Origin of the sequence: Nonomuraea antri (assembly GCF_013283785.1) — a bacterium.
In the GTDB taxonomy this organism is placed as follows: domain Bacteria; phylum Actinomycetota; class Actinomycetes; order Streptosporangiales; family Streptosporangiaceae; genus Nonomuraea; species Nonomuraea antri.
The window spans coordinates 1-53,734 of the sequence record NZ_JABCPZ010000037.1 but is presented as its reverse complement, the minus strand read 5'-3'; the positions used below and the strand labels follow the sequence as shown (position 1 = coordinate 53,734).

General features: G+C 71.4%; 63 protein-coding genes (1 of these 63 cut by a window edge). 29 read left to right on the top strand and 34 right to left on the bottom strand.

All coding sequences use genetic code 11. The features are described from left to right. On the bottom strand, positions 1-635 hold the 5' portion of the coding sequence (locus tag HII36_RS15230; RefSeq protein WP_173523826.1) for an SAM-dependent methyltransferase. The gene continues 160 nt to the left of window position 1, outside the view; the window shows 635 of its 795 coding nt (coding positions 1-635); it begins with the start codon at positions 633-635; its stop codon lies off the left edge, out of view. A gap of 34 nt (positions 636-669) precedes the next feature. On the opposite strand from HII36_RS15230, the gene HII36_RS15225 reads away from it, so the two are divergent. Beyond that, positions 670-1,977 (top strand): MFS transporter, encoded by a 1,308-nt coding sequence (locus tag HII36_RS15225; RefSeq protein WP_173523825.1) that lies wholly within the window; start codon positions 670-672, stop codon positions 1,975-1,977. 43 nt (positions 1,978-2,020) lie between these two features. Here HII36_RS15225 and HII36_RS15220 read toward each other — a convergent pair whose 3' ends face one another. Both HII36_RS15220 and mshA read right to left on the bottom strand, forming a co-directional pair. Further along, entirely contained in the window at positions 2,021-2,506 is a 486-nt protein-coding gene (locus HII36_RS15220) for a type III secretion system chaperone family protein (RefSeq protein WP_173523824.1), read from the bottom strand. Between the two features lie 10 nt (positions 2,507-2,516). Then, complete coding sequence (gene mshA, locus HII36_RS15215) at positions 2,517-3,794, bottom strand: D-inositol-3-phosphate glycosyltransferase (RefSeq protein ID WP_328807719.1); 1,278 nt, start codon at positions 3,792-3,794, stop codon at positions 2,517-2,519. Between the two features lie 93 nt (positions 3,795-3,887). Here mshA and HII36_RS15210 point away from each other — a divergent pair, with 93 nt between their 5' ends. From HII36_RS15210 to HII36_RS15200, 3 genes are read left to right on the top strand one after another with little or no spacing between them, the layout of a single operon-like run. Further along, positions 3,888-4,631, top strand: a complete 744-nt coding sequence (locus tag HII36_RS15210) for an SDR family NAD(P)-dependent oxidoreductase (protein WP_173523823.1) — start codon at positions 3,888-3,890, stop codon at positions 4,629-4,631. Then, positions 4,624-5,409: a class I SAM-dependent methyltransferase gene (locus HII36_RS15205; RefSeq protein WP_173523822.1), complete on the top strand. Its 786-nt coding sequence runs from the start codon at positions 4,624-4,626 to the stop codon at positions 5,407-5,409. The genes HII36_RS15210 and HII36_RS15205 overlap by 8 nt, the downstream gene beginning before the upstream one ends. A gap of 24 nt (positions 5,410-5,433) precedes the next feature. After that, positions 5,434-6,756, top strand: a complete 1,323-nt coding sequence (locus HII36_RS15200; protein WP_173523821.1) for a hypothetical protein — start codon at positions 5,434-5,436, stop codon at positions 6,754-6,756. Here HII36_RS15200 and HII36_RS15195 read toward each other — a convergent pair. Beyond that, on the bottom strand, positions 6,753-7,256 hold the full coding sequence (locus tag HII36_RS15195; protein WP_173523820.1) for an O-acetyl-ADP-ribose deacetylase: 504 nt from the start codon (positions 7,254-7,256) through the stop codon (positions 6,753-6,755). The two genes, HII36_RS15200 and HII36_RS15195, sit on opposite strands and share 4 nt — an antisense overlap. Positions 7,257-7,310: 54 nt before the next feature. Between HII36_RS15195 and HII36_RS15190 the strand changes: the two genes are divergently transcribed. The 5 genes from HII36_RS15190 to HII36_RS15170 all read left to right on the top strand — a co-directional run bounded on the left by HII36_RS15190 (position 7,311) and on the right by HII36_RS15170 (position 9,992). After that, positions 7,311-7,664, top strand: a complete 354-nt coding sequence (locus tag HII36_RS15190) for a BlaI/MecI/CopY family transcriptional regulator (RefSeq protein WP_173523819.1) — start codon at positions 7,311-7,313, stop codon at positions 7,662-7,664. Beyond that, complete coding sequence (locus HII36_RS15185) at positions 7,664-8,569, top strand: M56 family metallopeptidase (protein ID WP_173523818.1); 906 nt, start codon at positions 7,664-7,666, stop codon at positions 8,567-8,569. Before HII36_RS15190 ends, HII36_RS15185 begins: the two co-directional genes overlap by 1 nt. 60 nt (positions 8,570-8,629) lie before the next feature. Beyond that, positions 8,630-9,124 (top strand): helix-turn-helix domain-containing protein, encoded by a 495-nt coding sequence (locus HII36_RS15180; protein ID WP_173523817.1) that lies wholly within the window; start codon positions 8,630-8,632, stop codon positions 9,122-9,124. Between the two features lie 3 nt (positions 9,125-9,127). Next, positions 9,128-9,544: a hypothetical protein gene (locus tag HII36_RS15175; RefSeq protein ID WP_173523816.1), complete on the top strand. Its 417-nt coding sequence runs from the start codon at positions 9,128-9,130 to the stop codon at positions 9,542-9,544. Between the two features lie 130 nt (positions 9,545-9,674). Next, positions 9,675-9,992: a DUF2516 family protein gene (locus HII36_RS15170; RefSeq protein ID WP_236003517.1), complete on the top strand. Its 318-nt coding sequence runs from the start codon at positions 9,675-9,677 to the stop codon at positions 9,990-9,992. Here HII36_RS15170 and HII36_RS15165 read toward each other — a convergent pair. Further along, complete coding sequence (locus HII36_RS15165) at positions 9,977-10,582, bottom strand: SGNH/GDSL hydrolase family protein (protein WP_173523814.1); 606 nt, start codon at positions 10,580-10,582, stop codon at positions 9,977-9,979. The two genes, HII36_RS15170 and HII36_RS15165, sit on opposite strands and share 16 nt — an antisense overlap. A 115-nt stretch (positions 10,583-10,697) precedes the next feature. Here HII36_RS15165 and HII36_RS15160 point away from each other — a divergent pair, with 115 nt between their 5' ends. After that, complete coding sequence (locus tag HII36_RS15160) at positions 10,698-11,432, top strand: alanyl-tRNA editing protein (RefSeq protein ID WP_173523813.1); 735 nt, start codon at positions 10,698-10,700, stop codon at positions 11,430-11,432. Here the strand turns inward: HII36_RS15160 and HII36_RS15155 are convergent. Then, positions 11,429-12,067 (bottom strand): class I SAM-dependent DNA methyltransferase, encoded by a 639-nt coding sequence (locus tag HII36_RS15155; protein ID WP_173523812.1) that lies wholly within the window; start codon positions 12,065-12,067, stop codon positions 11,429-11,431. The two genes, HII36_RS15160 and HII36_RS15155, sit on opposite strands and share 4 nt — an antisense overlap. A 34-nt stretch (positions 12,068-12,101) precedes the next feature. On the opposite strand from HII36_RS15155, the gene HII36_RS15150 reads away from it, so the two are divergent. After that, positions 12,102-12,668: a putative glycolipid-binding domain-containing protein gene (locus HII36_RS15150; RefSeq protein WP_173523811.1), complete on the top strand. Its 567-nt coding sequence runs from the start codon at positions 12,102-12,104 to the stop codon at positions 12,666-12,668. Here the strand turns inward: HII36_RS15150 and HII36_RS58645 are convergent. Continuing rightward, a complete protein-coding gene (locus HII36_RS58645; protein ID WP_173523810.1) occupies positions 12,665-13,603 on the bottom strand; it encodes a TetR/AcrR family transcriptional regulator C-terminal domain-containing protein in 939 nt (312 codons plus the stop codon). The two genes, HII36_RS15150 and HII36_RS58645, sit on opposite strands and share 4 nt — an antisense overlap. Positions 13,604-13,720: 117 nt before the next feature. Between HII36_RS58645 and HII36_RS15140 the strand changes: the two genes are divergently transcribed. Then, entirely contained in the window at positions 13,721-14,812 is a 1,092-nt protein-coding gene (locus tag HII36_RS15140; protein ID WP_173523809.1) for an FAD-dependent monooxygenase, read from the top strand. Positions 14,813-14,844: 32 nt separating this feature from the next. Continuing rightward, positions 14,845-16,452, top strand: a complete 1,608-nt coding sequence (locus tag HII36_RS15135; RefSeq protein ID WP_173523808.1) for a DUF2207 domain-containing protein — start codon at positions 14,845-14,847, stop codon at positions 16,450-16,452. Positions 16,453-16,456: 4 nt separating this feature from the next. Here HII36_RS15135 and HII36_RS15130 read toward each other — a convergent pair whose 3' ends face one another. From HII36_RS15130 to HII36_RS15120, 3 genes are read right to left on the bottom strand one after another with little or no spacing between them, the layout of a single operon-like run. Beyond that, a complete protein-coding gene (locus tag HII36_RS15130; RefSeq protein ID WP_173523807.1) occupies positions 16,457-16,924 on the bottom strand; it encodes a cupin domain-containing protein in 468 nt (155 codons plus the stop codon). Between the two features lie 38 nt (positions 16,925-16,962). Continuing rightward, positions 16,963-17,583: a response regulator gene (locus HII36_RS15125; protein ID WP_173523806.1), complete on the bottom strand. Its 621-nt coding sequence runs from the start codon at positions 17,581-17,583 to the stop codon at positions 16,963-16,965. Next, positions 17,580-18,614, bottom strand: a complete 1,035-nt coding sequence (locus tag HII36_RS15120) for a sensor histidine kinase (protein ID WP_173523805.1) — start codon at positions 18,612-18,614, stop codon at positions 17,580-17,582. Before HII36_RS15120 ends, HII36_RS15125 begins: the two co-directional genes overlap by 4 nt. A gap of 182 nt (positions 18,615-18,796) precedes the next feature. Here HII36_RS15120 and HII36_RS15115 point away from each other — a divergent pair, with 182 nt between their 5' ends. Beyond that, complete coding sequence (locus tag HII36_RS15115; RefSeq protein ID WP_173523804.1) at positions 18,797-19,315, top strand: GlcG/HbpS family heme-binding protein; 519 nt, start codon at positions 18,797-18,799, stop codon at positions 19,313-19,315. 21 nt (positions 19,316-19,336) lie between these two features. Then, a complete protein-coding gene (locus HII36_RS15110) occupies positions 19,337-19,924 on the top strand; it encodes an ankyrin repeat domain-containing protein (protein WP_328807718.1) in 588 nt (195 codons plus the stop codon). A gap of 21 nt (positions 19,925-19,945) precedes the next feature. On the opposite strand, the gene HII36_RS15105 is transcribed toward HII36_RS15110, so the two are convergent. Next, a complete protein-coding gene (locus HII36_RS15105; RefSeq protein ID WP_173523802.1) occupies positions 19,946-20,854 on the bottom strand; it encodes an asparaginase in 909 nt (302 codons plus the stop codon). 60 nt (positions 20,855-20,914) lie between these two features. Between HII36_RS15105 and dtd the strand changes: the two genes are divergently transcribed. Beyond that, positions 20,915-21,340 (top strand): D-aminoacyl-tRNA deacylase, encoded by a 426-nt coding sequence (gene dtd, locus HII36_RS15100; RefSeq protein ID WP_173523801.1) that lies wholly within the window; start codon positions 20,915-20,917, stop codon positions 21,338-21,340. 38 nt (positions 21,341-21,378) lie between these two features. Here the strand turns inward: dtd and ygfZ are convergent, their stop codons facing one another. From ygfZ to HII36_RS15080, 4 genes are all read right to left on the bottom strand, one after another. After that, positions 21,379-22,317: a CAF17-like 4Fe-4S cluster assembly/insertion protein YgfZ gene (gene ygfZ, locus HII36_RS15095; protein WP_173523800.1), complete on the bottom strand. Its 939-nt coding sequence runs from the start codon at positions 22,315-22,317 to the stop codon at positions 21,379-21,381. 80 nt (positions 22,318-22,397) lie between these two features. Continuing rightward, complete coding sequence (locus tag HII36_RS15090) at positions 22,398-22,811, bottom strand: Fur family transcriptional regulator (RefSeq protein WP_173523799.1); 414 nt, start codon at positions 22,809-22,811, stop codon at positions 22,398-22,400. 290 nt (positions 22,812-23,101) lie between these two features. Then, positions 23,102-23,398: a DUF2470 domain-containing protein gene (locus tag HII36_RS15085; protein WP_173523798.1), complete on the bottom strand. Its 297-nt coding sequence runs from the start codon at positions 23,396-23,398 to the stop codon at positions 23,102-23,104. Positions 23,399-23,404: 6 nt separating this feature from the next. Beyond that, positions 23,405-23,893, bottom strand: coding sequence for an FABP family protein (locus tag HII36_RS15080; protein WP_173523797.1), 489 nt, complete (start codon positions 23,891-23,893; stop codon positions 23,405-23,407). 63 nt (positions 23,894-23,956) lie between these two features. Between HII36_RS15080 and HII36_RS15075 the strand changes: the two genes are divergently transcribed. After that, complete coding sequence (locus tag HII36_RS15075; protein WP_173523796.1) at positions 23,957-24,319, top strand: DsrE family protein; 363 nt, start codon at positions 23,957-23,959, stop codon at positions 24,317-24,319. A gap of 10 nt (positions 24,320-24,329) precedes the next feature. On the opposite strand, the gene HII36_RS15070 is transcribed toward HII36_RS15075, so the two are convergent. The 4 genes from HII36_RS15070 to HII36_RS15055 form a co-directional block, all read right to left on the bottom strand. Further along, a complete protein-coding gene (locus HII36_RS15070) occupies positions 24,330-25,043 on the bottom strand; it encodes a type 1 glutamine amidotransferase (RefSeq protein WP_173523795.1) in 714 nt (237 codons plus the stop codon). After that, complete coding sequence (locus HII36_RS15065; protein WP_173523794.1) at positions 25,033-26,262, bottom strand: MurT ligase domain-containing protein; 1,230 nt, start codon at positions 26,260-26,262, stop codon at positions 25,033-25,035. Before HII36_RS15065 ends, HII36_RS15070 begins: the two co-directional genes overlap by 11 nt. Before the next feature lie 137 nt (positions 26,263-26,399). After that, on the bottom strand, positions 26,400-29,375 hold the full coding sequence (locus HII36_RS15060) for an ATP-binding protein (protein WP_173523793.1): 2,976 nt from the start codon (positions 29,373-29,375) through the stop codon (positions 26,400-26,402). A gap of 71 nt (positions 29,376-29,446) precedes the next feature. Further along, on the bottom strand, positions 29,447-31,387 hold the full coding sequence (locus HII36_RS15055; RefSeq protein WP_173523792.1) for a hypothetical protein: 1,941 nt from the start codon (positions 31,385-31,387) through the stop codon (positions 29,447-29,449). 168 nt (positions 31,388-31,555) lie between these two features. Between HII36_RS15055 and HII36_RS15050 the strand changes: the two genes are divergently transcribed. The 3 genes from HII36_RS15050 to HII36_RS15040 all read left to right on the top strand — a co-directional run bounded on the left by HII36_RS15050 (position 31,556) and on the right by HII36_RS15040 (position 34,225). Then, entirely contained in the window at positions 31,556-32,239 is a 684-nt protein-coding gene (locus HII36_RS15050; protein WP_173523791.1) for a hypothetical protein, read from the top strand. Then, on the top strand, positions 32,236-32,880 hold the full coding sequence (locus tag HII36_RS15045) for a hypothetical protein (RefSeq protein ID WP_173523790.1): 645 nt from the start codon (positions 32,236-32,238) through the stop codon (positions 32,878-32,880). The genes HII36_RS15050 and HII36_RS15045 overlap by 4 nt, the downstream gene beginning before the upstream one ends. Positions 32,881-33,334: 454 nt before the next feature. After that, positions 33,335-34,225: a hypothetical protein gene (locus HII36_RS15040; protein WP_173523789.1), complete on the top strand. Its 891-nt coding sequence runs from the start codon at positions 33,335-33,337 to the stop codon at positions 34,223-34,225. On the opposite strand, the gene HII36_RS15035 is transcribed toward HII36_RS15040, so the two are convergent. Both HII36_RS15035 and HII36_RS15030 read right to left on the bottom strand, forming a co-directional pair. After that, positions 34,212-35,453, bottom strand: coding sequence for a hypothetical protein (locus HII36_RS15035; protein ID WP_173523788.1), 1,242 nt, complete (start codon positions 35,451-35,453; stop codon positions 34,212-34,214). The two genes, HII36_RS15040 and HII36_RS15035, sit on opposite strands and share 14 nt — an antisense overlap. A gap of 146 nt (positions 35,454-35,599) precedes the next feature. Then, positions 35,600-36,016, bottom strand: coding sequence for a hypothetical protein (locus HII36_RS15030; RefSeq protein WP_173523787.1), 417 nt, complete (start codon positions 36,014-36,016; stop codon positions 35,600-35,602). Positions 36,017-36,100: 84 nt separating this feature from the next. Here HII36_RS15030 and HII36_RS15025 point away from each other — a divergent pair, with 84 nt between their 5' ends. Continuing rightward, positions 36,101-36,676: a helix-turn-helix domain-containing protein gene (locus HII36_RS15025; RefSeq protein ID WP_328807717.1), complete on the top strand. Its 576-nt coding sequence runs from the start codon at positions 36,101-36,103 to the stop codon at positions 36,674-36,676. Positions 36,677-36,679: 3 nt separating this feature from the next. Here the strand turns inward: HII36_RS15025 and HII36_RS15020 are convergent, their stop codons facing one another. The 10 genes from HII36_RS15020 to HII36_RS14975 all read right to left on the bottom strand — a co-directional run bounded on the left by HII36_RS15020 (position 36,680) and on the right by HII36_RS14975 (position 42,687). Beyond that, a complete protein-coding gene (locus tag HII36_RS15020) occupies positions 36,680-37,420 on the bottom strand; it encodes a methylated-DNA--[protein]-cysteine S-methyltransferase (protein WP_173523785.1) in 741 nt (246 codons plus the stop codon). Beyond that, positions 37,417-37,977: an RNA polymerase sigma factor gene (locus tag HII36_RS15015; RefSeq protein WP_328807716.1), complete on the bottom strand. Its 561-nt coding sequence runs from the start codon at positions 37,975-37,977 to the stop codon at positions 37,417-37,419. The genes HII36_RS15020 and HII36_RS15015 overlap by 4 nt, the downstream gene beginning before the upstream one ends. A 100-nt stretch (positions 37,978-38,077) precedes the next feature. Next, positions 38,078-38,383, bottom strand: coding sequence for a DUF1416 domain-containing protein (locus HII36_RS15010; protein WP_173523784.1), 306 nt, complete (start codon positions 38,381-38,383; stop codon positions 38,078-38,080). Beyond that, complete coding sequence (locus HII36_RS15005) at positions 38,383-39,222, bottom strand: sulfurtransferase (protein WP_173523783.1); 840 nt, start codon at positions 39,220-39,222, stop codon at positions 38,383-38,385. Before HII36_RS15005 ends, HII36_RS15010 begins: the two co-directional genes overlap by 1 nt. Continuing rightward, a complete protein-coding gene (locus HII36_RS15000) occupies positions 39,219-39,632 on the bottom strand; it encodes a DUF4395 domain-containing protein (RefSeq protein WP_173523782.1) in 414 nt (137 codons plus the stop codon). The genes HII36_RS15005 and HII36_RS15000 overlap by 4 nt, the downstream gene beginning before the upstream one ends. 176 nt (positions 39,633-39,808) lie before the next feature. Next, on the bottom strand, positions 39,809-40,258 hold the full coding sequence (locus HII36_RS14995; protein WP_173523781.1) for a TlpA family protein disulfide reductase: 450 nt from the start codon (positions 40,256-40,258) through the stop codon (positions 39,809-39,811). 59 nt (positions 40,259-40,317) lie between these two features. Further along, positions 40,318-41,139: a zf-HC2 domain-containing protein gene (locus HII36_RS14990; RefSeq protein WP_173523780.1), complete on the bottom strand. Its 822-nt coding sequence runs from the start codon at positions 41,137-41,139 to the stop codon at positions 40,318-40,320. Next, positions 41,136-41,648 (bottom strand): sigma-70 family RNA polymerase sigma factor, encoded by a 513-nt coding sequence (locus HII36_RS14985; protein WP_173523779.1) that lies wholly within the window; start codon positions 41,646-41,648, stop codon positions 41,136-41,138. Before HII36_RS14985 ends, HII36_RS14990 begins: the two co-directional genes overlap by 4 nt. Before the next feature lie 37 nt (positions 41,649-41,685). Further along, positions 41,686-42,351 carry an LmeA family phospholipid-binding protein gene (locus tag HII36_RS14980; RefSeq protein WP_173523778.1) on the bottom strand — a complete coding sequence of 222 codons (666 nt, stop codon included), beginning with the start codon at positions 42,349-42,351 and terminating at the stop codon, positions 41,686-41,688. Positions 42,352-42,435: 84 nt separating this feature from the next. After that, complete coding sequence (locus tag HII36_RS14975) at positions 42,436-42,687, bottom strand: MoaD/ThiS family protein (RefSeq protein WP_173523777.1); 252 nt, start codon at positions 42,685-42,687, stop codon at positions 42,436-42,438. A gap of 176 nt (positions 42,688-42,863) precedes the next feature. Between HII36_RS14975 and HII36_RS14970 the strand changes: the two genes are divergently transcribed. The 3 genes from HII36_RS14970 to HII36_RS14960 all read left to right on the top strand — a co-directional run bounded on the left by HII36_RS14970 (position 42,864) and on the right by HII36_RS14960 (position 47,573). Next, entirely contained in the window at positions 42,864-43,556 is a 693-nt protein-coding gene (locus HII36_RS14970) for a response regulator transcription factor (RefSeq protein WP_173523776.1), read from the top strand. A 120-nt stretch (positions 43,557-43,676) separates the two neighbouring features. After that, the gene (locus HII36_RS57865) at positions 43,677-47,120 is read left to right on the top strand and encodes a tetratricopeptide repeat protein (RefSeq protein WP_173523775.1); all 3,444 of its coding nucleotides are present in this window, start codon (positions 43,677-43,679) and stop codon (positions 47,118-47,120) included. A gap of 84 nt (positions 47,121-47,204) precedes the next feature. Beyond that, positions 47,205-47,573 (top strand): hypothetical protein, encoded by a 369-nt coding sequence (locus HII36_RS14960; RefSeq protein ID WP_173523774.1) that lies wholly within the window; start codon positions 47,205-47,207, stop codon positions 47,571-47,573. Between the two features lie 22 nt (positions 47,574-47,595). Here the strand turns inward: HII36_RS14960 and HII36_RS14955 are convergent, their stop codons facing one another. Next, positions 47,596-48,027: an NUDIX domain-containing protein gene (locus HII36_RS14955; protein WP_173523773.1), complete on the bottom strand. Its 432-nt coding sequence runs from the start codon at positions 48,025-48,027 to the stop codon at positions 47,596-47,598. A 95-nt stretch (positions 48,028-48,122) separates the two neighbouring features. On the opposite strand from HII36_RS14955, the gene HII36_RS14950 reads away from it, so the two are divergent. Further along, on the top strand, positions 48,123-48,902 hold the full coding sequence (locus HII36_RS14950; protein WP_173523772.1) for an aminoglycoside N(3)-acetyltransferase: 780 nt from the start codon (positions 48,123-48,125) through the stop codon (positions 48,900-48,902). A 38-nt stretch (positions 48,903-48,940) separates the two neighbouring features. On the opposite strand, the gene HII36_RS14945 is transcribed toward HII36_RS14950, so the two are convergent. Then, a complete protein-coding gene (locus tag HII36_RS14945; protein WP_173523771.1) occupies positions 48,941-50,146 on the bottom strand; it encodes an FUSC family protein in 1,206 nt (401 codons plus the stop codon). 86 nt (positions 50,147-50,232) lie between these two features. Here HII36_RS14945 and HII36_RS14940 point away from each other — a divergent pair, with 86 nt between their 5' ends. The 4 genes from HII36_RS14940 to HII36_RS14925 are packed head-to-tail and all read left to right on the top strand — an operon-like array spanning position 50,233 to position 52,842. After that, complete coding sequence (locus HII36_RS14940) at positions 50,233-50,619, top strand: sensory rhodopsin transducer (protein ID WP_173523770.1); 387 nt, start codon at positions 50,233-50,235, stop codon at positions 50,617-50,619. Next, positions 50,616-51,806 (top strand): D-arabinono-1,4-lactone oxidase, encoded by a 1,191-nt coding sequence (locus tag HII36_RS14935; protein WP_173523769.1) that lies wholly within the window; start codon positions 50,616-50,618, stop codon positions 51,804-51,806. The genes HII36_RS14940 and HII36_RS14935 overlap by 4 nt, the downstream gene beginning before the upstream one ends. Beyond that, positions 51,803-52,198, top strand: coding sequence for a sensory rhodopsin transducer (locus HII36_RS14930; RefSeq protein WP_173523768.1), 396 nt, complete (start codon positions 51,803-51,805; stop codon positions 52,196-52,198). The genes HII36_RS14935 and HII36_RS14930 overlap by 4 nt, the downstream gene beginning before the upstream one ends. A 38-nt stretch (positions 52,199-52,236) precedes the next feature. Then, the gene (locus tag HII36_RS14925; RefSeq protein WP_328807715.1) at positions 52,237-52,842 is read left to right on the top strand and encodes a dienelactone hydrolase family protein; all 606 of its coding nucleotides are present in this window, start codon (positions 52,237-52,239) and stop codon (positions 52,840-52,842) included. Between the two features lie 12 nt (positions 52,843-52,854). Here HII36_RS14925 and HII36_RS14920 read toward each other — a convergent pair whose 3' ends face one another. Next, on the bottom strand, positions 52,855-53,652 hold the full coding sequence (locus tag HII36_RS14920) for a hypothetical protein (RefSeq protein ID WP_173523766.1): 798 nt from the start codon (positions 53,650-53,652) through the stop codon (positions 52,855-52,857). Positions 53,653-53,734 lie beyond the last annotated feature (82 nt).

Below are 53,734 nucleotides of genomic sequence, written 5' to 3'. Positions count from 1 at the left end.
ACGAACCCCGCCGACGCGCCCTGGTAGATCCGCTCGACGCCGGGCGCGGCCTCGGGCTTGATGTCGATGCAGACGTGCGAGAGCACCAGCCAGCTGCCCGGCGCCAGCGGTTCGAGCAGCTCGGCGATGATCGGGCGCGGGTCTTCCTCGATGAAGTGCACGATGGCCAGCAGCAGCACGGCGACCGGCCGGCTGAGGTCGAGGTGCCCGCCGACCTCGGGATGCCGGAGGATCTCGGCCGGGCGGCGCAGGTCGCCCTCGATGATGCGGACGTTGGTGCTGTTGGTGAGCAGCGCCCTGGCGTGGGTGAGCACCTGCGGGTCGTTGTCGACGTAGACGGTCCTGGCGTCGGGCGCCACCGACTCCACCACCTGGTGCACGTTCTCCTGGGTCGGCAGCCCGGTGCCGATGTCCAGGAACTGGCGCACGCCGCTCTCGGCCAGGAACCGCACTGCCCGTCCGAGGAAGGCCCGGTTCTCCCTGGCGCCGACCGGTATTTCAGGAACGATCGTCAGGACACGTTCGGCTGCGGCCCGGTCGGCGGGAAAATTGTCCTTCCCGCCTAAAAAATAGTCATACATCCGCGCCACATTTGGGATATTCGGATCAAAGTTCCCAGACTCCGTCACAGCCATTGATCTTACGATATTTCCTGATAATGATCTCGACATGGCCGCAACTCGTCTGCTCGGAGTCGGGCTCGCCCCGGGTTACACCAGGACCAACCTGCTCGCCTGCTGGCTCGTCTGCCTGACGGCCACCATGGGGATCACGTTCCTGCCGACGGCCCTGCCGTTCGTCCTGTCGGACGTGCTCGGCATCCCCGAGGCACAACGCGGGTTGGTCACCGGGCTGCTCACCGTGACACACGAGCTGACCATGATCGCCAGCCTGGCCTGGTACGGCGCGCTGGCCGACAGGTTCGGCCGGCGGCCGATCGTGCTGGCCGGGTTCGTGCTGTGCGGGCTGGGTGTCGCGGTGATCCCGTTCGCGGGCAGCACGGAGGTGCTGGTCGTGCTGCGGGTGCTGTTCTCGCTGGGCGCCGCGGCGCTGGGCGGCATGTTCGCCACACTCGCCGTCGACTACGTCCAGGACCGCTCGCGCGGCAAGTCGTACGGCATGCTCGGCGTGTTCGGCGGCCTCGGCGGGCTCGCCGCGGTGTTCGGGCTGGCCAGGCTGCCCGACGCGTTCGAACGGACGGGCATGACGCCGGTGGCCGCGGCCCGCTGGTCGTTCCTGGTGGTGGCGGCCGGGCTGATCGTCATCGGCTGGGCGATGTGGGCGGCGCTGTCGCCGCTGAAGACGGTGGCGCACGTGCCCCTGTCCAGGCTCGTCCGCGAGGGCGTGGCGCTGGCCCGGGATCCCGGCGTTGCGCTGTCGTACGCGGCCGCGCTGGTGGCCAGGGCGGACCTGGCGGTGGTCTCGAGCTTCCTGTCGCTGTGGATCATCAACGCGGCCAAGGACGCCGGCATGACCGGTCCGCAGGCCCTGGCCAGGGCTGGGATGATCGTCGGGATCGCGCACACGGTGGCGTTGCTGGCCGCGCCGCTGTTCGGCTGGCTGGGCGACAGGATCGCGCGGCAGAACCTGGTCATCGGCTGTCAGGTGGTGGCCGCGCTGGCGTACCTGTCGACGTTGCTGATCGCCGATCCGCTCGGTCCTGGCATGTACCTCGTCGCGGTGTTCGCCGGGCTCGGCGAGATCGCCGGGATCACCACGGCCGGGCCGCTGCTGGCCCAGCAGGTGCCCGCGGCCAGGCGCGGCTCGGCGTTCGGCGTGCAGGCGCTGTGCGGCGCGCTCGGCATCCTGATCGTGTCGGCGGTCGGCGGGCTGCTGTTCGACTCCTGGCGGCCGGCCGCGCCGTTCGTGGTCTCGGCCGGGCTGGGGTTGTGCGTGGTGGCGTTCGGGCTCGCGGTCAGGAAGCGGGTGCGTCCGCACCCGGAGGCCGACCTCACCCCGGTCGCCCAGCTCGCGTGATCGGGTCAGGCGATCTGGGCGGCGAAGCGGGCGAACCGGCCGGTCAGCCGACCTGGCCGGGGTCGGCGAAGCGGGCGAACGCCTGCAGGTTGGCCAGCGACTCGCCGCGCTTGGCCCGCCACTCCCACTCGCGCCTGATCGAGGAGGCGAAGCCCAGTTCGAGCGCGCGGTCGAACCAGTCGTCGGAGTAGGTGAGCACGCAGCCGAGCAGCCGGTCGATCTCCTCCTCCGACACGGCCGCGAGCGGGATCCGGCCGACGAGGTAGACGTCGCCGACCGGGTCGAGCGAGAAGTGCACCCCGTACATGCCGCCGTTCTTGCCCAGCAGCCAGCGGTAGAACTCGGCGTGGTTCTCGTCCGGCTGGCGGCAGAAGAAGGCTTCGAGGTGCAGCACCCGCTCGCCGACGATCAACCAGGTCATGGTGGCGAGCTTGTGCTGTCCGGGGAGCTTGACCAGGAACGCTCCCGGCCGCGGCTCGTCGTAGGAGACGTCCGCGGCCTTGAGCGCGGCTTCGACGACTTCGCGCATGCCGTACAGCCTAGAAGTTCACCGCGACGGGCACCTTGTGCAGGTTTGCCACGGCGGCGGCGTAGACGTCCAGGAGCCGCGCCGAGGTGGCCTGCCAGCCGAAGGCGGCGGCGTGCGCGCGGGCGCCGGCCGACAGCAGCGCGCGGCGGCGCGGCTCGGCGATGAGCCCGGCCAGCGCCTGCGCCCACAGGTGCGGGTCGTGCCCGTCCACGAGCAGGCCGGAGACGCCGTCGCGCACCGCGGTGCGCAGCCCGCCGACCGCGGCGGCCACCACCGGGGTGCCGCACGCCTGCGACTCCAGCGCGACCAGCCCGAACGACTCGCTGTACGACGGCACCACGGTCACGTCCGCGGCCCGGTACCAGTCGGCCAGCTCCTCCTGCGGGGCCGGCGGCACGAGCCTGACCACGTCGGAGATGCCCAGTTCCGTGGCCAGCTCGGTGAGCAGGGACGGCCGGGCGAGACCGTTGCCCGAAGGCCCGCCCACGCAGGCCACGACCAGCCGCCCGCGCAGCGACGGATCGTCGATGAGCATCCTGGCGGCGGCCCGCAGCAGCACGTCTGGCGCCTTGAGCGGCTGGATCCTGCCGACGAACAGCAGCACGTGCGCGTCCTGCGGCAGCCCGAGCCGGTGCCGGGAGGCGCCGCGTGAAGCGGGCTGGAAGACGGTGAGGTTGACACCAGGGTTCACCACGGCCACCCGCGACTCGGGCGCACCATAGAGCTCGATCAGCTCGCGCGCCTCGTCGGCGGTGTTGGCCACCAGCCGGTCGGCGACGCCGACCACCTGCTCCTCGCCGACCACCCTGGCCGGCGGCTCCGGCTTGTCGCCGCTGGCCAGCAGCAGGTTCTTCACCTTGGCCATGGTGTGCATGGTGTGCACCAGCGGCACGCCCCAGCGTTCCTTGGCCAGCCAGCCGACCTGGCCGGACAGCCAGTAGTGCGAGTGGATGACGGCGTAGCGGCCCGGATCGTACATGGCCTCGGTACGCAGGACCTCGGACAGGAACGCGCACAGCTGCCCGGGCAGGTCGGCCCGGTCCATCTCCTCGTACGGCCCGGCCGTCAGGTGGCGCACCAGGACGCCCGGGGCGAGTTCGGCCACGGGCGGCAGGTCGCGGGCGGTGGCCCGGGTGAAGATCTCCACCTCCACGCCGGCCTGAGCGAGCCGTTTGGCGGACTCCACGATGTACACGTTCATCCCGCCGGCGTCGCCCGTCCCGGGCTGGTCCAGCGGTGACGTGTGCATGCTGATCGTCGCGACCCGGTCGACCCGTCGTCGCCTCACCCGACATCACCTCCAAGCGGAATACAACTATCCAAATTTTTCCGACATTCCCGGCAGGTGGGCGCAGTGGGGGGTGCTGGCAGGATGTGGGGCATGCGGAAAACAGCTGTGGTGACCGGTGCCAGCAGCGGAATCGGCGCGGCGACGGCCCGCCGGCTGGCGGCCGAAGGTTTTGCGGTGGTGGCCTGCGCGAGGCGTCGCGAACGGCTCGACAAGCTCGCCGCCGAGGTCCCCTCGATCACGCCCGTGACGCTCGACGTGACCTCCCAGGAGTCCGTCGACGCGCTCGCGGCCTCGCTCGACCGGGTGGACGTGCTGGTGAACAACGCCGGCGGCGCGCTCGGCCTGGAATCGGTCGCCGAGGCCAGGCTCGACGACTGGCAGGCCATGTTCGACTCGAACGTGCTCGGCTCCCTGCGCATGACGCAGGCCCTGGTGCCCAAGCTGGTCGAGTCGGGTGACGGCGTGCTGGTGATGCTCACCTCGACGGCGGCGTTCGTGTCGTACGAGGGCGGTGGCGGCTATTGCGCGGCCAAGCACGCCCAGTCGGCGATGACCGAGACGTTGCGGCTGGAGCTGGTCGGTCAGCCGGTGCGCATCGTCGAGATCGCGCCGGGCATGGTGAAGAGCGAGGGCTTCGCGGTCACCCGCTTCCGCGGGGACGAGGCCGCCGCGGCCCGCGTCTACGAGGGGGTGCCCGATCCGCTGTCCGCCGACGACGTGGCCGACGCGATCGCCTGGTGCGTGACCAGGCCCGCGCACGTGAACGTCGACCGCCTGGTGATCCGCCCCCGCGCCCAGGCCGCCCAGCACAAGGTCCACCGCGTCGGTGGCTAAACCCGTCGGGACCGTCACCCGCGGCACGACCGGGCACAACCGGCTGCGCCGCTGCGACCGGTGGATCACCGGCGTGCACGCGGGGCTGCTGCGCGGCCGTCCGCTGGTGGTGGACCTGGGCTACGGGGCCTCGCACACGACCACGCTGGAGCTGTTCACCCGGCTGCGCCGGGTCGGCCCCGGCGTGGAGGTGGTCGGCATCGAGATCGACCCGGCCAGGGTGGCGCTGGCCAAGCCGTACGAGCGCGAGGGCCTGAGCTTCGCGCTCGGCGGCTTCGAGCTGCCCGTCGCGCGCCCGCCGGCGCTGATCCGCGCCTTCAACGTGCTGCGCCAGTACGGCGAGTCCGAGGCCTGGCACTACTGGGACGTGCTGCGCGGCAAGCTGGCCCCCGGCGGGCTGCTGGTCGAGGGCACCTGCTCGGAGACCGGTCACCGGGCGGTCTGGGTCGGCATCACCCGTGAGGGGCCGCGGACGCTGACGTTCTCGGCCCGTTTCGACGCGTTCGAGCGGCCTTCCGACCTGGCCGACCGGCTGCCGAAGACACTCATCCACCGGAACGTGCCCGGTGAGCGGATTCACGCGTTCCTGCGCGACTTCGACCATGCCTGGGCGATCAGTGCCCCTTACGGCGCGCACGGGCTGCGTCAGCGCTGGCTGGCCGCGGTGTCGGCGTTGAGCGGGTCGTGGCCGATCCCGCGGCACCCGCCCTACGGCGGCCTGGCCCGCTGGCGGCTCGGCGAGCTGACCCTCCCCTGGTCCGCGGTGGCCCCCGGCTGACGATCTCTGTAAGAATGCCGCGCCATGACCTCGATCGGCGGCCGGCCGGGTTCGCGCCGGGTGGTGGCCGCACTGGCCTGCCTGCTGGCCATCACGTCCTGCGCGAACGCCTCACCCTCGAAGGCGAAGCCGACACGTGGTCTCGCCTCGCCCACGAAGGCCGCACCGCCACTCGCGCAGAGCACGCCGGCGACGGCCTCGCCCTCCGCCGTCCCGAAGACCAAGCCGAAGATCAAGCCGCTGCCGAAGATCACGCCGGCGCTCGGCTGGCGGCGCGCCGAGCGGACGGGACGGCTGACCGCGACCTCGCTGGTGGACGTCGCGGCGACGGGCGCGGGCACGGCCTGGGCCGCCGGCTACCACACCGACGCCGAGGACGAGCCCGCGAACGCCGTGCTCCTGCGCGTGGACGGAAGCCGCTGGCGCGTGGCCGACCAGGTGAGCAAGCGCCTGCCGGACGCGACGGACTCCTTCATCACCGGCATCGACGCCGACGGGCCCGCCCACGCCTGGGCCGTGGGCAACGGTCATGCCGGCCTGGGCACGCTGCCCTTCGCCATGCGCTGGGACGGCCGTGACTGGCACATGTCCAGGCCGCTCGGCCCTGGCGAGGACCAGAGATTGGACGACGTCGCGGTGGACGGCCGCCGCGCCGCGCTGGTCGGCAACCGCGGCCGGTGGGCCGACGACCCCGGTCTCCACTCTCCCTTCCTCCTGACCTGGAACGGCCGCCGATTCTCCGAACAGACCTTCGGCCGGGGCGAGGTGTTCACGGCCGTGGCCACGGGCCGAGACCACACCTGGATCGCCGGAGGGCGGACGAGCGGCGGATGCGCGGACTCGCGCCCGGCCGTCTGGCACGCCTCCGCCCCCGGCGCCGCGCCGGCGCCCGCCTCCCTGCCCGACGTCGGCACCGGCATGCTGACCGCGATCTGGCAGAACGGCCCCCGCGACGTCTGGGTCACGGGCACGCGTGGCGGCCCCGGGCTCTGCGACCCGGTCGAAGGCTCGGGCACGCCCCTGATGCTGCACTGGGACGGCACGTCCTGGACGGAGATCGCGCTGCCAGGACGGGTGCAGCGCCTGCATGACATGACCTCGCCGGGCTCCGGCGAGGTGTGGCTGGCCGCGACGGACGATCAGGCGCCGCTCGGCCGGCTGCTGCTCCTGCGCTTCGACGGGCGGCGGTGGGCCGCCGAGTACCTGCGGCTCGGCGGCGCGGCGAGCGCGGGATGGAACGTCTACGCCCTGGCCGCCTCCCCTGGCGGGCTCATCCTGGCCGGCTCGGCGGACTGCTGCGACCAGCAGCGGGCGGTGGTGTTCAGCAGGCCGCTGCCCCGGTTCTAGAGCCGGGACTCGAAGACGTCGTAGGCGGCCCGGTCGAACAGCACGAACCTGAGCTCCGTCACCGACGTCTCGGCCCGGCGCACCGCCTCGAACGCGATGCGCGCCGCGTCGGCCATCGGCCAGCCGTAGACGCCCGTCGAGATCGCCGGGAAGGCCACCGTGCGGGCGCCCAGCGAGTCGGCCACCCGCAGCGACTCGGTGTAGCAGGAGGCCAGCAGGTGGGAGCGGTCGTCGCTGGTGGAGTAGACAGGGCCGACGGTGTGGATCACCCAGGTGGCGGGCAGCTCTCCCGCCGTGGTGGCCACCGCCTGGCCGGTCGGCAGGCCCTTGCCGTAGTGGGAGGCGCGCAGCTGGCGGCACTCCTGCAGGATCCGCGGGCCGCCGCGCCGGTGGATGGCGCCGTCGACCCCGCCGCCGCCCAGGAGCGAAGAGTTGGCGGCGTTCACGATGGCGTCGGCTTGCTGCTCGGTGATGTCTCCCTGGACGAGCGTGATATCCATCTCACCAGGATCCCGGATGTCTGCTCGACAGGTTGTAGAGCTACCCTGAAGGGCGTGAAGGGTCTTGGGGAGCTTGAGCGCAGCATCATGGACATTCTCTGGGCGGAGAACAACGCGCTGACCGCACGCGAGGTCGGCAGGCTCATCGCCGATCGCGATCTGGCCCCGACGACGGTGATGACCGTACTCGACCGCCTCACCCGCAAGGGCTTCCTCCAGCGCACCCGCGACGGGCGCGCCTGGCGGTACGAACCGGCAGAAAGCCGCGACTCCTACGTCGCCGAGCTTATGCTTGAGGCCTTGGATCTGACGGGCGACCGCTCGGCCGCCCTGACCCGCTTCGCCCAGGCCGTGTCGGGCACGGAGGCGGAGATCCTGCGCAGAGCCCTTACGGAGCTGGAGGAATAGTGCTCACGGCAGCGGCGCTGGCCGCGCTCGCCATGGCGTGCGCGATCGGCTCCTGGCGTTTCACCACCGCGAAGTGGACTTCGCGGGCTCCCAGGCTCGCCATCATCCTCTGGCAGTCCCTGGGCGTCTCCTGGGGTCTGGCGACCACCGGCGCCATGCTGGCGTGGGCGGTCGAGCCGTACGGCGTCGGGGTCCTGCACGGGCTCATCGCCTTCGTCGGCGGACGGTCTCCGCTGGAGCCGTACGACGCGCTGCACGTACTGGCCATGATCGCCGGGTTGACGGCGCTGGCCGTGCTGATCGTCGTGCTGCTCACGGCCGGGGTGCAGGCGTTGCGCGCCCGCCGCAGGCATCGGATGCTGCTCTCGCTCATCGCGCACGACGATCCCGGCATGCCCGGGGTGCGGGTGCTCGACCATCCGAGCGCGGCCGCGTACTGCGTGCCCGGGCTGCGTTCGCAGGTGGTGGTCAGCGAGGGCGCGCTCAAGCTGCTGTCGGAGGACGAGCTGAAGGCCGTGCTGGCGCACGAGGCCGCGCACGTGCGCGAGCGCCACGACCTGGTGTTGCTGCCGTTCGCCGCGCTGCGCCGGGCGCTGCCCTGGTCCAAGGTGGTCTGCGACGCGCAGGCGCAGGTGGAGCTGCTGGTCGAGATGGCCGCCGACGACCGGGCCCGCCGCTACTGCTCGCCGCGCAGGCTGGCCACCGCGCTGCTCAGGTTCGGCACGGCCGGGGCCATGCCGACCCCGCACGGCATGCTCGGCGTGCACGCGCACCACGTCATGGCCAGGGTCGACCGCCTCATCAAGCCGGCCCCCGAGCTGGCCAGGAGCGTGCGGTACGGCTTCATCGCCCTGTCTGTGACATTGGTCACCGCCACGCCCTTCCTATGGGTTATCCAGCTCTGATGCTTGCAGCTGTTAACTAACCCGTTTGCAATTGCAAGCACCGCGGGGCAGACTGGCCGCATGGCACTACCCAAGGTCGGTTCGATCGGCGAGTACATCCGCGAGCAGCGGCAGCAGGCGAAGATCTCGCTGCGCCAGCTCGCGGAGGCCGCCGGGGTCTCCAACCCCTACCTGAGCCAGATCGAGCGTGGGCTGCGCAAGCCGAGCGCGGAGATCCTCAATCAGATCGCCAAGGGTCTGCGCATCTCCTCGCAGGCGCTGTACGTGCAGGCGGGCCTCATCGAGGACCGCGAGCCGCCCAGCGACGTGATCAGCGCGATCAGGGCCGACACGAGTCTCACCGAGCGGCAACGCCAGGTGCTGATCGACATCTATGAATCGTTCCGCAAGGAGAAGCGCGCCGAGGACGAGCAGACCTCCCAGAACGCTCACCCCCGGCACGACTCCGGACCGGACGACGAACCGCCATTGCCCGAGGAGTTTCTCGCCGCTCTAGAGCCCTACGCGGCGACCTCACGCAACGGCGACGTCACCCAGGAAACCAAGGAAGGTTAACCCATGACGCTGGCCACCGAGGTCAAGAAGCTCACCGAGTCCAAGCCGTTCTACGCGGTCGCCGGGGTCGGCGACTTCGCCGTGGAGAAGCTGCGCGAGCTGCCGGAGCAGCTGCAGAAGCTGCAGTCCAGGCGCGCGGAGATCGCCAAGGACCTGCCCGCCAAGGCCCGCGAGTACGCCGACAAGGCCGAGGGCTTCGCCAGGGAGTTCCCCGACAAGGCCCGGGTCTACGCCGACCAGCTCGGCCACCGCGCCACCGAGGTCTACGAGGACTTCGCCACCCGCGGTCGCAAGGTCGTGAGCAAGGCCTCCGGCGAGGCCGCGCTCGAGCTCGAAGAGGTCTCCGAGGCCGCCGAGCCGGCCGTGGCCGAGCCCGTCGAGCCGGTCAAGAAGACCCGTACCACCAAGGCCAAGGCCTGACCTCCACGCGGAGAGCCCGTCCCCTCGCGGGGGCGGGCTTTCTCGTCGGTTCACCGCTTGACGGGTTGCACACTAGGCTGGAAGCGTCGTCGTCGCGACGCAGGCGGGAGCGAACATGATCTTTACCGGCTTGGATCTCATCTTCATGATTCTCGCGTTCATCGGCTTCGTGATGTCGGCGTTCGCACTGGTGCACTCGATCCGCACGCCCGCGCAGGCCTTCGCGGTCGCGGGCAAGCAGACCAAGAAGCTGTGGCTGATCATCCTGAGCCTGGCCACGCTGTTCTCCTTCGCCACCGCGGTCGGCTACTTCGGCGCGGGCCTGGGTCAGCTCAACATCTTCGCGATCGCCTCGGTGATCGCCGCGGGCATCTACCTGGCCGACGTGCGCCCGGCCGTCAAGGGCATGGGCGGCGGCAAGAACCAGGGCCCCTACGGCCCCTGGTAGACCCCGCGCAGGGCGCCCGCCAGCCAGGCGCCCAGGCGTTCGTGGCCGGTGAGCGTCGGGTGCACCCCGTCGGGCAGCATCGAGTCGGCTGACCAGCGCCGCTGCAGCGGGTCGAGGAACGGCACGCCCCGGCTGCCGGCCGCCGCCGCCAGCGCGTCGCGCATCCGATAGGCCTTGCCCGGCGGGTCGCCCAGCCAGATCGGGCCGACCATGACGATCCTGGTGCGCGGCCAGCGGGCCTTGATCCGGCCGACCAGCTCGCTCGCCGCCCGGCCCACCCGCGCCGCGCTCCAGCGGTGGTCGTTGTGCCCGCCGGAGAGCACCAGCAGGTCGGGGGCGGGCCGCCAGGACAGCTCCGCCTCGAACGAGCGCAGGAACGTACGCCCTGATCTGCCCTCGTTGAGATAGCCGGTGCCGCCCGCGCCGGCGATGATCGGCTGGCCGCCCAGCAGCCGCGCGGCCTGGGTGGCGTACGTCCGCCAGCGCGGCACCGGGCCCGAACCCACCGTGAAGCTGTCGCCGACGAACATCATCACCGGTGCGGCCGGTTCCCCGGCCGGGGGCGGCGGGGCGGACGGCGGCACGGCCACCGCACTGCTACATCCGGAAATCGCCGCACATATCCCCAATGTCGCGGCGACCGGTGCAATCAGGGACCGATGCATCTGGCCGCGCATTACCACCTCAGGGCTCTAGGCTGCCGACATGACCTTCGATCTCCACGGACGTACGCACCGGCTCGAACTGACCGACCAGGACCTACGTGACTTCGAGGCAGTCGTGCTTGACGCGACGCCGGAGGGGATCGTGCTGAGCAGGTCGGCATTCTATCCAGGCGGCGGCGGTCAGCCCGCGGATCACGGAGTTCTGATCTGGCAGGGGGTGGAGACCCGCATCGCCGGGGTACGCAAAGGCGACGATCTCTACCTGATCCCGGCGGAAGGCGACCCGATTCCGCCCGTCGGCACGGTGGTCGAGGCGGCCGTGGCCGACGCCCGCCGCTCGGCGCTCATGCGCACGCACTCCGGCCTGCACGTGTTGTGCGGCGTGGTGTTCAGGGACTACGGGTGCCTGGTCACCGGCGGCAACATGGAGGAGCTGAGCGCCCGCATGGACTTCAACCTGCCCGAGGTGCCGCCCGGCTTCAAGGAGGCCGTGGAGGACGCCTGCAACGCCGAGATCGAGGCCGACCGGCGGATCGACGTCCGGGTGCTGCCGCGCGAGCAGGCGTTCGCGATCCCGGACATCATCCGCACGGCCACGAACCTGGTGCCGGAGAGCGTCCAGGACGTGCGCATCGTGGACATCGTCGGGCTCGACACGCAGGCGGACGGCGGCACGCACGTCGCCTCGACCAAGCGGATCGGCCGCATCAAGGTGGCCAAGATCGAGAGCAAGGGTCGCGGCTTCCGCCGCCTGCGCATCGCCATCTCCGACTAGCTCGCCTTGCGCGCCAGCAGGTAGGCGCGCGGAACCCGCTCGTCGGCGTCGGGCTCGCGCAGCAGCCGCGCGGTCACCGGCAGCCCCGCCGCGCCCAGCAGCCCGGCCACCCGATCGGGCCGCCGCTGGTGGTAGTCGAGAGCGATCTCGTGGCCGAACGCCTCGGTCCTGCGCAGGTGCTCGTCCTCGCCCACCTGGAACGCCAGCAGCGCGTGCCCGCCCGGCGCCAGCACGCGGTGGAACTCGGCGAACACATGGGGCAGCTCGCCGTCGGGGACGTGGATGATCGAGAACAGCGCCACCAGGCCGCCCAGCGCGTCGTCGGGCACGTCGAGCGCGGTCATCGTGCCCTCCTCGAAGCGCAGGCCCGGGTACGCCTGCCCGGCCAGCGCCACCATGCGCGGCGACAGGTCTACGCCGAAGACGTCCAGGCCGAGCGCGTGCAGCCGGCTCGTCACGTGGCCGTGCCCGCAGCCGACGTCGGCCACCCGGCCCCGGACGAGCCCGGCGAACGCGGTGAGCATCGCCAGGTCCAGCGGCTTGGCCGCCAACTCGTCACGGAAGTGAGCCGCGTAGTCGGCGGCGACGGTGTCGTAGGACGCGCGGGTGGTGGTCAGGAAGTCGGGTTCGGTCATGCCCGTGGAGCCTAATCGCGGGCAGGATTGGAAGATGACCTTCATCATGCCGACGACCGCGGCCTGGCGGCACCTCGACGCGCGACAGGGATTCGAGGTGGCCTACTTCCTGGACGCACCGGACGGCCCGCGCGCCGAAGGGACCACGACGGCCGTCGAGGACGGCCTGACCTGGATCGTCGGCTACACGATCGAGCTGGACGCGTCCTGGGTCACCCGGCGGGCCCGGATCACGTCCAGGTCGGCGGCCGGCGCCAGGGAGACCGTGCTGGAGAACGACGGCGCCGGCCACTGGCGGGTGGACGGCGCGCCCGCCCCCGCCCTGGACGGCTGCCTGGACGTGGACCTGGAGGCGTCCGCGCTGACCAACGGTTTCCCGGTGCACCGGCTCGGCCTGGGCACGGGCGAGCGGGCCGCGGCGCCGGCCGCCTACGTCCGGGCCGCCGACCTCGGGGTGGACCGGCTGGAGCAGGACTACGCCCGGGTGGACGAGCGGCGCTACGACTACGCCGCGCCCGCCTTCGACTTCGCCTGCCGGCTGGTCTTCGACGAGACCGGGTTCGTGGTGGACTACCCGGGGCTCGCCGTCCGGGTGGTCTAGGACGGTTCGATCAGTCGTTCCAGGCCGTCGAGCAGCCGGATCAGGCCGAACTCGAAGAGGTCGTCGAGCAGGCCCAGGTCGAAGTCCGCGCCCAAACCGGCGGACATCCTGGCGAGTTCGGGGTAGCGGTCGGCGTCGGCGAGCAGCTCGAACAGCTCCGCCTGGTCGTCGACCCACTGGTCGCCGGTGACGCCGGTGGTGGCGCGGGCGGCCAGCTCCAGTTCGAGGTTGCCGGCGATGCTCTGCACGTAGCTGTAGGCCAGGATCTGGACGTACATCTTGGTCGGGGAGTCGAGCCGGGTATCGGCCAGCGCCGCCATGAACCACTCCGCGTGCGTGAGCAGGCCGGGCGAGGCCAGGGGCCGGGTGATCTGGACGACGCGGGCCATCCAGGGATGCTCGCGGTAGGCGGCCCACTGCACCCGGGCGGCCACCTCCAGCCTGGCCCGCCAGCCCGGCGGCGGCTCGGCGGGCAGCGGGAACTCCGCGATGACGTGGTCGGCCATCAGCAGGACCAGTTCGTCCTTGCTGCCCACGTGGCGGTAGAGCGACATGGTGGCCACCTCCAGGCGGGCGGCGATGCGGCGCATGGTCAGCTCGGCGAGCCCGGCGGCGTCGGCGATCTCGATGGCGGCGCGGACGATGCGCTCGCGGGTCAGGTCGGACTCCGAGGGGGGCGCCCGGCGGGGGGCGGGCTTCCCGCTGGGCTCGCCGGGCGAGCCGAGCCGGGGTTGCGCCACGACCGTGCCGACGCGCGGCTCGGCGATCACCACGCCTTCCTGGGCCAGCAGGGTCAGCGCCTTGGCGGCGGTGGCCAGGGCGACGCCCCAGTCTCTGGCGATCTGCCTGGTGGAGGGCACCCGCTCGCCCGGGCGCAGCCGGCCGTCGGCGATGCGCCGCTTGATGTCCTCGATGATGCGCGCGTAGGGCTGCACGGTCTCCCGATCTCCTCTGTACTAGTACAGATCCTAACCGAAACTCCTTGTGTATCGCTGTATGTACTACGTACATTCAGGTCTGCGTACAACGTCAACAAGCAAAGGGAGAACACGATGCGCGTCCTCATCTCCGGTGTCGGTGTCGGCGGGCCCGTCCTGGCGTACTGGCTGCGCGAGCGCGGCGCCGACGTCACGGTGGTCGAGCGGGCGCCGGCGGTGCGCCGCGGCGGGCAGGCCATCGACGTCAGGGGCGCCGCGCTGGTGGTGGCCGAGCGCATGGGCCTGCTGGAGCGGATCAGAGCCGCACGGACCCAGATGCTCGGCATGTCCGTGGTCGACGGCGACGGCGCTGAGCTCTTCCGCAGCACCGAGGAGACCGTCAGCGGCGGCCGGCTCGACAGCGACGACGTCGAGCTCATGCGCGACGACCTGATCGGCCTGCTCCTGTCCGCCACCGAAGGCGTGCGTTACCGCTACGCCGACTCGATCGCCGCGCTCACCCAGGACGCCGACGGCGTGGACGTGACGTTCGACAGCGGCGACCGGGCCCGCTACGACTACGTGATCGGCGCGGACGGCCTGCACTCCAACGTCCGCAACCTGGTCTTCGGCCCGGAACGGCAGTTCCTCCGCCACCTCGGCATGTACCTGGCCATCTACAGCGCGCCCAACTTCCTCGGCCTGGACCGCTGGCAGGTCTGGCACCGCGACGGCAGCGCCGGCTACGGCGTCTACACCGCCAGGGACAATACCGAGCTGCGGATCAACGCCGGCTTCGAGTCCGAGCCGATCGACTACGACTACCGCGACCTCGACCAGCAGCGCGGCCTCATCGAGCGGCACTGCTCCGGCCTGCGCTGGGAGACCCCCAAGCTGATGGAGGCCATGTGGCGGGCCGAGGACTTCTACTTCGACGCGATGGCGCAGGTGCACCTGGACCGCTGGTCGCGGGGCCGCGTCGCGCTGGTCGGCGACGCCGGCTACTGCGCCTCGCCGCTGTCGGGGCAGGGCACCAGCCTGGCCATGGTCGGCGCGTACGTGCTGGCCACCGAGCTGGGCGAGGAACCGTCCGGCGCGTTCGAGCGCTACGAGGAGCGCCTGCGCCCGTTCGTGGCGCTGAACCAGGCCCTCGCCACGGAGAACCCCGGCGGTCCCGCCTCGGACGAGAGCGTGCGCCGGGCCGCCGACGGCATCGACCTCACCTGACAGAGCCGGACGAACCGCTACGATTTGCCGCCATGACGGGTTTCAGACTCACGTTGGCCGCGCTGGCTGCCACCGCTCTGACGTTGACCGCCGCCTCCCCCGCCCACGCGGGGGCCGGGTTCACGGACGAGGTGACGATGACCCTCGGCAAGGACGGCACGCTGCACGTGGTCGAGAAGATCACCGGCGCCTCCGGGACGCTGCGGCGCACGTTCATCACCAAGACCCGTTACGACGACGGCAACGACCGCCTGTACCAGATCGCGAACGTCAAGGGCGGCACGTACCAGGACGGGGTGCTGACCGTCACCGGCGGCACCGTCGAGTACGACGTCAAGGGCGCGGTGACGTCGTCGGGCGGCGTGGAGGAGCTGCGCTGGTTCGCGGTCAACGGCTGGAACCAGCCGGTCGCCAAGGCCACGGTCCAGGTGCAGGGCCCCGGCCAGGTGCAGAACCTGTCCTGTTTCGCCGGTGAGCTGACCTCGGCCATCGGCTGCACGTCCGCCTCCATGGACCACTCGGCCACCCAGGCCGACTTCGAGCAGGAGAACATCGCCGCCGGCCACGCGCTGACCGTGGTCGTCGGCTACCCGAAGGGGTCGAGCGCCGGCGTGCCGATCCTGGAGAAGCGGTTCTCGCTGGCGGCCGCGTTCACCGTGAACGCCGTCACCGGCGGCGCGCTGGCCGGGCTGCTGGTGCTGCTGCTCGGCGGCGTCGGCCTGCTGTACTGGACGCGCGGGCGCGACGCGCGCGTCGTCGGCCACGAGAAGGGCGCGATCGACCCGGTGCAGAACGGCCACTTCTCCCCGCCCGACGGGGTGCGTCCCGGCCAGATCGGCACGCTGGTCGACGAGCAGGCCGACGTGATCGACGTGACCGCGACGATCGTGGACCTGGCCGTACGCGGCTACCTGCGCATCGACGAGCAGCCCCGCCAGACCTACGACGCGCCCGACTGGATGCTGGTGCGGATGCCGAACGGCCCGGTCAACTCGCTGCTGCCCTACGAGCGGGCACTCTACGACGCCATCTTCGAGGGCAGGGACGCGGTCCTGCTGTCGCAGTTGTCCGGCTCGTTCGCCAACCATCTGGGCAAGGTACGCGACGCGCTCTACGCGGACGTGGTCAAGCAGGGCTGGTTCGCCCGGCGTCCGGACACCGAGCGCACCAGGTGGACCAGCATCGGCGTGGCACTGATCGTGGTCGGCCTGCTGGCCACCGTGGGGCTGGCCTGGTTCACCACGTACGGGCTGCTCGGCCTGGCCGTGGTCATCGCGGGCGGCGCGCTGGCCGTGGGCGGGCAGTACATGCCGGCCAAGACCGCCAAGGGCGCGGCGGCGCTGGCGCACACGCTGGGCTTCCGCGAGTACCTGTTCTCGGGTGAGCTGGGCGAGGTGCCCGAGCAGCACCGGGTGGAGCTGTTCTCCCGCTACCTGCCGTACGCGGTGATCTTCGACGGCGTGGAGCACTGGTCGCGGGTGGTCGCCTCGGTCACCGGGAACGGCGGCCAGTCGGACAACCTGTACTGGTACCACGGGCCCGCCGAGTGGGACCTGTCCAAGTTCGCCGGCTCGATGCGCACGTTCACCACGACCACCTCGGGCGCGATCTCGGCCACCCGCCAGTTCCGCACGCTGTGACCGGTCAGTACGAGGTGGTGCGGTAGCGGGCGCGGAACTCGGCGAGCAGCTCGTCGGTGACCTCGGCGCCCGCCGACACGGCCGCGTGCACGTTGCGGAAGTAGCCCTCGTAGCCCGAAGGCGTGTACAGGCACAGGGCGCGGGCGGTGGCCGTGCCCGCGTTCCTGAACCCGTGCGGGGTGCCGCGCGGCGCCGACAGCAGGTGGCCGGCGCCCACCGTGACCTCGCCGTCGCCGTCGTGCAGGGTCAGCTCGCCGTCGAGCACGTAGAAGTATTCGTCGTGCCCGTGGTGCACGTGCGGCCGCGCGCCGATCACGCCGCCCTCCAGCGTGAACTCCTCGAACGCGAACCGGCCCTGCGTGTGCTCGCCGGTCAGGCGGAAGAAGTGCCGCACCCCGGCGACGTCGATCAGCTCGCCGTCGGACGGCAGGCGGAGCAGCGGGCGCGGTTCGGGGGACTCGTGCGCGGTCATGGCCGATCATTGTGTCACGGCCGGGCGTTTCGCCCCGATCAGAGGCGGATGTAGCCGGCTTCCAGCGCCTTGCTGACGGCGGCCGTGCGCGTGTCGACGCCCAGCTTGCCGTACACGTGGTTGAGATGGGTCTTGACCGTGGCCTCGGTGATGAACAGCGCCCTGGCGATCTCCCTGTTGCCCGCTCCTCTGGCCAGCAGTTCGAGTATCTCGATCTCCCTGGGCGTGAGCGCGGGGCCCGGGTCGCGCAGGCGGCGCATCATCCGGCCAGCCACCTTGGGTGACAGGGCGGTCTCTCCCCTGGCGGCGGCCCTGATCGCCTGGAACAGCTCGTCGGGCGGGCAGGCCTTGAGCACGTAGCCGGTGGCGCCGGCGTCGATGGCCCGCACGATGTCGGCGTCGGTCTCGTAGGTGGTCAGCACCAGCACCTGGGGCGCGCCGGGCAGCGCGCGCACCTCGCGGGTGGCGGCCACGCCGTCGGGGCCCTCGCCGAGCTGCAGGTCCATCAGCACCACGTCGGGCGCCGCGGCGGCGATGCCGGCCACCGCCTCGTCGGCCCCGGACGCCTGGCCGACGACCTCCATGTCGGCCTCGCCGCCGAGCAGGGCGACCAGGCCCGCTCTGACCACCGGGTGATCGTCCACCAGGAATATCTTCATGTCGGTATCCGTGCCGCTATCGCCGTGCCTTCTCCCGGCGCGCTCTCCACCACCAGCGTGCCGCCCACCTCGGCCAGCCTGTCACGCATGGCCCGCAGCCCGTAGCCCCGGCCCGGGTCGCTCACGGCCTGGTCGAAGCCCACGCCGTCGTCGTAGACGTCGAGCGTCACCTCGCCGTCGAGATAGGCCAGCGTGACGATGATCCGGCTCGCCCCGGCGTGCTCGCGCGCGTTGGCCAGCGCGCCCTGCGCCACCCGCAGCAGCACGGCCTGGGTCTTCTCCTCCAGCGGATACGCCTCGCCCTCCTGGCGGAACTCCGGGCTCATCCCGCGCAGCGCCTCGGCCAGCGGCCGGCGGTCGAGATCGGCCGGGCCCAGGTCCCTGACGAACCGCCTGGCCTCCTCCAGGTTCGCGCCGGTGGCCGCCATCGCGGTGCGGACGTAGTGCCTGGCCCGGTCGGGATCGGACTCCCAGACCCGGTCGGCCGCCTGCAACAGCATGCGCTGGCTGGTCAGCCCCTGGGCCAGGGTGTCGTGGATCTCCCTGGACAGCCGCTCGCGCTCCTCCATGATCCCCGCCCTTCGCAGCTCCCAGAAGATCACCATGGTCATCGCCGCCACCGCGATCGGGGCCAGCACCAGGCTCGGATCGACCCGATCGGCCAGGGCGATCTGCGCCGCGATCACGGCCACCGTGAGCACCGCCGCCACCAGCACGGTCGTCCTGACCGTGAGCAGGCGCAGGCACATGAACAGCAGCGGCACCGCGCACCAGGCGAACGACGGCGCCAGCCACACCAGCACCAGCCAGCCGGCCACCACCACGCCCAGCCACCAGAGCCGCCCGGTGCGGCCCAGCCGCTCCCACAGCAGCGCTCCCGCGGCCCAGACGAGCGCCAGCGCGGCGGCGTCGGCCAGCGCTGCCACCGTACGGGCGTCGAGCGGATGCCTGATCAGCAGCCGGGCCACGGACGCGGCGAGCAGCAGGAAGAACCCGGCATGCATGGCCCGGTTCAGCCACACCCGTTCCATGACGCTCCCCCCTGGACTGACCTGACGCTAGTGGGCCAGGGCCCCCGGCCGCATCAACCGATCGATTGACCTCGCGCTCGCCCGATCGGCTCGCCGGGTTCGATCGTTCCCCCGATGTATCGCGCCGCCTGGGCGGGCAACCTGGATTGCGTCAAACATTCCCCGCTGAACTGGAGAAACTCATGAAGATCGCTGCTGCCGCGCTCGCCGGGCTGCTCCTCGTGGGCGGCGGCGCCGCCACCGCCGCGCAGGCCGCCAGTCAGTCCGAGCCCGCCTCCGCCGCCGTCACGCAGCAGACCGTGCTGAGCGCCGACGCCGCGCTGCGCATCGCCGAGGCCGTGCAGAAGGAGGCCGCCAAGCAGAAGCAGCGCGTCACCGTCGCCATCGTCGACCGCTCCGGCGCCACCCGCCTGATCCTCAAGGGCGACGGCTCCGGCCCGCAGACGGAGGAGTCGGCCAAGCGCAAGGCGTTCACCGCCGTGTCCATGGGCAGGCCCACCAGCGAGCTGGCCAAGGGCATCACCGGCGCCGGCCCCTCCATCGCCGACATCCCCGGCACCCTGTTCCTGGCCGGCGGCGTGCCCGTCGCCTCGGGCGGCGCGCCGATCGCCGGCATCGGCGTCGGCGGCGCGCCCAGCGGCGACATCGACGAGGCCATCGCCAGGGCCGGGCTCAAGGCGGTCGATGGCAAGCTCGGTTGAAGGGACATGAAAGGATCGAGCGTGCTCGACGAACAGTTGCTGACAGCCGCCGCGGCCGGTGACGCCGCCGCCGTCCGCGAAGCGGTGACCGAGGGCGCCGACCTGGAGGCCCGCGACGGCAACAGGCGTACCGCCCTGTTGCTGGCCGCCGCGGCCGACCACGTCGAGGTCGCCCAGATCCTGGTGGCCGCCGGCGCCGACCCGGACGCGCTCGACGCCCAGCACGACACGCCCTGGCTGGTGACGGGCGTGACCGGGAGCGTGGCCATGATGCGCACGCTGCTGCCGGCCGAGCCGGACATGACGATCAGGAACCGCTACGGCGGCATCTCGCTCATCCCGGCCTGCGAACGCGGGCACGTGGCCTACGTCCGCGAGGTGCTCAAGACCGGGATCAACGTCGATCATGTCAACGACCTGGGCTGGACCGGGTTGCTCGAAGCGGTCATCCTGGGCGACGGGAGCGAGCCGTACCAGGAGATCGTCCGGCTGCTGCTGGCCGCCGGGGCCGATCCCGGCCTGGCCGACCGCGACGGGGTGACGGCGCTGCGGCACGCCGAGTCCAAGGGGCAGCGGGAGGTCGCGGCGATCCTGCGCGCCGCCCGCTGAGCTTCCGCCCGCTGAGCTCCGCTAGCGGACCCGTAGTTCGCCGACGTGGCGGCCGCCGCCCAGCAGCGGCGGGGCGCCCAGTTCGGCCAGCTCGGGCGCGTCCAGGCCGAGCGAGCGCAGCGCGGCCACGGTCGCCGGCGGCCTGGCCCGCTGCGAGCCGTCCTCGATCTTGATCGTGCCCGCGCGCCCGTCCTCGAACGCGAACGCGTCGAACGCCTCGGCGCCCGCCTTCACCATGAGACCGGGCAGCGCGCGCATGAGCTTGGCCTCGGGCCGATGGGTGCCCGAGGTCCACTCGGGGAACGTGCGCATGGCGTCGAAGATCTGCCGTTCGAACGAGTCCGCCGCACCCAGCGGCAGCGACCTGAACGCCTTGGTCACGCCCAGCATCGACACGAAGAACAGCGGCGCGCCGCAGCCGTCCACGCCGCTGGCGGCCACCCGCTCGCCGGTCAGCTCCTCGACCGTGTCGCGGATCGCCCGCTGCAACGGGTGCGCCGGCTCCAGGTACGTGGTCAGCGGCCAGTCGTTGAGCACGCAGGTGGCCAGCATGGCGGCGTGCTTGCCGGAGCAGTTCATGTGCAGACGGGAGCGCTCGGTCACGGTCCTGTCGTCGGGGTAGTCCTCCGGGCACTGCAGCGCCGACTCGTCCAGCCCGGCGCCGGCCAGGATCTTGTGCACGCCGTCGAGGTGGAACGGCTCGCCCGAGTGCGAGGCGCAGGCCAGCGCGAGCAGTTCACCTTCGAGCCGCAGCCCGCTGCGCAGCATGCCGAGCGCCTGCAGCGGCTTCATGGACGAGCGCGGCGACGCCGGGACGTGCACCGCTCCCCTGGCCTCCACCGGACGGCCTTGCGCGTCCACGGTCAGAATTCGAGCGTGGTGCGTGGACTCCACGAACCCGGACCTGACAACCTCCACAACCAGCGACATTTCGCGCCCCCTTTCGGCACGAGTCTACGGAGCGTCGTTTCTGGGCCAGAATGGGATCCCATGCGAGCAGTGGTCCAGCGTGTGAGTTCCGCGTCCGTGGTCGTCGACGGGCGCACGGTCGGCGCCATCGACGAGCCCGGCCTGCTCGTCCTGGTGGGCGTCACGCACACCGACACCCGCGCCGAGGCCGCCAAGCTGGCCGCGAAGCTGTGGGGGCTGCGCGTCCTGCACGGCGAGAAGTCGTGCTCCGACATCGCCGCGCCGCTCCTGGTGATCAGTCAGTTCACCCTGTACGGCGACGCCCGCAAGGGCAGGCGGCCCACCTGGCAGGCCGCCGCCCCGGGGCCGGTCGCCGAGCCGCTGGTCGACGCCGTGGTCGACGAGCTGCGGGCTCTGGGCGCGCGGGTGGAGACCGGCAGTTTCGGCGCCGACATGAAGGTGTCGCTGGTCAACGACGGGCCGATCACGCTCGTACTCGACTTCTGAGCACGCGGGCTGCCTGAGCACGCGGGCTTCCTGGGCCGCTATCGGATCCTGCGGCGCATGGCCGGGTCGATGGTGACGTTGCGGCCCGCGTCCGGCGGCACGATGACCTCCTGAGCCGCGGCCACCCCGCCGGCCAGCAGCGGCGCGTCGACCGGGACCGTACGCTTGATCACCGCCAGCCCGATCGGGCCCAGCTCGTGGTGCCGGGCGGCCGAGCCGACCACGCCGACCTCCTGGCTCTCGAAGATCACCGGTGCGCCGTGCTGCGGCAGCGTGTCGACGCTGCCGTCGAGGTGCAGGAACACCAGGCGGCGCGGCGGGTGGCCGAGGTTGTGCACGCGGGCGACCGTCTCCTGACCTCGGTAGCAACCCTTGCTGAGGTGCACCGCCGCGCCGATCCAGCCCACTTCGTGCGGGATCGTCTTGTGGTCGGTCTCGAAGCCGAGCCGCGGCCGGTGCGCCTCGATGCGCAGGGCCTCGTACGCCCACAGCCCGGCCAGCGGCTTGCCCAGGTGGTCGGCCAGCTCGGCGCGCGGCACCAGGAAGTCTTCCGTGGCCGTGGACAGCACGGCCAGGTCGTCGGCGCGCGACACCTCGACGCGGAGCATGAACCGCATCCGGTCGAGATAGTCGATCAGGCTCTGCCCGGTGCCCGGCTCGACGTGCGCCAGCATCGCCTCGCCGTCGTCGACCAGCGTGAGGTGGTGCTGCACCCGGCCCTGCAGGTCGAGGTCGAGCGTCTGGGTCCACTGGCCGGGCGTCAGCGAGTCGAGCTTCTGCGACGTCAGGTCGTTGAGCCATTTCAGCCGATCGGCCCCCGCGATGCGGATCACCTCGCGGTTGCTGCGGTCGACGACCGCCTCACCCTTGGCCAGCGCGCGCTGCTCGGCGAACAGGTCGCCGTAGTGCGCGGCTACGTCGGCGTCCGGGCCATCGGCGGCCACGGCGCCGGGGAGATCGAGCAGAGGGCTACGCATGACTCCCAGGCTATCGGCACCCGCCACGCCACCGCCCCGGTGGTCGCCATCCGCAGTCGCGACAGCGGCCGAAGACGGTGCTATCTGCAGTTGCGGCAGCGGCCGAAGACGGTCAGGTGGCGGACGTCCGCCTCGAAGCCGAGCTCGTCCTCCAGGCCCTTGACCAGGCCCTCGGCCAGCTCCGGACGCACCTCGCTCACCTCGTCGCAGCCCCGGCACACCAGGTGCACGTGATCGGCCTCCGCGGCCAGGTGGTAGGTCGGCGCGCCGTGCCCGAGATGGGTGTGGGTGACCATGCCCAGCTCTTCGAGCAGTTCGAGCGTGCGGTAGACGGTGGAGATGTTCACCCCGCGAGCCGTCTCGCGGACCTTGACGCAGATCTCGTCGGGCGTGGCGTGCTCGAGTGTCTTGACCGCTTCGAGCACGAGCTGCCGCTGGGGAGTCACCCGGTAGCCCTTGGCACGGAGTTCCTCATGCCACTGCGTCTCCGTCATGCCCTGAGTGTACGGCCGCGAGATATTCGGTTGCCCCGTTCGCGGAGTAACGCATAACTTCGTGAGTACGCCGAAAGGAGGTGGTCCAAGCAATGGTGATTCATAGTTGGACTAGCGAGGTGGTTGTCCGCTAGTCGACGCGGACTGTTGTCTCGCGTCGCGACGGCGAATACGAGGCAACCACCGGGGCCCCTGGCAGCCGGAGGGCGGGATCCGATCCCGACCTTGGTCCATCCGGCCCGCCTGCTCAGCAGGCGGAGTGTCGCCCGGGGCCCTTCTTCATTCTCCGGTCAGTGTTGTCCTCTGGGCTCGATGCCCAGTTTCTCGCACGCCTCGCGGTAGAGCCGTACCACGGCCATGCGCACCTGGGGCCGCTCGGTCAGCGTCTCGCCCCACGGCACCCGCACCCGCTCGTCGCCGTCGACCACGAACTCGATCGCCTCGGCGTCGACGCCGGACGTGAACGCCGAGGCCGCCGCCGGCCGCCCGCCGAGACCGCGCACGATGATCAGGGCGTCGTCGGCGTGGTCGTCGTTCATGTGCCGCTTGATCGCCTCGACGACGTCAGCGGTGAAGGGGTTACTCATAACGGCTCAAGCTACCTTCTTCAGCTCCGCCGACATGTGCGACTTCAGCGGCTGCCCCACGGCGGCCATGTCGTAGGCCCACATCAGGTTGCCCTTGACCAGCCCGTACAGGCGCTTGCCCGCGGTGTACTCCTTGGCCGACTCGGTCCGCGCCACCACGTCCGTGACCAGTTCGATCTTGTGGAACACGACCTCGCCCACGTAGATCTCCACGATGCCGGTGGGGTGCGCGAGCACCACCTCGATCTGGCGCTCCGGCCTGGCCCGCCAGTAGCCGGACTCGGTGGCGAGCGGCTTGACCCGGTTCCCGTCCTGGTCGAGCAGCCAGGTGCGGCTCACGTACGTCAGGAACGGCTTGCCGTTGTGCCCGAACTCGATCTCCTGCCCGAAGTTGAAGCTCTCGATCGTCGGGTACCCGCCCACGCCCGCGCCTTCCCAGCGGCCCAGCAGGAAAGCGATCGGCTCCAGGTCAGGGTGCATCTCTGGCTCTTCCATAGCCTCTCACCCTAGTGGTGAGGTGATCGCCGCACCGCGCGTGGCGGCGGTTAGGGTGGCGGCATGGCACGATCACTGGTGATCAAGGTGACCGCCGGGGCGGATGCTCCCGAGCGCTGCAATCAGGCGTTCACGGTCGCGGCCGCCGCGCTCGCGAGCGGTGTACCCGTCTCTCTCTGGCTGACCGGCGAGGCCTCGTGGTTCGCGCTGCCCGGCCGGGCCAAGGAGTTCAACCTGGCGCACGCCGCGCCGCTGTCGGACCTGCTCGACGCCGTGCTGGCCGCCGGCCGGGTGACGCTGTGCACGCAGTGCGCGGCCCGCCGCGAGATCACGGTGGACGACCTCATCGACGGGGTGCGCATCGCCGGCGCACCTGCGTTCGTCGAGGAGGCCGTCTCCGAGGGCGCCCAGGCCCTGGTGTACTGACCCCCGCGGGTCAGCGGGACATGACGGTGTTGAGCCGTTCCTGCCTGAGCGCCTCGAAACGCGAGTCGTCGAGCGGCGCCAGGTCACCGACCCGCCACGACAGCAGCAGGTCGGCCAGCGCCGGGTTCCTGGCCAGCGCGGGCCCGTGCAGGTACGTGCCGACCACGTGCCCGGCGTAGCAGCCCTCGAAGCCGTCGCCGTTGCCCACGCCCCTGAGCGTCTTCGACAGCGGCTTCACGCCCGGCCCCAGGTGGGTGACGCCCATGTGGTTCTCGAAGCCGGTCAGCGTGGGCAGGTTGAGCGTGGCGTCGACCTCGGCGACCAGCTCGCCCACCGCCCGCGCCGGGCCGCGCGTGCTGGCGATGTCGAGCAGGCCGAGGCCGTCGACCGGCTGGCCCTCCTCGCCGCCGAACGTGCTGCCCATGATCTGGTAGCCGGCGCACACGGCCAGCATCGCCGCGCCCCTGGCGATGGCGCGGTGCAGCCCGCCGTCGCGCCTGAGCCGCTCGGCGGCCAGGATCTGGGGCCGGTCCTCGCCGCCGCCGATCAGGTAGACGTCGCCCGTCTCCGGCACCGGGTCGGCGGAGCGCACGTACGTGGTCTCCGTCTCGATGCCGCGCCGCTGGGCACGCTGCTCCAGCACCAGGACGTTGCCCTGGTCCCCGTACGTGCTCAGCAGGTCGGGGTAGATCCAGATGATGCGCAGGGCGCTGTCAGACGGCACGACCGAACTCCGATCGGATCTGCTGGAAGGCGGTGTAGTTGGCGATCACGTCGAGGCGGCCGGGCGGCTGCATGGCCAGGGCCTCGTTGAACGTGCCGCACAACGTGAACGGCACGTCCGCCACGTCGAGCCGGAGCGCCAGGTCGAGGCGGCGTTCGCCGGTGACGAAGACCGGGCGACCGCGCAGGATGCGGTAGTCGACGTCCCACAGCCAGGAGGTGTCGCGCCCGTCGGGGCCCTGGGCGTTGACCGACAGGATGATGGACTGCTGCGGGTCGCTGACGTCGAACGCCTCCAGCCACCCGGCCGGGTTCTTGGCCAGCAGCAGCCGCGCCTGACGGCCCTCGCGCTCGACCGTGGTGTAGCGGCCGGCGACGGAGGTGACCTCGCGCAGCCGGGGCAGCGCCGAGTTGACCGCCAGCCCGAACGCCTCGGCGACGGCCAGCGCCATCGCCGCGTTGGAGCGGTTGGCCAGGCCGGGAAGCTGGATGTCGAGCAGCCAGCGGTGCCCGCGCGGGTCGATCACCGCGTCGTCGTCGAGGATCCACTGCGGCTCAGGACGGTGGAACGTGCACTCCCGGCACGCCCAGTCGGCGTCTTTCCTGTCGAGCGGGCCGCCGCACTCGGGGCAGCACCAGGAGTCTTCCTTCCAGCGCTGGCCGCCGGAGACCCAGGTGACCTTGGCGGCCGTGGAGGCGCCCCAGGTGACCAGCGGGTCGTCGCAGTTGGCGATGACGTGGGTGGGCTTGCCCGACAGCGCCCTGCGCCACTTCTGCGCCAGCAGCCAGATCTCGGCGGCGCGGTCCATCTGGTCGCGGCTGAGGTTCATCAGGCAGACGACGCTCGCGCCGGTGGTCTCCAGGACCTCGGGCAGGTATTTCTCGTCGACCTCCAGCACGCCGTACGGGGCGGCCTTGTGCTGGGACAGGGCCGAGACGTGGCCGGCGGGCATGTTGGCGCCGAACGCGTTGGTGGCCACCTCGCCCAGCTCCAGCAGCGCGGAGGTGATGAGCCTGGTGGTGGTGGTCTTCCCGTTGGTCGCGCTGACCAGGGCGAGCTTGCGGTCGCGGGCCAGTTGGCGCAGCAGGTCGGGTTCGAGCATCAGGCCGACCCGGCCGCCGATCACCGAGCCGTCGCCGCGGCCGGTCATCCTGGACAGTGTGGCCGCGCTGCGGCCGAGTGCGCTCGCGAGCTGCGCCCGCAAAGGAAGCTGGGTCATGCCGGAACCTCGCCTCGCGGGTTGCCGCCGATGGGCTCAGCGACTCGATTGTGCTGACTCCGCTCGCTCATGCACATGGATCCTAGTCGGCTCAGCGGCCGCGGCGACCCCTGCATCGGCGGGTTGACGAAAAGCGGTCACGACGCGGGCGAGGGGTGGCCGGAGTCGACGAACGCGATCTCCGGGGCGCCGCCGTGGTCGAACGGGAGCACGAACCTGCGCGGCCACGACAACACCCCCTCCAGCCACGCCGCCCCCATGGTTTGGCCCACGTACCTGAGCCTGGCCGAGGCCTCGATGCCGATGGCGACGGTGGTGATGTCGCGCTGCACGCCCTCGTTCTCGTCGTCGCCGAGGATCACCCGCCAGGCCAGCGCCCGGTTGCGGTCGACCTCCATCGACAGCGGGTGGTGCCGCAGTGCCTTGGCCCGGTGGCCGAGCAGCTCGGTGTGCACCAGGTCGGCGCTGTCGCCGTCGGCGGCCTGGCGGAACAGCGCGTACTCCATGGGCGGTGCGGGGGCGCGCAGGTCGGGAGCCGGCCTGCCGTACGGGAAGAGCCTTTCCACCTCGTGCAGCCAGCGCACCTGCGGGATGACCCACGACGCGCCAGGACGGTCGCCGCCGCTCTCCAGCGAGCCCAGCAGCCGGTTGGCGGCCTCGGCGGCCTTCTCCACCAGCAGCGCCGGGTCGAACCAACTGCGCAGCGACCAGGCTCGGCGCTGCACCGAGCGTTCGACGAGGGTGGCGAGCAGGCATTCGCGGCGCCTGGCCGGCAGGTCGGCCCAGGCGGTGGCCAGCGCGCGCGGCACGCCGGGCAGCGGCCGGTTGCTGACGAAGGCGAGCACCACGGTGTCGCACCAGATGCGCAGCCAGGCCCAGTCGGGGGCGTCGGCGAGCACGTCGGCCTCGCGCAGCTCGACGAGCGTGCACGCCTGGCCGGTGCGGCACTGGTGGCCGCAGGCGGCCGACCTGCGGCCGCGGATGGGCGGCGGCGGGCCAGGCACCAGCCGCTCGCGTGACTCGCCGAGCGGCACGCGCACGCGCAGCGGCCGGTCCATGCCGTCGGCGAAGACGGCGGCGCAGCCCGGCGGCAGCGACACGACCTGCCTGGACTGTTCCTCGCTGAGGTTCATGGCCGCGCCGACGAGCTGCCTGTCGTCCTCGGCGGGCAGCCGGTGCACGACCTTGAGCGCGGTGTTCTTGACCACGTCGGAGATGAGCTTGGTGGGGATCTGCTCGGCCACCACGATGCCCTCGCCGTACGCCCTGACCTCCGCCAGCAGCCCGGCCAGCAGCTCCACGGCGTGCGTGGAGGCCCGGCCGTGGCCGCGGTCGCGCAGCAGCCGGTGCGCCTCCTCGATCACGATCACGTGCCGCAGGTCGGGCGACTTCTCCTGCCTGGCCCGCATGCGCAGGTGCTCGACGATCCTGATGATCAGCGTGCCCATGAGGAACGCCTTGTCCTCGTCGTTGGCCACGTCCTCGATGGCCAGGACGACGTTGCGCTCCAGCAGGCCGCCGACGTCGGCCGGGTGCCCGCCTTCGAAGAAGCGCCCGGCCGAGCCGACGCGCAGCGAGCGCAGCCGCAGCGAGATGAAGCCCTCGACGTCGGCCTGCACCTCGCGCCCGTAGCCGATCTCCTTGATCACGTCCATGGCGTGCTGCTGGAGCTGTTCCAGGGTGGGCACGCTCGGCGGCACGCTGGAGCCGGGCACGGCGCCGCCGGTGACGACGTCCCAGCCGGTGGCCTCGTAGACGCGCTGCAGCGCCAGCGACATGATCTGCGGGAACGGCTCCTCGGCGTCGAAGGCGGCCATGAACAGCGCCCGCACCATGTCGATGTGCGCCTGCACCGGGTAGCCGGGCTCGGGTTCGAGCGGGTTGATGCTGAACGGCACCCCTGCCGGGGCCGACGGGTTGATCACGGTGACCGGTCCGAGCGCTTCGATGCGCCCGGCCATGGCGGCGTACTCGGACTTGGCCGGCTCGATGGCCAGCCACGGGATGCGGGCCCCGCTGAGCTGTTCGAGCAGGTGCCTGACCGTCTGCGACTTGCCCGAGCCGGTGGCGCCGGTGACGAACGCGTGCCTGTTCAGCGTGGCCAGCGGCACCCGGAACGAGCCCACGCCCCGGTCCTGGCCGTCGAGGATCTCGCCCAGCTCCAGCTCGCCGCCGTTGGCCTCGGAGGTGACGTCGAAGAAGCCGGAGTCGAGCACGCGGACGCCGGGCACCTCGCGCCTGGGCAGCCCGGCCAGCGCGGCCAGCGCGCCCGCCGTGGCGGCGAACGGCGCGGCGGCGCCGTCGGGCTGGTCCTGCACGATCATCGACAGCGCCTCGCTCAGCGGGTGCACCGAGCCCTGCGCGCTGCGCAGCCGGTACGGGTGGTGGCTCATCTCGACCGAGCCGACCAGCACCGGGGCGATCTGCCGCAGTTCCTCGGCGGTCGCGCCGCCGGCCAGCACCCGGACGTTCCACAGCCCGGCCTCGCGGAAGGCGTCCAGCTCCTGCATGCGGCGCTCGGCGCGTTCGGCGTCGAAGCGTGAGCGCTCGGAGGCGTCGCCGTACTGGCGCAGCACGTTGAGCTGGGTACGCAGGTGCGCCACCTCGGCGTCGAGCAGGTCGGTCGGCTCGGCCACCACCAGCCAGCCGAACGGCCGGGACATCAGCGTGACCAGCGTCGACTCGAACAGCGTGGGCCGCTTCAGCTCGTCGGGGTCGAACTCGCGCCGCCCGCCCAGCGGCGGCGCCTGACGGCCCGGGCAGGGGGTCCACACCAGGTCGGCCAGGTCGGCCAGGTACTCCTCGTCGAGCTGCACGCCGCGCGCGCCGCCGGGGAACAGCAGCGGCTGGGGGCCGCTCTGCCTGGCCGGCAGGTCGGTGGCGCGGCGCGGCTGCCGTGGGGGCGACAGCGGGCCCGCGTTGGTGATCAGCTCCAGGGGCGCGCCCGAGCCGCGCGACAGCCAGCCGATGACGAACGGCTTGTCACGCTGGGCCGCTGACAACACGGCCGGCAGCACGGTGACGAAATCCCATTCGGCCGACGAGCTACGCGAGGGCGCCGCGATCGACTGGATTCGGTACCAGGGCCCGCTCAGCGCGACACTGGACTGCATTTCATCCCCCCACAGACGGTTCCTTAGTAAAGTCCGCCTACCGCCGCCACATCACCTCTAAGTTGACCAGGTCATTGCCTGCCCTTGCGCCAGTCCAGGCGTGGCGGTGGTGGCCCCAGGTTGGGCGGCGGCTCTCCGTTCCCGTCGCCGGGGTCGAGCGACAGCACGGCGTCGCGGACGTCCTCCAGCTCGCCCAGCGTGGTCTTCGGGAAGGTGAGTATGGCCGGGTTCGCGTCGGCCAGGCGTACCCGGCGGCCCTGCGCGGTGGCGTCGGTGACGATCACGGACGTGGTGGGGAGCTGCTGGAGCTGGTGCGGCTCGACCAGGAACTCGCGCGAGCGCTGCAGCACCCGCTCCTTCTCGGAGATCTTGTCGGCGGTCCTGCCCCACTCGGTGGACTCGGTGATGTCCTCGGCCAGGTCGGCCCGGCTCTCCGCGCGTTCCTCGCGGTCGTCGTCCACCTGGGAGATGGTGGAGGTGTAGCCGCCGTCTAGCCCGGGCAGCGACTCGCTGATCGTCTCGGTGAGCTGGGCCAGCTCCAGCCGGTGCTCGGTGCCGACGTGCTCGCTGGCCACGCGGGCGTCCTCGGCGTTGCCCAGCCGCATGAACGCCACCGCCGCGTGCCCGCGGCCGAGCCGTTCCCTGACGGTGGGGGTCAGCGACCGGTAGGTCAGCACCAGCCCGGTACGCGAGGTCTCGCAGGCGTCCATCAGCCGGTCGAGCACGTCGCCGCGCAGCTTGTCGGCGCCCGCGACGATGATCGTGTGGTACCAGGGCCGGTCGGAGGCGGGCGACTGGCGCAGGATGTGGGTGAGCGCGGTGGCCACGTACGTGCCGAGCACCCGGTTGCCGAACACCCCGGCCTGCCGGTCCATGCTCACCACCCGCAGCCTGGCCGGCGGCAGCCGCACGGCCTGGGTGCCGAGCGTCTCCAGCTTGCGTAACTGCGACTCCAGCGCCCAGGCCCGCTCGATCACCACCCGGTCGCTGACGCCGCGGCCGAACAGGGTGCCGATGCGTTCGAGCTGGGTGGCGGTGATCAGGCCGAACTTGAGGTCGTCGCGCGGGTCGCCGACCTGGGCCAGCGCCCTGAGCGCGGCGGTGACCTGGCTGATCGTGGCGTTCTCGCCGAGCACTTCGAGCACCCGCTCCAGGATGGCGTTGTCGAAGCTGAGGTCGCGCGTGGTGCGATGTTCCTCGCTGACGCTGACGACGTGGGCCAGCACGTCCGCGAACGCCTCGGGCTTGAGCGTGGCGCCCAGGTCGAGCCTGGGCAGGTCCACCGGCAGCACCCAGACCAGCGGGTCGTCGCCGCCCTTGCGGGCCAGCTCGATCAGGTCCTTGGCGATCGCGCCCTCGGACAGGTCGAGCACGGTCAAGTGGCCGCCGCTGTACAGGCGGGTCGCGCCGAGCAGCGTGACCAGCGCCGACCAGCCGGGCAGCGTGCCGCCGGCCACGTCGATGCGGTCGATCTCGTCGGGCACGGCGACGGCGTACCAGGTGAGCTGGCGGTCGTGGCGGTCCTTGGACTCCTGCCACTCGCGGTAGCGCTGGGCGTGTTCCTCCTGCGCGTGGAACAGCTCCTTGTCACGTTCCTGACGTTGCCGGTCGTCCCTGGCGCGCTGTTCGAGCACCCGGTACTTGACCGCCCTGTCACCCTGGAGCAGCGCGTAGCTGCAGATGCCCGCCACGCCGCCGGTCGCGACCAGGCCGATCAGCGTGAACTGCCACGCCAGGTAGCCGGCCACCGCGAGCACCAGGAACAACCCGCTCAGGACCAGCATGAACACGCGGACGGCGCGTACCGGCCGGTTGAGCATGTCCTCCTGCAGCCGCTCGCGCCGCAGCAGCTCCTGCTCCTCGGCATCGGGGCCCTCGACCGGACGCGGCTCCTCGGCCGGTGACGGACGTTTGGGCGGCGGACCCGGGTCGGGATGCAGCAGGATGTACTGCCAGCCCAGGTAGATGCGGTCCGCCTGGAGCTGTGCATGCTCAGGATGCACGTCCGCCACGTGACCCTCCGGCCAGCGATATGTCTGTTGTAGTAGGGTCCAGCCCTTCCGCTCCGTGACAGCGTATGAGCTAGACACCCTATTGCGGCAGGGTTATCGGCAATTCGACCAGCCCGATGGGAGGATTGGGGCGGTTGGTGCGGGCGTGACCTATTACCATCCTTACCCATGACGGAACCCTCCGGCGGCAACGACAAACCGAAACGCCCCGTAGCGGTGCCCGCAGTGGCGCTGGTGAGCCTCACGGCCATCGGCGTCATCGCTCTGCTCGGCGGACTGAACGAGGCCCCGGATCCCGCGCCCGACGCGCTCAACCAGGGCACGATCCTCGACCAGGGCCGCTACAACACCCGGTTCGTGGAATCGCGCGTGAAGGTGGAGAAGGCCGAGTCGACGCTCGACGAGGACAAACGGTTCGTGGAACTGGTCTTCGACGTCACGAACAAGGGCGACGAGACCTCGGGCATCGGGATCCCGCCCGACCCGGCGAAGCCCGAGCTCGCCTACCTCGGGGACTCGTTCGCCAACTCGCTGATCAAGATCACGCCGGCGTTCCCCAAGGATTCGGGACCGTTCGTCTTCGCCCTGAGCAAGGGCGGCAGTGAGACCAGGCAGCTGCACCCGGGGGTGAGCAGCCAGGTCATCGTGCGCTACAAGCTCGGCGCGACGGAGCAGCCACCGGAGAAGATCACCTTCGACGTGGCGGCCTTCGAGTACACGGCGGGCTTCGAGGACCAGCGACGTCAGTGGAAGATGGTGGCCAAAGAGGTGGACGGCAAGTTCTTCCCGGAGATCAAGGCGCGCGTGACCCTTCCGGTCAAGGCCCCGGTCCAGGGCGGTGACGGCACATGACCACCACCGCTGAGCCGCGCGCCGCGGCCGCACCCTCGCGCCGCGGCCGCCGCGCCGCCCCGAGGCCGGGCGGGTCGCCGCTGCTCAACATCGCGATCGGGCTGCTGCTCGCGGGCGGCGCCGTCGGGCTGCAGACGCTTCACCTGACGGCCGACGAGACGGGCGCCCCGGTGACGTACGTGGGCGACAAGGGCGAGGACGTCGACGCCCGGCGCTTCACCGTGCGGCTCGACTCGTTCGTGGCGGCCAAGGCCATCCAGAGCAGCACCAAGACCGTCGAGACCGACCACGTCTTCCTCATCGTCACCGCGTCGGCCAAGTCCAGTCTGAAGCCGTACCATCTGGGCCAGCCGATGCTGCTGACCAGCGACGGCAAGAAGTTCGCCGCCACCGACCGGGTGGACCGCGGCGCGACCCTGGCCAACACCTGGATGCAGCCGGACATCTGGGTCAGCGGCCGGTTCTTCTTCGACGTGCCCGCGTCCGTGCTGGCCGGCGCGCGGGTGGTGTTCGGACTGCCGCCCGAGGTGCTGGTGGAGCCGTTCCGGCCGGAGGTCGAGATCGACCTCGGACTGGACGAGGAGGCCGCGCGCAAGCTCACGGCCTCGCCGCAGCCCGTCTACTCCATCGTCAAGAAGTGATCCCGTGAGCACGAACGAGCGCGACTGGTTCGCACCGATGAACGACCGGCGGCCCGAGGAAGAGCAGCAACAGCAGCAGCCGCCGACCGGGCAGACGCCGCCACGCCACCAGGAACCACCACACACCCCCGGCCCTGGCACGCCTCCCGGTCCCGGCACGGCTGCTGGTCCTGGCATGCCCCCGGGCCCCGGCATGCCTCCTGGTCCTGGCATGCCCTCGGGTCCCGGCATGCCGCCGCCTGGGCAAGGGGTGCCGCCCGCCGGTCATGGGTTGCCGCAGCGGCCGAGCCCGCGCCACAGCGCGCCGCCTCCCGCTCATCCCGGCCCGCCTCCAGGCCACGCCGGGCCACCTCCAGGGCACGCCGGTCCGCCTCCGGGCCACGGCATGCCCCCAGGTCCCGGCATGCCGAACCCTGGGATGGGACAGCACCCCGGGATGGGACCGGGTCCCGGGATGCCGTATGGGCAGGACCCGTACGGGCGGCCCCGGTCGTTGCATCCCGATCAGCAGGTCTGGCCCCCGGCGCAGCGTGGCGAGTCCGTCGGCAGCAGCACGCAGCCCATCCCGGCCATCCACCCCTCCATGCCGCTACCCCAGCGGCGGCCGCACGCCCAGCAACCGCAACAGCCGCACCCCCAACAACCCCACATCCAGCAGCCGCACGTCCAGCAGCCCCCGCAAGCCGGCCCGCCGCAGAACCCGCAGCCGAGCGCGGACCAGAGCGCTCCTCCAACCCCCCAGGAAGACGCGCCCGCGGACCCGCAGGACGCCGCCGCCCAGCCGCCCGCGCGCCGGCGCATGCTCCTGGTCGGCGCGGCCGCCGTGGCGGCGTGCCTCATCACCGTGGGCGCGAACGCCTACGACGGCTACCTCTTCTACGAGAAGACGACCACCAAGGAGACCAGGGAGATCGCCGTCGCGGCCGGCCAGGCCGGCAAGGTCTACAACATCGAGTGGAAGGCGACGGTCGCGCCCATGCCGGCGCCCGCGGGGACCAAGCACGGCCCCGAGGTCACCTGGCTGAAGGTGGACGTCTCGCAGAAGCTGCTCGACGAGGCCAACGCCACCATGATCGGCGCCCCGGACGAGGTCAGGCTGAAGGACCGCGCGGGACGTTCCTGGGTCGTCGAGCTCCAGACCGACGGCCGCCCGACGGACCGGCTGGAGCTGGGCAAGGAGTACAAGATCCCGGGGGTGGCGATCGTGCCGGCGGCCGTGGCGAACGAGGTCGAGCTCTCCTTCAGGCCCAGCGGCTACCGCTCCGACACCCCCACGGCCGAGCTGTTCAAGCGCGGTGACGCCGTCAAGCCGGACGTCGACGTCCTGCGGTTCAGACGTCGCTGAGCGGTTCGCCCTTCATCCGCGCCCGGGTGGCGGCCAGGTCGTACGTGGCCGCCAGCAGCGCCATGGAGAGCACGGTCACGACCAGTTCGTGCACGAACGTCACCGGCGCGACCTTGAACGCCCAGGCCCAGTCCACCTGCGAGCCGATCAGGGTCACCGCGACGCGCTCGGCGTACTGCGCGGCCACGGTGATGGCCACGTAACACAGGCACATCATGCCGAACAGGGGCGCACCGCCCTTGACGATCATGCGCATGGAGTTGGCCAGCGGCAGCCAGCGGTCCTTGAACCCGCCGGTGACCTGGTCGAACGACTTCTGGGTGAGGTCGTGGCTGCCTTCGAGCCGGTCCACGCCCCGTTCCAGCCTGGTGCCCTTGACCAGGGTGCGCGCCTCGTCGGAGAAGGCGCCGAACACGAGCATCGCCACGGTGAGCCAGGCCAGCGGGATGGCGACGGCGTCGATGAAGTACGGCCAGAACTCGCCGAAGGCGTCGGTGATCGTCTTCCACAGCGGCAGGTCCTTCTGCGCCTGCTCCCAGAGTTCCTTGGTGCCCGAGACGACGCTGCGGTGGTCCGTCCATTCCGAGCGCAGGTCGGCGAAGGCGAAGGTGGCGTTGAGCCCGTAGAAGACGAAGGCGAACTCGGAGAAGGCGGCGGCGAAGCCGGCCAGTTGCCCCTTGCCCTGCTCCACGAGCTTCGCGAACAGCATCTTCAGCCCGAACGTGACCACCATCGCTCCGAGCGACACCCGCCAGTCGAGGTCGATCAGGCTCTTGCCGACCTGCGATTCCTCGCCGAACCAGGACGCCTCGGTCAGCTCGTAGAAGTGGTGGTTCATGTCCATGGTCTGCAGGTCCCTGGCGTCCTCCGCGTGGAATCCCCAGGCCAGGTAGAGCACCGCGAAGGCGGGGGCCACCCGGTCGAGCACCCGGAAGAAGCGCTCGTCCTCGACGCCTTCGCCGCGTCGCGCGCGCATCTCCCACAGCGCGCCGCGCAGGGTGTAGAGCAGGCCGGTGGTGACCGTCATGGCCGCCATGACGATCAGCGTGAGCAGCGTCATGGTGGCCACCAGGCGGACCTGACGCCACTCGCCGTAGGCCACTTCCGTCGCGCCGAACAGGAGCGCGTAGCGCACCGCCTGGCCCGCGGCGTACCAGAGGATCAGCGGCACGGCACACTTGCCCGCCAGGCGGAGTGCGTGCAGGGGCAGCGAGTACGGCGACGGCATCCGCTGAGCCGGTGTAGGCCCAGGTCGGGGCGGGGCGGTCACACCTGACGATCCGGACATCTGCTGAATCGTAGCGGTCTGCCCCAGATGCCGCAGCAGCAACTCGGGAAGCGAGACGCTAATGCGGCCCGCGGCGTACCGGAGGATCAGCGGGGATCGGGGTAGGCGCTCCGCCCGAGCGGGCACGGATGGCGCACGTGGCGGTTGGGGCAGCAGATCATGCCGATCGTGACGAACCTGCCGTCCCGCAGCCACTCGCCCCACTGCACGTCCACGCCGCGCGGCAGCACGTCCCTGGCCGCGGCGAGCCGCAGGTCCGCGCCGATCCCGTCGGGCCGCGGAAAGCCGGCTCTGGCCCGCTCATAACGCGCCGACAGCCATTCCAGCGCCGGCTGCAATTCGGTGAACGTGGCGGCGATCCTGGACCGCGGCTTGGCCAGCCAGTCGCCGGTGAGCATGGGCGGCAACGGCGAACTCGGAAACTCCGGCGAATCGGGGCGTCTTTCCGGCTCCCAGCCGCGTTCCTCGCCCGCGCCGGTCCACGTGTAGGCGTGCCAATGCATGACCCCGTCCCGAACGGTCGCGGTGGCCTCCTCCTTGTTTGCTTCCCCGGCCCCTTTCCTTAAAAGCGCTTAACCTGCGACGAAATGCGGAAAGTGCGGCACCATGGCGGTATGGAACCGCGGCCAGCGATCGACACCGACCCGCGTCTGGTGGGAGACCGATTGCGGCGATTGCGGCAGGCGCGCGGCGTTTCTCTGTCCGAACTCGCCAGGCGCGCCGGAATCGGGAAGGCCACCTTGTCGGGCGTGGAAACCGGCACGCGCAATCCGACGCTGGAAACGCTCTGGGCGATCACCGCGCAGCTCGGCGTCCCCATCGGCGCCATCCTCGACACGCCGGCCGAGCCCAAGGTGGTGCGCGGCTCCGCGGTGGAGGCCGAGCTGCTGGAGTCCTTCGAGGACGAGCACGTCACCTACGAGCTGTACCGGCTGCGGGTGCCGCCGGGCATCACCCAGACCTCGCCCGCGCACCACGAGGGAGTGAGCGAGCACATCACGGTCTTCAGCGGCACGCTCAGTGCCGGCCCGCTGGACGCGCCGCTCACCGCCGGGCCCGGCGATCACATCTCGTGGCGCTCGGACGTGCCGCACGGCTACCGGGCGCACGGCCCGGACATCGTCCGGGCCACGCTCCTCATGCGTTACCCCGCCAAGCCGTGAGGTTCAGGCGGCGAGCGCGGGCTTGCAGACGCGGCAGGGACGGTAGCCGGCCGCCCGGGCCTGGGCGAGGGTGCGGAAGCCGTGCCGGTGCGCGGGCGTGATGCGCCTGGCGTTGTGGCAGGTCGGGAAGCACACCACCCCGGTCGTGTCGCTGGCCAGGTAGAACACCCGCTCCCCGGCCAGTTCCCTGACCCGGTCCAGGTCGGCGCCCTCGGCGGTCAGCAGCCGTTCCTTGGTCGACGCGCCGAACACGTACTCGCCCACCGCGCCGTCGGAGCGGGTGACCCGGTGGCAGGGGATGAGCAGCGGCACCGGGTTGCGGGCCAGCGCGGTGCCCACCGCGCGGACGGCTCTGGGCCGGCCGATCTGGGCGGCGATCCACGCGTACGGCCTGACCTCGCCGCGCGGGATGGTCTGGGCGGCGCGCAGCACGTCGCGCTGGAAGTCGCTCACGTCGCGCAGGTCCAGGCGCAGCCCGTTGAGCCGGCCGGTGCGCAGCGCGGGCAGCAGTCCGGCGGGCGGCCGCTCGGCGGGCAGCAGCGGACGGCCGAAGCGCGCTCTGAAGGCCGCGCCGAAGCCGGGGCCGTCGTGCACGAACGCGATCCCCTGGTCGGTGTAGGCCACCCGGACCTCGCCCACCGGGCCGGGGACGCGGACCCAGCGGGCCGCGATCCGGTCGAACAGCCCGTCGGGCGCGTCGGTGGCCAGCGCCGCGAGTCCGGCGAGCAGGCGATCCTCAGTCATCGGGCACCTCCCAGTGCGCGCAGCCGCTTCAGTCCCCGCGACACGTGTGACTTCACCGTGCCCTGCGGGAGGTCGAGCACGGTGGCGATCTCGCTGACCGGCAGGTCGACGACGTGCCTGAGCACGACCGCCGCCCGCTGCTCGGCCGGCAGCAGGTCGAGCAGGTCGGACAGCTCGTCGCTGGTCTCGCGGCGCACGGCCGCGTCCTCGACGTCCTGGCCGGGGTCGGCGCCGTCGATGGGCTCGTCGTACAGGTCGGGTGGTGGTTTGCGTGACTTGTGCCGCGCGCAGTTGCGCCAGACGTTCATCAGGATGGTCATCACCCAGGCCCGCGGCTGGAGCTCGGCGATGCGCGCGCGGTCGTAGCCGGCCAGCGCGCGGTAGGCGCGCAGGAACGCCTCCGCGGTGAGGTCTTCGGCGTCGGCCCACCGTCCGCTCAACCGCAGCGCCGTCGAGAAGACCAGCCCGCGGTAGGCGCCGTACAGCTCGGCGAACCCTTCGTCCAGGTCGTCGAGCAGCGCCTTCCGCACCGGGTCGAGACAGTCGATAGCACTCACATCCGTCTATAACACCGCGTCCGCCGGATCGGTTGCACCTGCCGGCCGGAAACGCGGAAGGCCCGCGTCCTCGACGGACGCGGGCCTTCTACGGTAGTGCTCAGACCGCGACGGCGAGCTGGGACACCTCGCCCAGCTTGGCCTCGACCTGGACGTCCCTGGTGACCCCGCCGCCCGCGATGATGCGGACGGTCCAGTCACCCGGGGCGGCGAAGAAGCGGAAGACGCCGTCGTCGGACACGACGACCTCACCGGTGAACTCGCCCGAGTGGTCGAGCAGCCGCGCGTAGGCGGTGCTCGTGCCCGTGACCACGCCCTGGATCACGGCCTGGGTGGAAAGGTCGATTCCGGCCGGCAGCGCGATGGTCTGCTCCGGCGCTCCGCAACCCTGTGCAGTCGTCGTCATCAGCGGGCCTCTCCCAGCTCGATCGGCACGCCCACGAGCGAGCCGTATTCGGTCCACGAACCGTCGTAGTTCTTCACGTTGGCCTGGTCGAGCAGCTCGTGCAGCACGAACCAGGTGTGCGCCGAGCGCTCGCCGATGCGGCAGTAGGCGATGGTGTCCTTGCCGAAGTCGACGCCGGCCGCGCCGTAGAGCGTGCGCAGGTCGTCGTCGGACTTGAACGTGCCGTCGTCGTTCGCGGCCTTGGACCACGGGATGTTGCGGGCGGTCGGCACGTGGCCGGCGCGCTGCGCCTGCTCCTGCGGCAGATGGGCCGGGGCGAGCAGCTTGCCGGTGAACTCGTCGGGCGAGCGCACGTCGACCAGGTTGAGCTTGCCGATGGCGGAGACCACGTCGTCGCGGAAGGCGCGGATCGCGGTGTCCTGCTCGCTGGCCACGTACTGGGTCTTGGCGCGCTGCGGCACCTCGGTGACCAGCTCGCGGGAGTCGAGCTCCCACTTCTTGCGGCCGCCGTCGAGCAGCTTGACGTTCTCGTGGCCGTAGAGCTTGAAGTACCAGTACGCGTACGCCGCGAACCAGTTGTTGTTGCCACCGTAGAGCACCACGGTGTCGTCGTTGGAGATACCGCGGTCGGACAGCAGTGCCTCGAAACCGGTCTTGTCCACGAAGTCGCGGCGGACCGGGTCCTGCAGGTCCTGCTGCCAGTCGACCTTCACGGCGCCACGGATGTGGCCCTTGTCGTAAGCGCTGACGTCCTCGTCGACCTCGACGAGTACGACACCGGCGGTGTCGAGGTTGGCCTCGACCCAGTTGGCGTCCACCAGGGCGGCGGAGCGGCTCATTGGGAAACCTCCATGTTGGCGGCGGGCAGTAGACGGCGAATCAGCAGGTACATCTCGCAGCCAAGGCAGAATCCGAAGGCTGCGTTGAGGAAGGCGGCGAGGAGAGCCGCGGCCGTGGCCACGAGGGCCAGCGGCATGATCCCGGCGATGAATCCGATCAGCCCCGCGACCGCGAAGATCAGCCCCACCCCCTGCGCGAAACGCGGCGGGCGGGCGTCTTCGGTCTCCTTCGGCACGCTCCTGACGAGGAGCTTGAAGAGCATCGTGTACGGCGAGCGGTACGCCACTCCGAGTGCGAAGACCACTGCCTGGGCCGCCAACGGCCAGACGCTCTCGGTCACCAGGACGAGAGCGAGCACCAGGGTCGTGACGGCCGCGCCGAAGCGCAGCGCTCTAGGGTCGGCACGCATCGTGGGATGCTCCTGAAGGGGTCGGGTGGGGGCGGATCGGATATCCGCGCGAGACCGTCCTCAGGCAGCCTGACAGAGCGCGGTGGCCACGCGGCAGAAATCAACCGCGCGCCGCTTCGTCAGCAGCTCTGTCGATGGGTTCATGGCGATGACCCTACTCGTCGTCTCGTCATCTGTCACATCTCGTCCGGGGTTTGAGACGATTCTTGAGACAACACCCCTGCCAGCGCCGCCAGCACCTCGGCCTTCCTGGGCTGGCCGGAGGCCCTTTTCGCGATATTTCCGGCGCTGTCGAGAATGACGACCGTGGGCGTTCGCATGATGTCGAGCCGCCGGACGAGATCCAGCCGGGACTCCGCGTCGATCTCCACGTGACCTACTCCGGGCACCAGCCCGGCGACGTCGGCCAGCACCCGCCTGGTGGCCCGGCACGGCTGGCAGAACGCGGTCGAGAACTGCACCAGCGTGGCCCGCTCCCCCAGCGGCGCGCCCAGCTCGGCCGTGGTCAGCCGGTCGCCGCCGAGATCTCCGCCGAGGTCGCGCACCCGTCCGTCGCGGCGCAGCCGGACCACCCCGATCACCGTCCCGAGCGCCAGCGTCGCCAGCGCCACCCACAATCCCGTCATCCCCAGGTGCAACCACGCCGGACGGCGAATGCTTCCGCGACGCCCGGCGGGAACCGCGGCTACGTGACGGGGACGGCGACGAGCAGCGTGCCCGCGGCGTCGAGCACCTCGACCTTGACGATCTCGTGCATCGGCCACTTCGTCCTGCTGGAGAAGACCGGCTTGCTCGTGGCCTTGGTCCGGTAGGGCTCGCTGTCGATCGTCCACCGCTTGACCGAGTCGCGCTTGCCGTCACCGGTGACGACGACGAGCTCGCAGCTGGTGCCCGCGGGCACGCCGGAGAGGCTGACGTTCAGCATCGTGCCGCGCTCGGCCGGGATGACGGTCACGGTCGCGGCGTAACCCTTCGCGGCGTTCTTGCCCGGGTACTCCCGGCCCGAGGCCTCGGCCAGCGTCATGTCGCCCGCCGACTCGGTCGCCGACGCGCTCGGCTCGCCGAACGCGGCCCTGGGCTCCTCGGCGTCGCTCTGCGGGCCGTCGTAGAGCTGGGCGGGAGCACTCCGCGCGGAGGCGGGAGCCTGCGCGGCGGGCGCGGCGCTCTCGCCGGCCCCGCCGCCCTGGGTGGACGTCCACACCGCGCCGCCGCCGACCAGCACCACCGCCGAGGCGGCCACGGCCATCAGCAACCGGCCGCGCCTGCGCCGCCTGGCCCGGTCGTCGAGCAGCCGGTCGAGCACCTGGCGCGGCGGGCTGGCCACCAGCTCCACGTCTCGCTCGGACACCTTGCCGAGGAACGAGGCCACGCCCGACAGGTCGAGCAGCTCGGCCCCGCAGACCTCGCAGGTGGCCAGGTGGTCGTCGATCTCGCGCGCCTCGTCCTCGTCGAGCGCGCCCAGCGCGTGGGCGCCCAGGGCGAGACGCACCTCCTCACACGTCGTCACGGCGCCAGCCCCCGCTCCTCGAGCGCGAGCTTGAGCGCGCGCAGCGCGTAGTAGGTGCGCGACTTGACCGTGCCCGGCGGGATGCCCAGCGCGTCGGACGCCTCCTTCACCGATTTCCCCCGGTAGTAGACCTCGAGCAGCACCTCGCGATGTTCGGACCGCAGCGCGGCCAGCGCCTCGGCCACGGCCCACGATTCGACCGCGCGCTCCAGCTCGTCGTCGGCGGGCAGGACGGCCAGCGCCTCGTCGCCCGTCTCCTGCGGCCTGGACTTCCTGGCCCGGTGCTGGTCGACCACGAGATTGCGGGCCACCGTGAACAACCAGGCGCGAATGGGCCGGTCGGAGAGCGCGTCAGGGTGCCGCCAGGCCCGCAGCAGCGTCTCCTGCACGACATCCTCCGCCCTTCCAGAATCGCCGGTAAGTCGCAGTACGTATCCGTAGAGTGGCCCGGCGTGCTCGTCGAAGAGGGTCCGCACGAGCTCCTCGTCGGCGGTGCCAGCTGAACTCACACCCTCTTCACGTACGGCGGGGCGGACCGGTTCACGCTCATCCACGAATCGGCACGTCAGTCGCTTCGGCGGAGATCTGCAGACCGCCGGCCACGCTCTTTACCCCGGTCACCCGCACGTCGAAGGGCAGCTTGCCCTTGAACGGGATCGTGTACGAGACGAACTGCGCGGCCTGGGCGGGCAGGCCCTGGATCTTCTCGGCCTGGAGCTTGAGCCCGCCGTCGACCACCTCGACCCGCATCTCCGCGGTGAACTTCATCTTGGTCACCCCCACCATCACCTCGCCGGAGGCGACGAGCCGCCGGCCGTTGCCGCTGATCTTGACGCCGCGCGGGGCGAACTTGTCGACGGTCGCCCTGGTCAGGGTGCCCGAGATGGTCACGCGCCGGGCCCTGATGTCGGCCCGGTTCTGCAGGACGTCGGCCAGCGGGGCCGTGACGTCGTAGGCGACGCCGCGCAGGTTCTCGATCGGCACGCCGCCGTAGGTGAGCGTGCCGAGCTCGAACCGTACCTCGGGATAGTGGCCGGAGACGGCCTGAGTGAGAAAGGGAATTCCTTCGATGGTGACCGTGGGGGTGCCGCTGAGGTCGGAGGAGGCGGCGATCCTGGTGGCCAGGTCGCGCTGCACCCCGGCGACGGCGACCCGGTCGAGTGCGACGAGGAGAACGATCAGCACGATCAGGAAAACGAGCAGCTTGCGCATGGTGCTCCCTGTCTCAGCCCGGGGGTCAAGAGCTTACTAAGCGCGAACCTCATTCCCCAGACGAGCACCCGCTCACCCGCCCGCTCACCCACCTGCGAAGGGTGGCAGCACCTCCACGGTCACGCCGTCGCCGAGCCGCACGTCGTCGTGCGCGCGCTTGCCCACCGGCGAGCCGTCCACCAGGAACGAAGATCGGCTCACCACCCGGGCGAGATCGTCCCGGTTCTCTGTGATTTTCGTCATGAGTTCACCAAGAGTGGCGGCTTCAAAGGCCTCTTCCGCCACTCCCGCCGCTTCCTTGGCGGCCGCCCAATAACGAATCTTTCCCCTGGCCATAGAACCTCACAATCGACTTCGGTCCATTGTGCGACGTCATTAACGAGTTCGTTGCATCGGACCCGTTGTTCACCTGGTGGACGCCCAATGAACACGCCAATACTCGTGGGATATCCTCGCTCACAGGGACCTGGGCGACGTAGCCCCCGGGTCCTTGTGTGTTTGAGGAGGCCGTGATGAGCAACCTGCTCCTGCTGACGAACGCCCTCGAGCCGTCCGCCGAGGTGCTGCCGGCGCTGGGGCTGCTGCTCCACTCGGTCCGCGTCGCCCCCGCCGAGGCCTCCGCACTCATCGACGCACCGCCCGCCGACGCCGTCGTCGTCGACGCGCGCAAGGAGCTGATGCAGGCCAAGAGCCTGTGCAGGCTGATCCGCACGACCGGCATCGACTGCCCGCTGCTGGTGATCGTCACTGAGGGCGGCCTGGCCGCGATGACCGCCGAATGGGGCGTCGACGACGTGCTGCTCGACAGCGCCGGCCCGGCCGAGGTGGAGGCCCGGCTGCGCATGGCCGTCGGGCGCATCTCGCAGCCCGGCGGCGAGGACGTGCCCGACGAGATCCGCAGCGGCGACCTGTCGATCGACGAGGCGACCTACACCGCGCGGCTGCGCGGCCGGGTGCTCGACCTCACGTTCAAGGAGTTCGAGCTGCTGAAGTACCTGGCGCAGCACCCCGGCAGGGTGTTCACCCGGGCGCAGCTGCTGCAGGAGGTGTGGGGCTACGACTACTTCGGCGGCACCCGCACGGTGGACGTCCACGTGCGGCGGCTGCGCGCCAAGCTGGGCACCGAGTACGAATCGCTGATCGGCACCGTGCGTAACGTCGGCTACCGTTTCGTCCCCGATCGGGCTGATTCCGCGCACGTGTGAGCGGCCGCGCCGTTGACAGTCCCGGCTCCCGGGGTTGAACTGATGTGACAGGTCGTCGTCAGGGCCGTCGTTTACCTGTTACGTCGTGGACACCGCCGTCCCGAGATGGGTGGTGTCGGGGTGGGTTTGCTCAGGTCGCTCGCCGACGAAGGCGCGCCGCGGATCTTTCGTCGCAACGAGACCATCTGCGCGCCGTTACGCCAGGCCAGCCGCGTCTACCTGATCCACTACGGCTACGCGCGCGAATACACGCCGGAAGGCGAGCGGGAGTCCCTGCACGACCTGCGGGCCGACGGCGACCTCATCGGTGAGCTGGCCTTCTGGAGCCCCGGCGAACGGGCCAAGGTCGACGCGCTGACCGAGGTCCGCGCCTGGCCGATCGACCTGCGCCGGCTGCGCGAGCACGCCTCGGGCAACCCGGCCGTGGCCACCGCGCTGGTGCAGGTGCTGTTCGCCAGGCACGTTGCGGCACGCAGGCACGAGTCGCTGGCCAGGGCGCCGGTCGCGGCGCGGCTGGCGGTGTGGCTGCTGAACCTGGACGAGCGTTACACGCTGGCCGGGGAGAACGCGCCGCCGCTGTCCATGGAGACGCTGGCCGACCTGGTGGGCAGCTCGCCCGACGTGGTCCAGCGCCAGCTCACGCTCTGGGTGCGCAAGGGCTGGCTGGTACGTCCCGGCTACCGGCGGCTGCGCATCGCCGACCCGGCCGCCCTGCGCGCCGAGGCGGGCAGCTGGGAACACCTGTCGGCGCCCTGGGACGGCCGGGTGACGCCGTTCCTCACCAGGCCGGGCGCCCGCACGGGACCGCTGCTGGTCGGCGAGGTGCCGCGGCCCCGCCAGCTGCCCGCCGACGTGCCCGACTTCACCGGCCGCCTGCAGAGCCTCGACCTGCTCAACTCCTGGCTCGACCGCACGCGCCGCACCAACACCATGGTCGTGCAGGGCCTGCCCGGCGTGGGCAAGACCACGCTGGTGACCCACTGGGCGCACATGAACGCCGACCGCTTCCCCGACGGTCAGATCGTCATCGACCTGCGCGGCCAGTCGCCCAGCCAGCCGCCGATGACCCCGGCCGAGGCGCTGGGGCAGATCCTGCGCTCGCTCGGGCTCGGCGAGCACATGCCGGCCGCCGACGAGGCCGAGCTGATGCTGCTGTACCGCAGCAGGATGGCCGGGCGCAGGCTGCTGCTCATCCTGGACAACGCCGCCGACGCCGAGCAGGTACGCGTGCTGCTGCCCGGCAGCAAGGACTGCGTGGTGCTGGTGACCAGCAGGACCAGGATGGCCGCGCTGCACGCCACCGGGCACGCCGACCTGATGGATCTGCAGGTGCTCGACCCGGGCAACGCGGTGGCACTGCTGGTGGCCGTGCTGGGCGAGAACTCGCCGCGGGCCGCCGACCGCGACGCGCTGGCCGAGCTGGCCAAGGTGTGCTCCTACCATCCGTTCGCGCTGCGCATCTCGGCCGCCAAGCTCGCCGAGAACCCGGAGCTGAGCGTGCAGTCGCGGGTGCGCGAGCTGCGCGGTCCCGACCGGCCGCTGACGGGCGACCCGGAGGAGGCGTTCAGGTCGGCGCTGGATCTGGCGTACGAGTCGCTGAGCCCGTCGCAGCGGCGGGCGTTCAGGCACGTCGGGCTGCTGCCCGGGCGCGATTTCACGCCGCAGGTGCTGGCGGCGGCGCTGGGGGTGTCGGTGAGCGAGGCTGTGGTCGCGGTGGAGGGGCTGCATCGGGCGTACCTGGTCGAGCCGCTGCAGGGGCCGCGTTACCGGGTGCACGACCTGGTCAAACGGCTGGCCAAGGAGCTGGGCAGGCACGCCGAGGCCGGGGTGCGCGAGGCCAGGGCGCGGCTGCTCGACCACTACCTGGCCGTCGCGACCGCGTCCGACACGCCGCGCGAGTGGTTCGAGGCCGAGCGCCGCTCGCTGGTCTCGGCGGTGCGGATGGCCGAGGAGAGCGGCGCGTACGGCATGGCCTGGCAGCTCGCCGAGGCGGTGTTCGAGCCGTTCAGGAAGCTGCGTTACTACGAGAACGACCTGGAGATCCAGCAGGCCGGGCTGAGCTCGGCGCTGCAGGTGGGCAACCGGCGGGCGATCGCGCTCATGCGCAGCCACCTCGGCTCGATCCACCGCGACATCGGCCCGTCCACGCTGGCCGCCAGGTTCATCGGCGAGGCGCTGGCCGACTTCATCTCGCTCGGCGACAGCGAGGGCCGCGCCCGCGCGCTCAACGACCTGGCCGAGGTGCACGGCATCGCCGGCAACAACGACGACGCGCTGACGTGCGCGGCCGAGGCGCTCGACCTGTACCGGGAGATCGACGACCAGGCCGGGGTGGCCGGCTGCCTGCACACGCTGTCACGGCTGTATCTGTCGCAGGAGCGGCACGAGCTCGCGCTGCAGCACGCCGGCCAGGCCCTGGACGTACGCGAGGAGCTCGGCGACCGCCGGGGCACCGCGCAGAGCCTGATCATCCTGGCCCGGGTGCAGCAGAACCTGGGCGAGCCGAACGCCGCGCTCAACGAGGGCCTGGAGGCGCTGTCGATCTGCCACGAGCTGGGCGACGAGCACGCCGAGGCCGAGACGCTGCTGTGCCTGGCCCAGATCTACGACTCGCTGCGGCTGCCCGAGGACGCCCAGCGCGACGCGGAACGCGCGCTGGCCGGCTACACCGCCACCGGTGACCAGCACGGGTGCGGCCGGGCGCTGTGCACGCTGGGCCGCATCGCACGCAACGGCTCGCGCTACGACGAGGCGCTGGCGCACTTCGAGCAGGCGCTGACCGTCCAGGTGGAGCTGCACCACGAGCAGGGCAAGGCCGAGACGCTGGGCGAGATCGGGCTGGTGCACTGGCGGCTGTCGGACTACCTGCGCGCCGACGAGTACCTGAGCCAGGCGCTGGCGATCAGCCGGGTGATCCGTGACCGGCCGGTCGAGGCACGCATGCTCAACCGGCTGGCCAGGGTGCGCCGCCGCCAGGGGCAGCCGCAGGTGGCGTTCGTGTACGCGCTGGAGGCGCTGGACCTGGCCGGCGGCACGGGCAACCGGCGTACCGAGGCCGACGTGCAGGAGACGCTCGCCTACACCTACCTCTCGCTCGGCCAGCACAGGCACGCGTTGCGCGCGGCCAAGGCGTCGCTGACGATCAGGGAGGAGACCCGCGACGACCGGGCCAGCGCGCTGCTGTCGATCGCGCAGGCGCTGCACACGGCGGGCAGGCCGGCGGCGGCGCTCGAACCCGTCAGGCAGACCGTCGAGCTGCTGCACGAGAGCGGCACCCGCGACCGCTGGGCGGCCGCGCTGACCACGCTGGCCATGGTGCTGCTCGACCTGGACCGGCCCGAGGAGGCCCTGGTCCACGCCAGGCAGGCCAGGGACGTGCATCTGCGGTGCGGCACGCGGCGCGACCTCGGGTGCGCCTCACGCGTGCTCGGCGGGATCTTCCGCCGGCTGGGCGACCGCGAGTCGGCCAGAAGTCATCTCACGGCGGCCGTGCGGATCCTGGAAGAGGTCGGCGACGTGTTCGAAGTGAAGCAGGCGACCGCAGAACTCCGCGAAATGTCGTGAATTTTCGGATGTGACGTCGCAGATCCCCGATGGGCCTCTCCCGTTAGCTGTTCTCACAGCCACAGTCCATCGGAGGTGATCCGGATGCTCGGGAACCATCTACGCCGAGACCTGCAATGGCTCAGGCGACAGGCACGCAAGGACCGGTGGATCGCGGTCACCCTGCTCGCCGGCGTGCTCGCCGCGTGGATACGCCAGTTCGCCGCAGGCGCGGGCGAGGCCGGGTCGGGGCTGCTCGCGGTCCTGTCGTCCGGGCTGGTCGTGTTGTCGGGGCTGGCATGGCTCGTGTCGGCGTACTTCATCGTCAGATCGCTGCGGTCGCGGCCGGAGCCGGCGGAGTCGCTGCGCTGGGTGTCCAGGATCACCCGGGCCAAGGAGTGGGCGTACTGCTCGCTCAGCGCGTACGTGGCCTGGCATCTTCTGCAGTTCGTCACCGCGCTGTTCGCCGGTTGAGTACGCGGCGGGGCGCCACCTCTCACTCGGGGCCGGGTGGCGCCCCGTCGTTCAGCCGCTGCACGGCGGCCTCGATCAGCGGGGCGTAACCCGCTTCGAGGTCGTCGGGCAGCCGGTCGGCGGGGAAGAAGCGCACCGCGCTGTGCTCCTCGCTGATCCGCGGCGACACCGGGCCCGGCGCGGTGGCCAGCAGGGCGACGATGAGCACCTTGCCGCCCTTGATCTCGAAGATCTCGGCCCCGACGACCGGACCCACGCTCACGTCGAGGCCGGTCTCCTCCATGACCTCGCGCCGCACCACCTCGGCCAGCGTGGTGTCCTGCCGGTCCGGCCAGCCGCCGGGCAGCTCCCACGCGTCACGCGGGTTCCTGCAGAGCAGGATCTCGCCGTCCACCACGACCACGCCCTTGATCGAGGCGTGCATGAAGTACCAGCCGGTCTCGGCGTCGATCATGGTGGAATCTTCGCACCCTTGTCGGGGTTCCCACCAGAGAGCACCGTCGGACGAGATTCCGGCCTGAGAGCAGCGCCTGACCGGACTGGAGTCACATGCACGAGCACCCGCTGACCGCCGCCGACCTGGCCCGCGGCTGGCGCGAGGCCGGGGTGCACGACGGAATGACGATCGTCGTGCACTCCTCGCTGTCGAGCCTGGGCCGCGTCGAGGGCGGCGCCGCCACCGTGGTCGAAAGCCTGCTCGCCGCGGTCGGCCCGGCCGGGAACGTCGTCGTGCCCACATTCACCCCGCAGGTCACCGACCCCGAGCCGGAGCACTCGGGCGTGCCAGACACGGCGCTGCGGGCGCGGCGCGACGCCGTGCCCGCCTTCCACCCCGAGCTGCCCTCGCCCATGGGCGCCGTCCCGGAGGCGCTGCGTTCCCGGCCCGACAGCGTGCGCGGCGGCCACCCGCAGGTCTCGCTGGCCGCGGTCGGCCCGCTCGCCGCCGACATCGTGCGACGGCAGACGCTCGGGTTCGCGGTCGGCCGCGTGTCGCCGTTCGGCCGCCTGCACGAGCTGGGCGCGCACATCCTGCTCATCGGCGTCGGCCACAACCGCAACACCTTCCTGCACTACGCCGAGACCTTGACGCCGCACCCGCGGCTCAAGCTGCGCCGCTTCCCGATGGAGGTGGACGGCGAGCGGGTCTGGGCCGAGGCGCTCGACGTGGGCGACGACAACAGCACGCACTTCCCCACCGTGGGCGGCGACTTCGAGGCGCACGCCGGGATCAAGGAGGTCATGGTGGGCGCGGCGGCCTGCCGGCTGCTGCCGGTGCGGGAACTCGTGCCGTTCGCGGTGCGCCGGCTCACCGAACTGCTCGCCGCATAGCCGGGTTCACCCGGACCGCGCACCGCACAGCCGACGATTCACGAACGCCGGTATGGCGGGAACGCGGCGCGGTGCGGGCCGTGTTCGGGGTCGAACTCGTGCGTGATCCTGGCGCAGTCCTCCACGATGGCGCCGTACAGCGGCCACAGGTCGGCGTCCTGCCTGACCGTGGCCTCGAAGTCGCCGGTCAGCGTGCGCTGGTGCCGCGCGCACTCACGCCGGGCGGCGTTGAGCGCGCGCAGGTCCTTGGTGTTGCCCCGGCCGAGCAGGAGCAGGCCGAAGCGGTGGAAGATCCGTGACAGGGCCCGCAGCGCGTCCGCGAGTGAGCCGGGCAGCTCGGGCGGGCGCTCGGGCAGGCCGCGCACGCCGGCCATGAGGTCGGTCAGCGCCCTGGCGATGCCCCTGAACTGGGTGCAGGCGTGATCGAGACAGGCGGCGGCCTCGGCGACCTGCTCCAGCCGGCGTTTGTAGCGGTGGCGGCGCAGCGACAGCCTGATGGACTCGGCGGCCTGCTCGGCCGCGTTTTCGGTGTCCTCCAGGCGCTGGGCCAGGCCGCGGGCGCGATCCAGCCAGTCCCTGGCGACGTCCTCGTCCCAGTCGGCGTCCAGGCCGTCCGCCATGTCGTCGGCCAGGTCGGACATCTCGTCGGCCAGGTCGCACAGCTCCTTGGCGGCCTTCTCCACGAAGCGCGGCGGCAGGATCAGCAGGTTCGCCACGATGCCGATGCCCGCGCCGAGCAGCACGTCGGCCAGCCTGGCCAGGCCATAGTTGCGGCCGAGCGAGAGGACGAGCAGGGCCGTGATCGGGATCTGCACGTTCTGCGCGGGCATGTTGAGCAGCCGCGACAGGACGAGCCCCGCGGTCACCAGCACGCCGAGCGTCAGCGTGTTCACGCCGAGCAGCCAGATCAGCAGGGTGGCCGCGGCGACCCCGGCGATGACCGCGCCCACCTGCTGCATGCCCCTGATGATCGTGCTGTAGGCGGTGGCCGACACGGTCAGCAGCACGCCGATCGGCACCAGCACCGGCAGGTCCAGTTCGAGCACGGACGCGGCCAGCCACCAGGCGAGCATGCACGCGACCGTCACCTTGACCGTCTGGACGAACTCGTCACGCTCCGTACGCAGCCAGTCGCCGAAGCCCAGCTTGCGCAGCCGGGCGAGCGCCGCCGCGCCCCCCGCTACGACGCGCTCGATCGGGGAGCGGGCCAGGTCCTTCCTCCTGCGCCCGGACTCCGTCTCCATGACGAACGCTCCTGCCCCGCATCCCGGCGGATAGAGCCGCGCTTCTTCGGGTAGCGGCACAGCTGTAGGCGACGACGGGAGTGGCGATGAGCGCAGCGGCAGGGGCAGCGGTAGGGGCTCTGACCTGGGCGATCGCCGACGGATACATCCCGTCGGGCAGCACCGGGCCCGGGCCGGAGATGCTCAGCCACGAGAGCGCCTGCGTGCTCAACGCGGGCGACGCCGATGCCAGGATCGAGATCACCGTGTACTTCGCCGACCGCGACCCGGCCGGGCCCTACCGGCTGGTGGTCCCGGCCCGCAGGACGGTGCACCAGCGGTTCAACGACCTGACCGATCCCGAGCCGATTCCCCGTGACACTCCGTACGCGTCGGTGATCCGCAGCGACGTGCCGGTGGTCGTCCAGCACAGCAGGCTCGACTCCCGGCAGGCGGAGAACGCCCTGTTGTCCACCATCGCCTATCCGATATGACGGAGTTCGCCAACTGGTCGGGCGGTCTGCGGTTCACCCCCGCGGACCGGGTCAGCCCTGCGAGCGAGGGCGAGCTGAGCGAGCTGCTGCGGCAGGCGGCCGCCGACGGCAGGACGGTCCGGGCGGTGGGCTCCGGTCACTCCTCCGCGCCGCTCGTGCGCACCGACGGGCTGCTCGTCTCGCTCGACCACTTCGACGGGCTGATCTCGCACGACGCCGATGCCCGCCGCGCCACGCTCGGCTCGGGCACCCCCATCCACCGGGCCGGGCAGGAGCTGCTCAAGGTCGGCCTGGCCATGGAGAACACCGGCGACATCGACCGGCAGACCCTGGCGGGCGGATTCGCGACCGGCACCCACGGCACCGGCCGCACGCTGGGCAACCTGTCCACCCAGCTGGCCGGGGTCAGGCTCGTCCTGGCCTCGGGCGAGGTGCTGGAGCTCGGCGAGGACGACGGCGACCTGCTGCGCGCGGCCCGCGTGTCGCTGGGCGCGCTCGGCATCGCGACCGCGCTCACGCTGCGCCTGGTGCCCGCCTTCCGGGTGCACCGCAGCGAACGCTGCGCGCCGTGGCGCGAGGTCCGCGACCGGCTGGACGAGCTGGCGGCCGAGAACCGCAACTTCGACTTCTACTGGTATCCCCGCAAGGACGAGGTCAAGCTGCGCCGGATCAACGAGATCACCGACGACCGGCCCGACCACGAGGTACGCAGGGGGTCGGAGCGTGACATGGTGGGCTGGAGCGCCGACGTGCTGCCCCGGGTGCGCGAGCTGCGCTTCCACGAGATGGAGTACGCGCTGCCCGCCGAGGCCGGGCCGGCGTGTTTCGCGGAGGTACGGGAACGGGTGCGCGCCCGCCACCTCCGACATGTCGCCTGGCGCGTGCTTTATCGCACTATCGCGGCGGATGACGCCTATTTCAGTACCGCGCACGGCCGGGACACCGTGACGATCTCGCTGCACCAGAACCAGGATCTGCCCTACCTGGACTACTTCGCCGACCTCGAACCGATCTTCCAGGCCCACGGGGGCCGCCCCCACTGGGCCAAGCTGTTCACGCTCAAGGGCGAGGCGCTGCTGTCCCGCTACCCCATGGCCGGCCGGTGGCTCGCCGCCCGGCGGCGCCTCGACCCCGGCGGGCTGTTCCTCACCCCCTACCTGCGCGACCTGCTGGGGGTGGCGCGATGACGCTCGGACGTACCCGGTGGGTCGTCCCCGGGGTCCGCGTGCCGATGGGCTCGCACGGGCCCGAACCCGAGATGAGCAGCAGGGACCAGCTCGCCCTGCTCAACACCGGAACGCGCGAGGCCCAGGTCGAGCTCATGGCCTACGGCGAGGACGAGCAGGTGGGCCCCTTCCACTGCGAGGTCGGCGCGCGGCGGCTGCGCCTGATCGGACTCGGCGACCTGATCGACCCCCGGGCGCTGCTGCTCGACACGCCGTACGCGGTGGTGGTCGACTCGGACGTCCCGATCGTCGTGCAGTTCACCAGGTACGACACCAGGCAGGCGGCGCTCGCGACGGCCGGCGGGCTGGCATTCCATGAAAGAGGGGACACGTTCTCCGAAACCGGGGAATGATCCCCGGAACCGGGGCATGAGGGGGAGGTGTGTGTCCGGTGTCCGACGACCTGATCGTCCCAGACGCCGCGCAGGGAGTGGTGCTGTTCGTGCACGGCAGCGGAAGCAGCAGGCACTCCCCGCGCAACCGCTACGTGGCCGACGCGCTCAACCGGGCAGGTCTCGGCACGCTGCTGTTCGACCTGCTCACACCCGAGGAGGAGGCGGACAGGGCCAACGTGTTCGACATCGGGCTGCTGGCCGAACGGCTGCTGGGACGTACCGAATGGGTGCGTGCGCAGGACTCCGCCGCCGGGCTGCCCATCGGCTACTTCGGCGCCAGCACCGGTGCGGCGGCGGCGCTGTGGGGCGCGGCCGAGCCGGGCAACACGATCGCCGCCGTCGTCTCGCGCGGCGGCCGGCCCGACCTGGCCGGGGCCCGGCTGTCCGACGTGTCCGCGCCGACGCTGCTCATCGTGGGCGGACGTGATCCGGTGGTGGTGGAGCTGAACGAGGAGGCGCAGCGGCACCTGCGGTCCGAGGCCAAGCTGGAGATCGTGCCTGGGGCGACGCACCTGTTCGAGGAGCCGGGGGCGTTGGAGCAGGTCGCGAACCTGGCCCGCGACTGGTTCGTCACCCACTTCACCGGGCCGCGCGAGGGGTGACCATCGGAGGGGTTACGCCGCGTCCTGGATCTCCTTCCAGGTGGCGACGTTCTCCGCCGGCGGCGGTGTGACGTGCACGGCGGTTCCCCAGTCGAAGTAGCGGGAGTCCGTCCGCTTCGTCATCAGCATGTCGTCATTGGTGCGGACCGTCCACGTGGTGAGCAACCGTTTAACGAGACCGCGGTCGTCCAGCCAGAGCCGCCAGTGCACCCGCACCCCGTCGTCGGCGGCGCCGGGGAAGCGCCAGCGGACGGTCGGCGACACCTTCGACAGGGCCTTGAGGGTGAGAGAACCGCGATACTCGGCGCCGGTCCGCTTGCCGGTGGTGATCAGCTTCTTCAGCGTGGCCGGTTCGAAGACGTTGACCGCCTGGTCCTGGAAGGCGGCGTCGCCGGGCAGGCCGGGGCTGGGCGCCCAGAGCTTGGTGGCGGGCAAGCCCTTGGTCGCGGTCCCGCCGTTGACGTACAGCCTGCCGTCGATACTGATCGTGTAGACCCGTTCGAGCTCGGTCTCCAGCTCCTCGGGGTCGGTGAGGTCCTTCGTCTTCTCCAGCAGCTCGGGGCTGAACGTGGGCGTGCGCGCCGACTCGGCGGCCACGACACCCTTGGCGTCCAGCTCGATCTTGCCTTCGGTCTCGCCCCCGAGCGCGTACGTGTCGTCGAAGTGCACGCGCGTGGTCTCGCGGAACATGACCCCCTGGCCCGGTTCGAACTGCTTCTTCAGCGCCACGACCGGGTCCGCGACGGCGGCCTCGGCCGGAGCGCACACCAGGGCCACGGCCAGGGGAATGAGAGCGAGGATGCGCTTCATGACACCGAAGCCTGACAAGAGAAGATCACAGCCGGGTATCCGGACGGCCGCGTGATGGCGGCCGGGCCGGGGGGTCAGGGGC

Coding starts and splice junctions, on each gene's coding strand:
- HII36_RS15225 (WP_173523825.1), top strand. CDS start 670: ATGGCCGCAACTCGTCTGCTCGGAGTCGGGCTCGCCCCGGGTTACACC.
- HII36_RS15220 (WP_173523824.1), bottom strand. CDS start 2,506: ATGCGCGAAGTCGTCGAAGCCGCGCTCAAGGCCGCGGACGTCTCCTAC.
- HII36_RS15210 (WP_173523823.1), top strand. CDS start 3,888: ATGCGGAAAACAGCTGTGGTGACCGGTGCCAGCAGCGGAATCGGCGCG.
- HII36_RS15200 (WP_173523821.1), top strand. CDS start 5,434: ATGACCTCGATCGGCGGCCGGCCGGGTTCGCGCCGGGTGGTGGCCGCA.
- HII36_RS15195 (WP_173523820.1), bottom strand. CDS start 7,256: ATGGATATCACGCTCGTCCAGGGAGACATCACCGAGCAGCAAGCCGAC.
- HII36_RS15180 (WP_173523817.1), top strand. CDS start 8,630: ATGGCACTACCCAAGGTCGGTTCGATCGGCGAGTACATCCGCGAGCAG.
- HII36_RS15175 (WP_173523816.1), top strand. CDS start 9,128: ATGACGCTGGCCACCGAGGTCAAGAAGCTCACCGAGTCCAAGCCGTTC.
- HII36_RS15160 (WP_173523813.1), top strand. CDS start 10,698: ATGACCTTCGATCTCCACGGACGTACGCACCGGCTCGAACTGACCGAC.
- HII36_RS15155 (WP_173523812.1), bottom strand. CDS start 12,067: ATGACCGAACCCGACTTCCTGACCACCACCCGCGCGTCCTACGACACC.
- HII36_RS15150 (WP_173523811.1), top strand. CDS start 12,102: ATGACCTTCATCATGCCGACGACCGCGGCCTGGCGGCACCTCGACGCG.
- HII36_RS15140 (WP_173523809.1), top strand. CDS start 13,721: ATGCGCGTCCTCATCTCCGGTGTCGGTGTCGGCGGGCCCGTCCTGGCG.
- HII36_RS15135 (WP_173523808.1), top strand. CDS start 14,845: ATGACGGGTTTCAGACTCACGTTGGCCGCGCTGGCTGCCACCGCTCTG.
- HII36_RS15130 (WP_173523807.1), bottom strand. CDS start 16,924: ATGACCGCGCACGAGTCCCCCGAACCGCGCCCGCTGCTCCGCCTGCCG.
- HII36_RS15125 (WP_173523806.1), bottom strand. CDS start 17,583: ATGAAGATATTCCTGGTGGACGATCACCCGGTGGTCAGAGCGGGCCTG.
- HII36_RS15120 (WP_173523805.1), bottom strand. CDS start 18,614: ATGGAACGGGTGTGGCTGAACCGGGCCATGCATGCCGGGTTCTTCCTG.
- HII36_RS15115 (WP_173523804.1), top strand. CDS start 18,797: ATGAAGATCGCTGCTGCCGCGCTCGCCGGGCTGCTCCTCGTGGGCGGC.
- HII36_RS15105 (WP_173523802.1), bottom strand. CDS start 20,854: ATGTCGCTGGTTGTGGAGGTTGTCAGGTCCGGGTTCGTGGAGTCCACG.
- dtd (WP_173523801.1), top strand. CDS start 20,915: ATGCGAGCAGTGGTCCAGCGTGTGAGTTCCGCGTCCGTGGTCGTCGAC.
- ygfZ (WP_173523800.1), bottom strand. CDS start 22,317: ATGCGTAGCCCTCTGCTCGATCTCCCCGGCGCCGTGGCCGCCGATGGC.
- HII36_RS15090 (WP_173523799.1), bottom strand. CDS start 22,811: ATGACGGAGACGCAGTGGCATGAGGAACTCCGTGCCAAGGGCTACCGG.
- HII36_RS15085 (WP_173523798.1), bottom strand. CDS start 23,398: ATGAGTAACCCCTTCACCGCTGACGTCGTCGAGGCGATCAAGCGGCAC.
- HII36_RS15080 (WP_173523797.1), bottom strand. CDS start 23,893: ATGGAAGAGCCAGAGATGCACCCTGACCTGGAGCCGATCGCTTTCCTG.
- HII36_RS15075 (WP_173523796.1), top strand. CDS start 23,957: ATGGCACGATCACTGGTGATCAAGGTGACCGCCGGGGCGGATGCTCCC.
- HII36_RS15065 (WP_173523794.1), bottom strand. CDS start 26,262: ATGACCCAGCTTCCTTTGCGGGCGCAGCTCGCGAGCGCACTCGGCCGC.
- HII36_RS15060 (WP_173523793.1), bottom strand. CDS start 29,375: ATGCAGTCCAGTGTCGCGCTGAGCGGGCCCTGGTACCGAATCCAGTCG.
- HII36_RS15050 (WP_173523791.1), top strand. CDS start 31,556: ATGACGGAACCCTCCGGCGGCAACGACAAACCGAAACGCCCCGTAGCG.
- HII36_RS15045 (WP_173523790.1), top strand. CDS start 32,236: ATGACCACCACCGCTGAGCCGCGCGCCGCGGCCGCACCCTCGCGCCGC.
- HII36_RS15040 (WP_173523789.1), top strand. CDS start 33,335: ATGCCGTATGGGCAGGACCCGTACGGGCGGCCCCGGTCGTTGCATCCC.
- HII36_RS15035 (WP_173523788.1), bottom strand. CDS start 35,453: ATGCCGTCGCCGTACTCGCTGCCCCTGCACGCACTCCGCCTGGCGGGC.
- HII36_RS15030 (WP_173523787.1), bottom strand. CDS start 36,016: ATGCATTGGCACGCCTACACGTGGACCGGCGCGGGCGAGGAACGCGGC.
- HII36_RS15025 (WP_328807717.1), top strand. CDS start 36,101: ATGCGGAAAGTGCGGCACCATGGCGGTATGGAACCGCGGCCAGCGATC.
- HII36_RS15020 (WP_173523785.1), bottom strand. CDS start 37,420: ATGACTGAGGATCGCCTGCTCGCCGGACTCGCGGCGCTGGCCACCGAC.
- HII36_RS15010 (WP_173523784.1), bottom strand. CDS start 38,383: ATGACGACGACTGCACAGGGTTGCGGAGCGCCGGAGCAGACCATCGCG.
- HII36_RS15005 (WP_173523783.1), bottom strand. CDS start 39,222: ATGAGCCGCTCCGCCGCCCTGGTGGACGCCAACTGGGTCGAGGCCAAC.
- HII36_RS15000 (WP_173523782.1), bottom strand. CDS start 39,632: ATGCGTGCCGACCCTAGAGCGCTGCGCTTCGGCGCGGCCGTCACGACC.
- HII36_RS14995 (WP_173523781.1), bottom strand. CDS start 40,258: ATGACGGGATTGTGGGTGGCGCTGGCGACGCTGGCGCTCGGGACGGTG.
- HII36_RS14980 (WP_173523778.1), bottom strand. CDS start 42,351: ATGCGCAAGCTGCTCGTTTTCCTGATCGTGCTGATCGTTCTCCTCGTC.
- HII36_RS14975 (WP_173523777.1), bottom strand. CDS start 42,687: ATGGCCAGGGGAAAGATTCGTTATTGGGCGGCCGCCAAGGAAGCGGCG.
- HII36_RS14970 (WP_173523776.1), top strand. CDS start 42,864: ATGAGCAACCTGCTCCTGCTGACGAACGCCCTCGAGCCGTCCGCCGAG.
- HII36_RS14960 (WP_173523774.1), top strand. CDS start 47,205: ATGCTCGGGAACCATCTACGCCGAGACCTGCAATGGCTCAGGCGACAG.
- HII36_RS14955 (WP_173523773.1), bottom strand. CDS start 48,027: ATGATCGACGCCGAGACCGGCTGGTACTTCATGCACGCCTCGATCAAG.
- HII36_RS14950 (WP_173523772.1), top strand. CDS start 48,123: ATGCACGAGCACCCGCTGACCGCCGCCGACCTGGCCCGCGGCTGGCGC.
- HII36_RS14945 (WP_173523771.1), bottom strand. CDS start 50,146: ATGGAGACGGAGTCCGGGCGCAGGAGGAAGGACCTGGCCCGCTCCCCG.
- HII36_RS14940 (WP_173523770.1), top strand. CDS start 50,233: ATGAGCGCAGCGGCAGGGGCAGCGGTAGGGGCTCTGACCTGGGCGATC.
- HII36_RS14935 (WP_173523769.1), top strand. CDS start 50,616: ATGACGGAGTTCGCCAACTGGTCGGGCGGTCTGCGGTTCACCCCCGCG.
- HII36_RS14930 (WP_173523768.1), top strand. CDS start 51,803: ATGACGCTCGGACGTACCCGGTGGGTCGTCCCCGGGGTCCGCGTGCCG.
- HII36_RS14920 (WP_173523766.1), bottom strand. CDS start 53,652: ATGAAGCGCATCCTCGCTCTCATTCCCCTGGCCGTGGCCCTGGTGTGC.